This window comes from Halomonas sp. 11-S5 (assembly GCF_029889825.1).
Taxonomy (GTDB): domain Bacteria; phylum Pseudomonadota; class Gammaproteobacteria; order Pseudomonadales; family Halomonadaceae; genus Halomonas.
In genome coordinates, this window is record NZ_JARANW010000023.1 from 1 (window position 1) to 56,041 (window position 56,041).

The window sequence follows — 56,041 nt, forward strand, 5'->3', positions numbered from 1 at the left end:
CTTCCCTCGTCGACGTCGCTCGGGCTACGCCCTCCCGACGTCGACAACCGAAGGTCTCGGCTTTCTCATCTTGATTGTCGCGTGACTCTCATCTTGATTGTCGCTCTATACGAGATCGCCGGCGAGCTGAAGCGCGGCCAGGAGTTCCGCCTTCTGGGTCAGGCTCAGGGCAAAATGCTACGCACCCCCAGCATGGCAATGAAAGAGTGCCATGAGGAGGATGGCCGCCTGGTGTGCACCTGCCAGTTTCCCTACAGCCTTGAGGTTCTGCAGCGCCGCGAATCCTTCCGGGCCCGGCTCCGACTGGGCATGGAGGTTGGCGCCATCCTTCGCGGCGAGGAGGGCGGGTCAACACAGGGGGATCTAAAGGACCTCTCACTGGAGGGCTGCCAGCTGGAACTGCCGCTCTTCGCCGGCGCCTTGTTGGCTAACACCAGCCAGCCCCTGGAGGTGGAGCTATGCTTCCCCAATGACACACGATTCGCTGTTCGCGCATCGCCACGGCACCAGGAGGTGGATACCGACCGCCAGGCCATTCTCGCCGGTTTTTGTTTCGACCACACCACGGGCGAGCAAGATCGACAACTGTGGTTCTTCGTCCGCGAGATTGAGCGTGAGTCAGCCCGCTACGCCGAAGGCAGCGAGGCGTCACGCCTACCCTCACTGCTCTTCCAGACACGGACGGCAACGCCGCCTGAGGTGGGACGACGCAATACTCAAGAATATCCCACGCCCATGGCAAGGCGCTTAGCATGCATCGCCGGCTACCTGGATGCTCAGCTCCTCGAGCTACAGCAAGGCGGAGAGGTAGACTCGGTACAGCTGTCGCGTCATGCCGATCGTCTCTTGCTGCTCCACGACGAGGACCGCGATGGGTTACTCTTTGCTACACGCTGCCTGCAACACGAGCCACGATTGGTGCGCCATAGCCTCGGGGTGAGTGTCGGCTTGCTGGATCTGGCCGGACTCTCGTCCATTCCCCGCAAGCTGAGCAAGGCCATGGCGGCGAGTGCCATGGTGCATGATCTGGGCAAGGCCCTGCTGCCCACCGAGCTCTGGCAGGTTACCCACCCCGACGAGCACCAGCATCTGCAGATGCAGAGTCATGTAGAAAAGTTGATGCGTCGCATGGGACGCTGCCACTGGCTCTCTGCCAATATCCTCGACTCGGTGGCACACAACATCAATGAACGCCTGGATGGCAGTGGCTATCCTCGCTCCCTGGCTGCAGACGACCTGCACGAACTGGCGCGAGCCGCTGCAGTAGTAGACGTTGTCGATGCCATGCGGCGAGACCGGCCGGACCGCCCCGCCTGGCGGATCGACGCCATCTACCGCCACCTGCTGAGCCATCCTGAACACTTCGACCAACGCTGGGTAAAACGCTACATCAAGCAGTTCGGCCTCTATCCGATTGGCTCCCTGGTTCGCTTCGATAGCGGTCAGCTTGCATGGGTACAGGCCCTCGACACCCAGGGTCGCCCCAGTCAGGTCCAGCTCGCAGACTCACTTGAGCCTCCCGGGCCGACACTGGGCGAGATACTTCAAAGCACCGCATTGCAACGCCTCGGCAGCATTCAGGAAGAACTCCCCATATCGGTCTAAAGTCGCCCCATCACTTGCCGATAACCGAAAATAACTGATCTGACAGAGCCTGTTCACGGTTATGCCCGTCCCGATTCTCGTCAGACTATTCAATAGTGACGGTACCTCAAACACTGGCACCTGACAGGTGCCTCACCAGAGAGGAGCAAGACAGCCATGAGTGCCATGCGAGGAGCGTCCGCCTACGGTCGCGGTGCAAGCGCCTATGCCAAGGTCGGCGTCGAGAGCGGCGTGATGTCAGCCAGCCCGCACCAGTTGATCGTGATGCTGTTTGATGGCGCCCTGGCCGCCATCCGCACCTCACGCATCCACCTCCAGGATGGCAACTCGGCCGAAAAGGGCAAGGCGATCTCCAAGGCGCTGGATATTGTCAATAACGGCCTGCTGGCCGCCTTGGACACGGAACGTGGCGGCGAAATCTCCGAGCGACTAGCCTCGCTCTATGATTATGTGACGCGCCTGCTGCTGGCGGCCAACCTGCATAACGATGTCGAGAGCCTTGACCAGGCAGAGATGCTGCTCAACGACATCGCCTCGGCCTGGCGAGACATCGGCGATCAGGTGGCAAGGGGCTGATGATGGAACATGGCGGAGAGCCCAACACCCAGCAAGCGCTGATCGAGGGATACCAGGCGCTGCTGTCACGCACGCGCCTCATGCTGGATTCGGCACGCGACGCCAATTGGCCGGCATTGGTCGATCAGGAAGGCACATACATCATGCAGGTGGAGCAACTGGCAAAGCTCGATCGCGACAACCACCTTGATGACGATCATCGGGCACGCAAGGTGGAGTTACTTGAGCGGATCCTGGAAAACGATCTCGAGATTCGCGAACGCTTGATCGAGCGTCGCAACGAGCTTGGCAAGCTGATCAGCGCCTCACAGCGCCAACGGAATCTTCGACACGCCTACGGGGTCAGAGAGGGAACATCAACACCCCCCATTGACCTACCCCCTAGCAAGAGAGCCCCGTGAGTGGCATAACCCCCCTGCTGGACACCCTGCTGCACCAGGTGTTGGGTAAACGGGTCGATATCCCCCCGGCCCGAGACCTGAACCAGCCGGTCAAGCCAACATCACCCTCGGATGCTCCAAGAGCCGTGCACAGCGACTCACGGCTTGACGCTCGGACTCGCCCACTCCAGCTGCCGGAGCTCGGACAAACCACACGGGCCCCTTCAGATACCACCTCACGGCCGCTACAGCCGCACGGCCCGCCCCCCGCCTCGGCCCAAACCCACTTCAGTAACTCGGCGCGGACCATCGCCGACCTGCTGGTTCGCTTTCCCGCGCCGCCCTCCATCGTGACAACTCCGACGCCACTGATGGCACCCAGGCAGATTCCAGATCCAACCGTAGTAGCGACCCGCCTGGAAGACAGTATTCGCCATAGCGGTCTGTTCTATGAATCGCACCTTGCCCGCTGGTACAAGGGGGAACTACCGCGCCAGCAACTCGAGCGGGAGCCCCAGATGTGGCGAACCCTCCAGTTCACGTCTTCAGGGACAAATCATGTCGCAATCCCGCCGGGCAATCCCGCCGGCATCCGCGATACCCCCTTTCCACCTGTACCATTACTCCCCGAAGGCGGTCGCCACTCCTCCCCTCTGTACTCGCCCAATTCCCAAGGAACCCCCTCGCAGGCGACATCCCGGGGGAACTCCCCGACCGCGACCAGCAAGCCGTCCCAGGCTAGCCCAGCCACTGCGCCCCTCTCAGCTCCCGGAATGGAAGATGCAGCCAATGCCAAGGTGCGTGAGCCGCTGTCTGATACCGGCCTTCGCCCTCACACAAGTCAAGCTGTTCAGGAGAGCCTACAGGGAATCGTCCGCCATCAGCTCGAGATGTTGGTGACGCCGGCACTGCGCTGGGAAGGTGACGTCTGGAGCGGCCTGTTCATGGCGCTGATGATCCAGCTTCCGCCTGGACCTCAAGACCGCTCTGATAGCGAGGGCACCGATCAGCAACGGAAAACCACCGAAAAGCAAGGGTGGCGCTCAGAGATCGATCTGGATATCGCCGGCATTGGTCGATTGCAGGCCTCGCTGCGGATGAAGGCCAATAGCGTGGAAATCGAGTTACGCGTGGCACACGATCCGTCTCGCCAAGAACTCGAGAGAGGCCTCGACAGCCTGAGGTCTCGACTGACCGGCCATGGCTTCGAGGAAATCAAGATCGACCTGCAAAGGTTTGAAGAGGGGCAGATGTCATGAAGGGCAAGGACCATGAAGACCGTCGCCAGGCCGTCGCCCTCGCCTATCACGAAAGCGATGGCGCACCGCGGGTCGTAGCGCAAGGGTATGGAGAGCTCGCCGAGCGCATCATCACGGAAGCCCGGCGCCAAGGGATTCACGTTCATGATGCACCGGAGCTTGTCGGCCTGTTGATGCAGCTGGATCTGGACGAAGCGATTCCGTCACGGCTCTACCAGGTCATCGCAGAGCTGCTTGTCTGGGTATACGAGCTTGCTCCAGGTGAGACCTCGGACAAGAGCCGGACGTGAACCGCTGTTACACCAGGAAGAATTCCGCGCTTTTATGTAAAAAAATGTAAATATCCAAGTATTATTTAACTGCCAAGCAACAGTCTCATGGGTATGATTTTTCTCATCTTTTTTATTAGGTCTTACCAATATTCCCAGGTGGCCATGGCCGGGTACCCCTTGAGGCTGATTGCATCTGCGCCTCAACCACAGACAATACACGCGTATGAGATGTGCCAGCCTCGAAGAGGATCAGCGAGCACAGGGCAACACAATAACCTCACATGGCCCAGGCCATGAAAAAGCGTGATAGCCGACAGGGAACCATGGAAATCAATAACTTAGTTGACGAGATTCACGAACTGAACCTCGCATATCTCCTCCTTGCCCAGCGTCTGATCAATGAGGATCGGGCCACGGCCAGGTTTCGCCTCAAGATCGATGACGAGATGGCAGATCTGATTCAGGGGCTGAACGCGCGCCAGCTGACACGGCTTTCGCGGGTCAATCAACTGCTCTGCCATTTTGGTCATGACCGCGCCGAACATCTACGCCAGCTGACCCATAACCCCCGGGAACAGGGTCTTGCCCAGTTTCATGCATCGCTGCTGATGGCATCCCGTCCGGCGGTCCCATCCACCGCAGAGGGATAGGCATGGCCAGCAAGAGCCTGCTACTGGAAATGCAACAGGTGCAGTTGGCCATCGACCTGATCGAGCTCGGTGCGCGGCTGCAGGTCCTGGAGACCGAAACCGACCTGAGCCGGGCCCGTCTCCTTCGCCTGTTCAAGGAAGTGCGCGGCATGTCACCGCCCAAGGGGATGCTGCCTTTCTCCACCGACTGGTTCATCACGTGGATGCCGAACATCCACTCGTCACTGTTTTACAACATCTTCCTGCGCTTGCAGGAGGACCATGGCTGCGAGCGAATGGAAGCCTTCATCAAGGCCTATCAGCTATATGCGGAGCAGGTGGAGACCGATGACGCCGAGACCGTGCTCGGCCTGACACGCGCCTGGACCCTGGTTCGCTTCTTCGAGAGCGACCTGCTGCAGCTCTCGGCCTGCACCCGCTGCGATGGGCATTTCGTGGCGCATGCCCACAGCCCAGCTCATGACTATGTCTGCGGCATCTGTCAGCCTCCCTCTCGGGCCGGCAAGACCCGCAAGCGCCAGCAGAGTGCGGTCGACAGGGCCCAAGCAGAAGCGTCTCCTGTGCACCGCCTGGCCTGAACCACTATCAAGGCTTGATACCGCGGGGACTCCCCTTCCCCGCGGCCATGCAGGACAATTTCATCACCTCCCTCAAGTCTCGCCCGAGACAGCCGATATCCGATGCAGGACATCATTCATCGCCTCGTTAGGGGATACCGGCCTTGCTGATACCCATCGGATACCTTGTCGTCATCTTCTCCGTGTTCGGGGGCTTCGCTCTGTCGGGCGGTCACCTGGGCCCGCTCTTCCAGCCCACGGAATTCCTGATAATCTTCGGCGCCGGTATCGGCGCCTTCATCGCCGCCAACAACGGCAAGGCCATCAAGGCCACCTTTCGCATCTTTGCTCGGCTGCGCCGCTCCAAGAAGTACGACAAATCGCTCTACATGGAGCTGTTGGCACTCCAGTACAAGATCCTCGCCAAGATTCGTCGAGACGGCATGCTCGGGATCGAGCGCGACATCGATAACCCCGAGGAAAGCGCCTTGCTCAACGAGCACCCGCGCGTGCTCGCCGACCCGCTGATCATGACCTTCCTCACCGACTACCTTCGCCTGATGGTGAGCGGCAGCATGGATCCCATGGAGCTCGACGAGCTGATGCTTCACGAGATCGAGGCGTTCGAACAAGAAGCCCATATCCCTGCCGATGCCATCATCAAGGTCGGGGATGCCATGCCGGCTTTCGGTATCGTGGCCGCGGTGATGGGGGTAGTGAAGGCGTTGAGCGCGGCGGATGCCGCTCCCGATGAGATGGGCCAGATGATCGCCCATGCCTTGGTCGGCACCTTCCTGGGCATCCTGGCCGGCTATGGCTTCGTCAACCCTCTGGCGAGCCGTGTCGAGCGGCAGGCGAAAGAGGTGGAAAAGATCCTCCAGTGCATGCGGGTCACCCTGCTGGCCAGCCTGCACGGTTATGCGCCTCAGCTTGCCGTGGAGTTCGGGCGTAAGGCGCTGCATACCGAGGAACGCCCCGGCTTCTCGGAGCTGGAGGAGTACGTTCGCAATGCCAAGGCAGGTGAAGGCGGCGCATGACCCCGAATCGCAGACCCATCATCATCCGCCGTAAGAAAGTCATTCATCGGCACCACGGAGGCAGTTGGAAGATTGCCTTGGCGGACTTCATGACGGCCCTGATGGCCCTGTTCCTGGTCATGTGGATCCTCTCTCAAGCAGACCAGCAGCAGCGCGAAGCCGTTTCCGAATACTTCCGTACGCCATTGCTTACCGCCATCACCGGCGGGGAAGGCTCCGCACAAAGTGCCAATGTGATTCCAGGGGGCGGCCCAGACCCGGTGCACTCTGACGGTGAGAGGGCGCGCATCGACCTGCGTACACAGACACGCCCCAGCGAACAACAGCGGCGAGCCTTCCGTGATCTCCAGCAGCGTATCGAGACGGCCATTGATGCCGACCCGGACCTACGTCAGCTGCGACAGCAACTGCGTTTCGACATGACGCCGGAGGGCCTGAGAATCCAGCTGTTCGACACCGAGCAGCGCCCGATGTTTGCCCTTGGCAGCGACCGGGTGGCGCCCTACATGCGCGACCTGCTTCGCACCATGGCTCCCCTGCTCAATGAGCTGCCCAACGATCTCAGCATCGGTGGCCACACCGACAACCTGGCGTACCTGAACGGCTATCGGGGCTACAGCAACTGGGAGCTCTCGAGTGACCGGGCCAATGCCTCACGCCGGGAACTGGTCTCCGGTGGCCTGAATCCCGCCAAGCTCTTGAGGGTGTCGGGCTTTGCCGACCGGGTCGTGATGCCCGAGACGGAGGCCAGTGACCCCATCAACCGCCGCATCGAACTACTGGTGCTGTTCCGCCAGGTCGCTGAGCGTATCCGCTCACCAGGCTTGCTCAACGGTGCTGGTACGCCATCACCAATCGGCCATCAATCGATACAGCAGGCCGATACGGCACCAATGGAACGATTTACCAGAAGCCTGCAACAGGCACTCGGTACGGAACAACCAGGGCCCTGAGGGGCGAAAACCATTCCAGGGTGGGGACACGCGCATGGATATCACCGATTTCTATGACACCTTTTTCGAGGAGGCAGAGGAGCTTCTAGCGGATATGGAGCGCCACCTGCTCGAAATTGACCTCGAGGAGCCAGACGCGGAGCAGCTCAATGCAATCTTCCGCGCTGCTCACTCCATCAAGGGTGGCGCAGGCACTTTTGGCTTTGACGTGTTGCAGAAGACCACTCACCTCTTCGAGAACCTGCTTGATCACACACGCCGCGGGGAACTGAGCCTACGTCGGGACATCGTCGACACCTTTCTGGAAACCAAGGACATGCTGCACGACCAGCTAGACGCCTACCGCAACGAGGAAGAGCCCGACCAGGAGGCTTTCACGCGAATTTGCCAGACCCTGCAACAGCTGGCCCGCGAGGAGATCGGTCAGGAGCTCGAGGCAGCAGGCGGTACGCCGAGCGGAGCTGGCAAGCTCCCCACTGAGGCGCCACAACCAGCACAGCCAGCACAGCCAGCACAGCCTCGCGAATCTCTCTCGGATAGCGATACGGCTCACCCCCAGATGGGTGAACAGGTTCTGGCCGTGGCCCTATTGAACGTCGGCGAGAAGGATCGTGGCCTGCTGGTGGAAGAGCTCGGACAGCTGGGAACTGTGCAAGACCAACATGGCGATGAAAACTGCTACGAGGTCACGCTGCTCACCAACGTCAGCCGTGACGACATCGAAGCCGTGATGTGCTTCATCGTCGAACCCGAACAGCTACAGATCCGTCCTGCCGAGCAGGAAGGCAGCTCCTGGGATACACAAGCACAAGAAGCTCCGGAGAAGGACGCCCTCACGCCCTCCCCCGTCCAGCAGAAAGCCACCGGGCCCACCGCCCAGACATCCACCGTCAGTCCAGGCGAGAGTGGCAAGCCAAAGACGAAGAAGGCCAAGGCGGGCGGCGAATCCAGCTCGATACGCGTCTCAGTGGACAAGGTGGACCAGATCATCAACCTGGTGGGAGAGCTGATCATTACCCAGTCGATGCTCGACCAGACCGTCAGCGAGCTGGATGGTGTCACGCATAGTGGCCTTCTCAACAGCATGAGTCTGTTGCAGCGCAATGCCCGGGACCTCCAGGAGGCGGTCATGTCAGTGCGCATGGTCCCCATGGATTATGTTTTCAGCCGCTATCCACGTCTGGTGCGCGATCTGGCAGGCAAGCTCGACAAGGATGTCGAACTCGTTACCGAGGGTGAATCCACTGAACTCGACAAGAGTCTCACAGAGCGCATCATCGACCCCCTCACCCACCTGGTACGCAACAGCCTTGATCACGGTATCGAGGATCCCGACACCCGCGAGGCGGCCGGCAAGCCACGAACCGGCCGTTTGACTCTGTCCGCTCAGCACCAGGGCGGCAACATCCTCATCGAAGTTATCGATGACGGTGCCGGCCTGGACCGCGACAGATTGCTCGCCAAGGCCCGCGAAAGTGGCCTGCCAGTCTCTAACACCATGAGTGACGATGACGTGTGGCAGCTGATCTTTGCCCCCGGATTCTCCACCGCCAAGGAAGTCAGCGACGTCTCGGGGCGTGGCGTAGGCATGGATGTGGTCAAGCGCAACATCCAGGGCATGGGAGGGCACGTCGAGATCATGTCCCGCAAGGGACAAGGCACCACCACACGCATCGTTCTGCCACTGACCTTGGCCATCCTCGATGGCATGTCGATCAAGGTCGGTGGTGAAGTCTTTATCCTGCCGCTTTCCACCGTGCTCGAATCCCTGCAGCCCTCTCGTGAGGATCTGTATGCCATGGCCGGCGATGACGTGGTCCTCAAGGTCCGCGATGAGTATCTGCCCGTGGTAGCCGTCCATGCGGCACTGGATGTGGAGGGCGCCAAGACAGAGCTGAACGAGACCATCGCTGTGATCGTTCAGGGTGAAGGGCGCCGTTATGCCCTGCTGGTAGATGACCTGATCGGTCAGCAGCAAGTGGTCGTGAAAAACCTGGAAACCAACTATCGCAAAGTGCCAGGCGTATCGGCCGCGACCATTCTGGGTGACGGCAGTGTGGCCCTGATCCTGGACATCGCCGATCTGCATCGCCTGAGCCGTGCCAAGAAGGAGGCTAGACGACCACAACGCGCCTCCACCGATTACGAGTCATTTTTCCGCAAGGAGGGAGAGCCATCATGACCAGCCTATCTCGGCATGAAGACTACGCGGCATCCGAGGCCCAGAACCGTGAATTTCTGGTGTTCTCGTTGGGTGAGGAAGAGTACGCCATCGATATCCTCAAGGTGCAGGAGATCCGAGGCTACGAAAACGTCACGCGCATCGCCAATGCGCCAGAGTTCATCAAGGGCGTGACCAACCTGCGCGGCATCATTGTGCCCATCGTCGATCTGCGCATTAAATTCCATCTCGACAAGGTCGAGTACGGCGGTCAGACCGTGGTGATCGTGGTTAACGTCGCTGATCGCGTGGTGGGCATCGTGGTCGATGGCGTCTCCGACGTCATGACCCTCACGCCCGAGCAAATCAAGCCGGCCCCCGAGTTCGGCGTCACCCTGTCATCCGACTTCCTCAGCGGGCTTGGTAGCCTCGAGGACCGCATGCTCGTACTGGTCGACATCGACAAGCTGCTCACCAGCGAGGAAATGGCGTTGGTCGAGCGAACCAGTGCGTAAGGCAGCCCACGTAGGGAGATAAACGATGCGACAGATGACAACGACAAAGAAACTCTGGGGCTCACTCGGCATCATCTGGGTAGCCATGCTGGTGTTGGTCGGCTGGGGGGCGTGGGAAAACCGCCAGACCATGCTTGAGGAACGGCGCAATGCCCTGGGCGACTATGTCGACATGGCCATGAACGTGATCCGAGACCATGCCGAGCGTAGCAAAAATGGTGAACTATCCCTCGAGGAAGCCCAGCACCAGGCGGCCTCGACCGTTCGCGAAATGACCTATGACCAGGGCCGCGGCTACATCTACATCTTCAATGGCGATTATGAGCTTCTCGCCCACCCACGCCTGCCGGTAGGCACGTCGGTCGCGGACTTCCAGAATGATGAAGGACGCTACCTGTTCCGCGAGTTCGTCGAGGACGTGAAGACAGACGATGGTGTCGTGGACTATCTCTGGGCCCATGCCTCCGAGGAAGATGCTCTCGCCGAGAAGTCTTCCCTCAATGCCCTGTTCGAGCCGTGGGGGTGGTATGTGGGTACGGGGGTATACATCAACGATATCGACGCCGCCTTCCTGGCTGGCCTGACTCGTTCACTGCTCGCGCTGCTTGGCATTGGCATCCCGGTGTCCCTGCTGATGGGTCTAGTCATTCGCGGTGTGACACGTCGCCTGGGCGGCGACCCGCACTACGCCGCCGAGATGGTGCGGCATATCGCCGAGGGTAACCTGGCACACGCCATCCGCCTGCGAGACAGCGATCGCGAAAGTCTCCTCTTCGATATCGAGAGAATGCGTGCCTCGCTGGCCGACACCATCGGCGATATCCATCGTAGCGCCGACGAAGTCAATGGGGTAGTAGAAGAGATCGGCGCCGGCAACGATGAACTTGCGACTCGGACCGAGCAGCAGGCCGCATCACTCGCTGAGACCGCTTCCAGCATGGAACAGTTGACCGCGACCGTGAAACAAAACGCGGAACATTCCGGCAAGGCCCGCGAACTGTCCGGCGAGACCGCCTCCAACGCTGCCCGTGGCCATGAGTCCATGGTGCGCGTCGAGGCGTCGATGAGCGGTATCAACGAGAGTGCCGGCCAGATGAGCACGATCGTCGACACCATCGATTCCATTGCTTTCCAGACCAACATCCTGGCGCTCAACGCCTCGGTGGAGGCGGCCCGCGCTGGCGAACACGGTCGCGGGTTTGCCGTGGTGGCTGAGGAAGTACGTAAGCTGGCCAGCCGAAGCTCAGAAGCCGCCCAGGAGATCAAGGCACTGATCGAGACCTCCGACGGCAAGGTCGTCGAAGGGGCCCAAATGGTCAAGGAGACCGGAGAGATCATCGAGACCATGGTCACCGATATCCAACAGCTCAGTACGTTGATCGGCGAAATCTCCTCGGCATCAGAAGAACAAAGCCACGGCATTGAGCAGGTCAGCGAAGCGGTTTCCCAGATGGATCGCATGACCCAAAAAAATGCCGGCCTCGTGGAAGAGCATACCGGAGCTTCGCAACGTCTGATCGCGCAGAGTTACCAGTTGCGCGATCACGTGGCGCGTTTCAACATCACCATCGCCAGCCAGCGTGCGCAAGCGAACAAACACTTGGTGGTCTCGAGTGAACGCGAGGAGCCGCCGAAGGCGACGCATCATCCACGACGTGAATTGGCAGAGGCCTGACACGTCAGGCCAGCCAACCACTGGTGGCTACCGTGCCGCCTGAGAAAGGGAGTGGAACGTGAGGATACTCGACAACATGACGGTACGGGTCAGCTGGCTACTGGTGCTGGCGACCTTCACCGTACTGGTCTTGGCCGTCAGCCTTCTCGGCCTCTTCGCTTTGGAGGAAGGTAAGGCCGTTGTTGCCCAGATCGCACCGAATGCCGGTGAAGATGGTGCCGCTCTCGAGGCATCATTTGCTGACTTTGCACGCTGGATGCAGCTGGCCATCCTGGCGGCGTTGCTGATCACGATTCTCACCGTGATGGTGGTCTTGTGGGGAGTCACGGCCAATGTCGTTCGTCCGTTGGGCGAACTGGTCAGCTACTTCCAGTCTATGAAAGAAGGCAACCTGGACCAGAAGATTCCACAACTCGGGGACAATGAGATAGGTCGACTTTATGCCTCGCTGGACGAGATGCAACACGGCCTTGCCAACACCGTGAGCACGGTGCGTGACAGCAGCGAATCCATCTATCTTGGCACTCAGCATATTGCGCACGGAAATAACGATCTTTCCGCCCGTACCGAACAGCAGGCGTCCTCGCTGCAGGAGACTGCCGCCAGCATGGAGGAGCTTTCTTCCACCGTGAACCAGAACGCGGACAATGCCCGCCAAGCCAGTCAGCTGGCCGCCGACGCCACACGGACAGCTCAGCAAGGCGGTGAGGTCGTCAGCGAGGTGGTCACGACCATGCATGAGATCAGCCAAGGGTCTCATCGAGTCGCCGAGATTATCGGCACCATCGACGCAATCGCCTTCCAGACCAACATCCTGGCCTTGAACGCCTCTGTCGAAGCCGCCAGAGCCGGCGAACATGGCCGAGGGTTTGCGGTGGTAGCCCAGGAAGTCCGCAACCTGGCCAGCCGCAGTGCCAATGCCTCGAGCGAAATCCGCACGCTGATCCAGACATCTGTCAAACAAGTGGATGCCGGGACATCTCGTGTCGACCGTGCCGGGCGGACCATGACCGAAATCGTTGCCGCCGTGCAGCGTGTCAGCGACATCATGGACGAGATCGCCTCGGCGTCCTCCGAACAGAGCAACGGGATCGGCCAGGTCAACGATGCCGTCGCTCAGATGGACCAGGTCACTCAGCAAAATGCTGAACTTGTCCAGCAGGCGGCCAGCGCCGCCAACCAACTAGAAGCGGAAGCCAGCCGGCTCAAGGTAGCCGTCACCCGCTTCCAACTCGGTGAAGGCAACCTCGACACCTCGGGAAAAAGCTCGCGACAAGCAGACGAAAGCCGTGACCTGGCTCGCTGGATGCCGGCGTTGATGTCAGCCAATAGCACGGCTCGCCAGGCGACCCGCGAGGGGCACGATAACGGACACAGCCGTCGCGACGATGAGTGGGAGTCCTTCTAGCATCGACCTTTGGGAGCCGCCCATAGCCAGCGGTACAGCATAATAATCACCAGGCCTTCGCCTGTTGCCTTAGCAGAGGACATCGCATGCGAAACAACCAGCCCGTCACACAACAGGAATACCCGCTCCATGACGAGCACTTCCTGATCTCCCGCACGGACCTCAAGGGCCGCATCACCTATGCCAATCCAGCCTTCATCGAAGTCAGCGGTTTCAGCCACGATGAGCTGCTCGGCGCGCCCCACAACCTCGTACGCCACCCGGACATGCCTGAGGCAGCCTACCAGAACCTGTGGGACACGCTGGAAGCCGGAGAGAGCTGGAAAGGCCTGGTCAAGAATCGACGCAAGAATGGTGATCATTACTGGGTAGAAGCCAGCGTCTCGCCCATTGTCGAAGACGATCAGGTCGTCGGCTACGCATCGGTCAGAGTCAAACCGAATCCTCTCGACGTCGAGAAAGCCGAGAAAGCCTATGCCCTCATTCGTGAAGGCAAGGGTAGCCGCTTCGCTCTCGAGCGCGGACAACTTCGTCGTCGCGGTCTCGGTGGCCGCTTGTCAAAGCTCAATATGCGCAGCTTGCGAGCACGGGTAGTGACCATGGTGGTTGTCGCCGGCCTGTTGCTCTCGGCAAGTGGCGCCATGGGGCTCTTCGGTCTGCAAGTGTCCGGCGAGCGCCTACAGTCCCTGGACCGAGACGGCCTGCAAGACGTAGCCCGCCTACAACAGATCGACCAACTTGCTACCCGGGCCCACCAATCGCTCGCCCAGAGTGAGCGGTTCATGCTGCTGGAGAACAAGGACCAGCACACCGAGGAGCTGCAGGAGATAGAGACATCCGTGGAAGCTCTGTGGACCGACTACCGGGCCAGAGAGGCGAATCAGGGCGGGCAAGCCGATACGTTTGATACCGTGCTGCAAAACTATCTGGAATCCGGCATAGCACAAGCCATCACCCTGCTTCAGAGCGAAGATAATTTCGACTTGTTCACCAACCTGCCTCCGCATATTGAGGAGATGCAGGCGATGGGCGCGACCCTTTCCACCGAGGTCAATGACCTGATCGAGGGCAAACAGGCTGACGCGGCAGCATTGGCGAGTGAGGCCCGAGCAGAACAACAGCTGATGCTGATGGTGCAAGCCGGCATGCTGGCCATCGGCCTGCTGGTGCTGATCGTGATTGGCGCCTTGACCCTCCGCGCCATGTTGCGCCCGCTGCGTGCTGCAGAAGCCTTCACTCTGCAAATCGCCTCGGGCAACCTGGCCGCCGACGTGCCATCACGCCGGCGCGATGAGCTCGGCCGCCTACTGGAAGCCCTCGATGTCATGCGCAAGAGCCTCGGGAGCATCGTTGGCGACGTCAACAGTGGGATACGTGTTGTGACACCTGCCGCTCGCGACATCGCGTCGGGCAACGAAGATCTTTCTGCGCGCACCGAACAACAGGCCGCCTCTCTCCAGCAGACCGCCTCGAGCATGGAAGAGATGACCACGACGGTGCAACACAACTCGGACAATGCTCGACAGGCCAGCGGACTGGCCTCGGAAAATGCTGCACGCACCCAGGAGACCGGCGAGCTGATGCACCAGCTCGTGGACACCATGGGGCAGATCACCCAAGGCTCTCGCAAGATGACAGAAATCATCAATGTCATCGATTCCATTGCCTTCCAGACCAACATACTGGCGCTGAATGCGTCGGTCGAAGCGGCTCGGGCCGGCGAGCAAGGTCGCGGTTTTGCCGTCGTCGCCGGAGAGGTCCGCAAGCTAGCCGGCCGCAGCGCCGACGCTGCCAACGAGATTCGTGAGCTGATTGATGGCTCGGCTCGCCAGATCGACGGTGGTGCCGAGCAGGTACGCAAGGCGGAGACATCCATCAATGCGGTCATGGAAGCGTCCACTCGCGTCAACGACATCATGGGAGAGATCACCGCCGCATCCGAGGAGCAAAGCAACGGAATTGGCCAGATCAACCAGGCAGTGGTGGAAATGGATCAGGTAACCCAGCAGAACGCCTCACGCGTTCAGGCATCAGCCCGCGCTGCCAGCGAGCTCGAGCAGCAAGCCGGCTTACTCGGAAATGCCATTTCAGCCTTCCGTTTGCGCGGCGCGGGGGTGGAACAGGCCCCTTCCCTGGCCGAACGCCGAGCACGACCTCAGCGCCCTGACACCAAATCGCAGCCCTCTTCATCCTCTCATCATGAGGCCAGCCCGCCAGTTGAGCACAAGGACGGGGCCCGCCAGGCCACGGCTGTCGAGGAGTGGGAGGAGTTTTGAACGATCATCGGGGTGTCACCATGCCGGCGGAGGAGAAAAGCTGGGGAAATGGTCGGCTCGAGCGAGATCTCGAGCTGACCGCTAGTGATTTCTCCAGAATCCGCCAGCTGATCTACCAGCGATCAGGCATCGTGCTCGCCGAGCACAAGCGCGAGATGGTCTATAGCCGGCTGGCAAAACGCTTACGCCATCATGGCCTGACTCGCTTTGCCGATTATTTGGCTCGACTGGAGCGCCAGCCCGATGCCCGGGAATGGGAGGCATTCACGAACGCGCTGACCACCAATCTCACAGCCTTCTTCCGTGAAGCACACCATTTCCCCCTGCTGGCCGATCATGTGCGCACGCGCCCGGGCAGGGTTCGTATCTGGTGTGCCGCAGCATCGACGGGAGAAGAGCCCTACTCCATCGCCATGACCCTGATGGAAGCCATGGGGCAACGGGCCAGTCAAGCCGAGGTCGTGGCGACGGACATCGATACCGACGCCCTGACCAGAGCTCGAGCAGGCATCTATCCCTTGGAGCAGGTGTACAAGCTCGAAGAGTCGAGGGTCAAGCGCTTCTTCCAGCGCGGCAAGGGGCCCCATCAGGACTTCGCACGTATTCGCCCGGAGGTCGCGGAGATGGTCGACTTTCAGTCACTCAATCTGCTCGCTCCCCAGTGGCCGGTGGCCGGCCCCTTCGATGCGATCTTCTGCCGCAACACCATGATCTACTTTGACAAGACAACCCAGTCACGGATCCTTGAGAGATTTGCCCCTCTCCTCAAGCCTGATGGCCTGCTGTTTGCTGGCCATTCAGAGAGCTTTTCCTACATTACCGAAGCCTTCCAACTGCGTGGCCAGACCGTCTACACACGCAAGTCTGCGCGCTGAACCACTAAAGTCTCACCTCCTCTGGCCGATAGGGAGATCATGGCCGGCCTGAGCGGTCTCCCCGCGGGCTGTTAAGACAACAGGAGACAACCCCTTGAGCGCCAACAGAATCAAGGTGCTGTGTGTCGACGATTCGGTGCTGATACGCGACCTGCTGACAGAAATCATTAATACCCAGCCCGATATGGAGGTCGTGGCCGTTGCCCCTGACCCCATCGCGGCTCGTGATCTGATCAAGCATCACAACCCGGATGTGCTCACACTGGATGTCGAGATGCCACGCATGGACGGCCTCGACTTCCTCGAGCGTCTGATGCGCCTGCGCCCCATGCCCGTATTGATGGTCTCCTCTCTGACCCAGGCCGGCTCCGAGGTAACTCTGCGCGCCCTGGAACTGGGTGCCGTGGATTTCGTGGCGAAGCCATCACTGGGCATCCGGCACGGCATGATGGAGTACGCAACGGAGATTGCCGAAAAGCTCCGGGCCGCTGCGCGATCACGCCCGCGGCAGGCAAGACGACCGGATAGCCCAGGCCCCAGACTACTCAAGGCCCCCATGGTCTCCAGCGAAAAGCTGATCATCATAGGGGCGTCCACCGGTGGCACAGAGGCGATCCGTAACGTCCTGGAGCCTTTACCGGCCAACAGCCCAGCCATCTTGATTACCCAACACATGCCGGGGGGCTTCACCCGTTCCTTTGCCGAGCGTCTCGATCGCCTGTGCCGGATCAGCGTCAAGGAGGCAGAAGACGGCGAACGCCTTCTGCCAGGCCATGCCTACATCGCCCCCGGCGACGTTCATCTCAAGCTGGCACGGAGTGGCGCCAACTATGTCGCACGCCTTGATGGCGGGCCGCCGGTCAACCGACACCGCCCCTCTGTGGATGTGCTGTTCCACTCCGCCGCCACCCAGGCAGGACGCAATGCCATCGGCGTGCTCCTTACCGGGATGGGCAAGGATGGTGCGGCCGGCCTGCTGGAAATGCGCCAAGCGGGGTCGGCCACCCTGGCGCAGGACGAGACCAGTTGCGTGGTATATGGCATGCCGAGAGAGGCGGTTGCACTCGGTGCGGCGGCAGAGGTGCTGCCACTGGAGGAAATCGCCCCTCGTCTGCTTTCTTTGGCGGCAGCCTCGGGGCGAACCCAACGGGTATAGACAACAAGTCCAATACCGTCACCGGGCCATGCGCCTGGTCCATTCGTAGAAGGAAGTGCTGGCATGACACGTCTCTTGCGCAGTATCAGCATTCACGCGGCCATGGTGACCGTTCTTGCCTGCTTCGTGGTGTTTCTCGCCGCGGTGGCCATCATGGGGCAGGTGGCCAGCCATTCGGCCAACAACACCCTGGAGACTCTCGACCGGGTCAACGTGCTGCGAGAACAGATGGTGGGGCCGGCAGAGACCCAGGAGTCGACCCTCACCGAGTTCGTTCGCTATGCCGATGAGCACGGCGAGATGATGCTGGCCGACTACGACGCGATGTCCACCCTGTTCCAGCGCATACAAATCGGCATCCTGGTGATAGTGACGCTGATGGTAGCCATGATCTACATGGGTCTGCGCAGAATCGTCATTACGCCCCTTCAGGTGGCCGTGGAAACCCTGGAGGCCATTGCCAAAGCGGACCTCTCCCGCGAGATCCGTGTTTACGGACGTAATGAGATCAGCAAGTTGTTTGCGGCGATGCGTGACATGCAGCAGAACCTGACACGCATCGTCACTGATGTTCGTGACAGCAGTGGCTCCCTCCACGTGGGCAGTCGCGAGATCGCAAGCGGCAATGCCGACCTTTCCTCGCGCACCGAGCAACAGGCGGCTTCCCTGGAAGAGACGGCTTCGAGCATGGAAGAGCTCACCACCACGGTGAAGCAGAATGCCGACAACGCCCGCCAAGCCAGTGGCCTGGCACTTGATGCGTCCAGCACTGCCGAAGATCGCGGATATCACCGGAGTCATCGACTCGATCGCTTTCCAGACAAACATCCTGGCATTGAATGCCTCGGTGGAGGCGGCACGAGCCGGTGAACAATGAAGAACAAGCCAACCGCCTGGAGCAGGCAGTGGCTGTCTTCAAGCTGACGGGAGCCATGAATACTGCCCAGCAGCTCCATGAGGCGACTAAACCCCGGGCCAATCCGGCGAATGCCGCCCCACGCCCGATGCACTCGGCATCCCGTCGTCCTGTGCATCAGGCAGCAGCCGAAGAAAAGTGGGAAGAGTTCTGAGTCATGTCGGCACTGGCGTGCCGGCGCCTGAATACCGTGATTGAAGAGGATATCCGATGGCAAACAAGGACATGAGCATCCTGGTGGTAGATGACTTCCCGACCATGCGCCGCATCGTGCGCAGTCTGTTGAAGGAGCTCGGCTTCACCAACGTGGAAGAGGCCGAGGATGGCCAGGACGCCCTGAACAAGCTCAGCAGCGGCAGTTTCGAGTTCGTGGTCTCTGACTGGAACATGCCGAACCTCGATGGACTGGAGATGCTCAAGCAGATCCGCGCGGATAGCGCCCTCAAGGATCTTCCGGTATTGATGGTCACTGCCGAGGCCAAGAAGGAGAACATCATCGCGGCTGCCCAGGCAGGTGCCAATGGCTATGTCGTCAAGCCCTTCACCTCGGCCACCCTGGAAGAAAAGCTCAACAAGATTTTCGACAAACTGGGCATGTAAGGCTTCCGGGAATGTCCCGGCACCAAGGAGCGATGATGATGAGCAACGAGATGCCATCGCAGGATCTCCCCCAGGAGTCCAGCGACGAGCTGGTACAGCGCATCGGGCAGCTGACACGCATGCTGCGTGAGAGCATGCGCGAGCTGGGACTTGACAAGGAGATCGAGAAGGCCGCAGAGGCCATACCTGATGCCCGCGACCGCCTCAGTTATGTGGCGACCATGACCGAGCAGGCAGCAGAGCGTGCTCTCAACGCCATCGACCGTGCCCAACCGCTACAGGATGAACTCAGTGAACGGGCAAACGCGCTGGACAAGCGCTGGGCAGAGTGGTTTGCCGAACCCAAGGAACTGGACGACGCGCGCGACCTGGTCCAGGACACTCGGGAGTATCTTGCCGAGGTGCCGAAACGTACCCAGGCGACGAACCAGGAGCTGCTCGAGATCATGATGGCGCAGGACTTTCAAGACCTGACAGGCCAGGTGATCAAGAAGATGATGGATATGATCCGCGAGATCGAGCATCAGCTAGTGCAGGTGTTGATCGATACCGTGCCTCAGGGCAAGGCTCGCGAGGACCTCCAGAAACGTGCCACGAACCAGTGGCAAACCGATGAACGACGCCGTGAGGAGGGGCTGTTGAACGGCCCACAGATCAAGCCGGAGGGCGAGAGCATCGTCACCGGCCAGGACCAGGTCGACGATCTGCTGGACCAGCTCGGCTTCTAACCCCGCGCCCTCCTCCAGCCCTGATCATGCCGGTAGTCGCGGATAAGACAGCGATTACCGGCCCTTTTTGGCGCATCACCCCTTCCCCTTCCTCGACAGAATGGCCAAGGTCTGCACGACCGCCCGGTGAATGGCCATGTCCGATCAAGATAGCGACCAGGAAAAGACGGAAGAGGCCACCCCGCGACGACTGGAAAAGTCGCGCGAGGAGGGCCAGGTCGCCCGTTCCCGGGAGTTGGCCACCTTCATGTTGTTGCTGGGAGGCGTCGTCGGCCTGTGGTCGATGGGCAGCATGCTCTATGACCAGCTTGGGATGGTCATGGAACAGGCCTTCCTGTTCGAACGACGCCATGCGCTGGAAACCACCCCGATGCTTGCGCATGCCCTGAATCTCGGCCAGCGAACACTGTATGCCCTTCTGCCCCTGTTCCTGTTGCTCACGGTCGTGGCCCTGGTCGCACCGGCACTGCTTGGGGGATGGCTGATCTCGGCCAAATCACTCCAGCCACAGCTATCGAAGCTGAACCCTCTCAAGGGGCTGAAACGCCTGTTCGGTGTTCAGGCACTGGTGGAACTGGCCAAGGCCATCGCCAAGTCAGTGTTGGTCGGCAGCGCGGCAGTGACGTTTCTCTACTTGAACCGCGGTGAGTTCATGGCCCTGATGGATCAGCCGATTCAGCAAGCGCTGGCCAAGGCGATGTGGATGGCGGCCCAGGCCAGCGGCCTGATGGTCCTGACACTGCTGGTCGTCATTCTGATTGATGTGCCTTACCAACTGTGGAGCCATGCCAAGAAGCTGCGCATGAGCAAGGATGAAGTGAAGCGCGAACACAAGGAATCCGAGGGGGATCCCCAGGTGAAGGCTCGCATCCGTCAACAGCAACAGGCGATGGCACGCGGTCGCATGATGAGCCAGGTCCCGGAAGCTGATGTGATCATTACCAATCCCTCGCATTACGCCGTGGCTCTGCAGTATCAGGAGGCCGGCATGTCTGCGCCCCGGGTCATCGCCAAGGGGGCTGATGCGGTGGCTGCTCGTATTCGCGAGGTCGGTGAGAAACACGGGATCCCAAGATTAGGAGCACCACCGTTGGCGAGGGCCCTTTATCACCACGTGGATCTCGATGCCGAGATTCCAGTGGACCTGTATACCGCTGTGGCCGAGGTCCTGGCTTGGGCCTTCGGGCTGAGACGTGCAGCCAAGGAAGGCGGCGAAGCGCCGCCCTCCCCTGAAAACCTTCCGGTACCAGCCTCCATGGAGGTCCCTGCGCGCGATACCGACTCTCACGAGGCACGTTCATGAAGGCCTTGAATAACTATCTGGGCCAACGGGACTGGATGGGCAATGTGCCCATGAAACTGCTGGCCGGTCCCGTGCTGATCCTCATGATCCTCTCCATGATGATCCTGCCACTGCCGCCCTTCGCACTGGACCTGCTGTTCACGTTCAATATTGCCCTGGCGGTCATGGTGCTACTGGTGAGCATGTTCACCCAGAAGCCACTGGATTTCGCTGCCTTCCCGGCCGTATTGCTGTTCACTACCTTGTTGAGACTATCGCTGAACGTCGCTTCCACCCGCGTCATCCTGATGGAGGGGCATCAGGGCGGCGACTCAGCGGGCAAGGTCATCGAGGCCTTCGGCGAGTTTCTCGTCGGCGGTAACTTTGCGGTGGGCCTGGTGGTATTCCTGATCCTGGTGATCATCAACTTCATGGTTATCACCAAAGGCGCCGGACGCATCGCTGAAGTCGGGGCCCGTTTCATGCTCGACGCCATGCCGGGCAAGCAGATGGCAATCGATGCCGACCTCAATGCTGGACTGATCGGCGAAGATGATGCACGGCAACGACGTAGCGACGTGGCTCAGGAGGCCGATTTCTACGGTTCCATGGACGGTGCCAGCAAGTTCGTGCGTGGCGACGCCATGGCCGGCCTGGTGATCATGGTAGTCAATGTGATTGGTGGCCTACTGATCGGGATGCTTCAGCACGACATGGACTTCGGAAGTGCGGCACGGACCTACACCCTGATGACCATTGGTGACGGCCTGGTCGCCCAGATTCCAGCTCTGGTGATCTCCACAGCTGCCGGCGTGACCGTCTCACGGGTCACCACTGACCAGGACGTCGGGCAGCAGATGATCAGTCAGCTGTTCGTTAACCCCCAGGTCATGATCCTGGCGGCTGCGGTCATGGGACTACTGGGACTGGTTCCGGGAATGCCCAACCTGGTGTTCCTGATCTTCACGGCATTGTTGGGCGGGCTTGCCTGGTGGCTACTTCGCCAAAAGGAGCGTCGCCTGGTCGAGGAGGAGATCGCGACCGAGCCTCAGCCGAGGTCAGAAGCGCCGGAAGCCAGCTGGGAGGACGTCCAGTTGGTGGACACCTTAGGTCTGGAAGTCGGACATCGACTGATCCCCCTCGTGGATGCCCGCCAACAGGGTGAGTTACTGGGTCGGATCAAGAGCGTACGCAAGAAATTTGCTCAAGAGGTCGGCTTTCTTCCTCCTGTGGTACACATCCGCGACAACCTTGAGTTGGGAGCCAACACCTACCTGCTGACCCTCAAGGGCGCAGAAATCGGTCGAGCCGAAGCCTTCCCGGGCCAGTGGCTTGCTATCGACCCGGGCCAGGTGACCGGCGAACTCAAGGGCATGATGACCCAGGACCCGGCCTTCGGATTGCCGGCCGTCTGGGTGGACACCAGTCAGCGTGAGCATGCACAGGTCTATGGCTATACCGTGGTGGATGCCAGCACGGTGGTTGCCACCCACCTCAATCACCTGCTCCACCGGTACGCCGCCGAGATGCTCGGCCGTTCAGAGGTACAAAAGCTTCTCGACAAGCTGAGCGAAGAGCAACAGGGCCTGGTGGAAGACGTGGTGCCCAAGGCCATCTCTCTCACCGTGCTTCAGCGCTTGCTGCAGAACCTGCTCGATGAGGAGGTCTCGATCCGCGACATGCGCACCATCTTCGATTGCTTGGCCGAACATGCCCCGCAGCAGCAGGATGCCAACGAATTAACGGCGATGGTGCGGATCGCGCTGGGCAGAGGTATCACTCAGCAGTGGTTTGCTGGTCGCGAGGAACTCAAGGTCATCGGCCTGGAAAGCCAGCTTGAGCAGATCCTGACCCAGGCCATGAACGGTAACGGCGCATTGGAGCCAGGGCTGGCCGAGACCCTGATGACCGAAGCCGAGAAAGCGCTTGAGCGCCATGAGGCAAGTGGCGAGCCACCGGTCCTGGTGGTGCAGCACGGCCTGCGGGCCCTTCTGTCACGTTTCCTGCGACGGCGCCTGCGCCACCTCGTCGTCATGTCTCAGGCAGAGATTCCCGACGATCGCACTCTGCGTGTTACCACCCTGCTAGGAGGCCGCTGATAGATGAGCGTCATTCGATTCACGGGTAACACCAGTCGAGAGGCCATGCGCCAGGTGCGCGAGTCGCTTGGGGATGATGCGCTGATCCTGGCCAATCGTCGCACCGAGCAGGGCGTGGAAATCCTGGCCATGGCGGATGGCGCCATGGAAGACATGACCGCAGCGTCTGCGCCACAGGCCCCATCCCCCTCCTCTGTACCACCGGCTCCACAATACAGTGATGCAGCGATCGACGGACGCACCCTGCAGACCATGAGCGAGCAGCTGCTGCATGAGATGCAGGATATGCGCGCACTTCTGGCCCGGGAACAGGCGCGCCACACCCCCACTCAGGACTCCCGAACACGACTCAAGCGCCTGCTAGGAGAAGCGGGCTTCAGTGCCCTGCTGGCCGACGAGCTGCTGCAAGCGCTCCCTGGCGAACTCAACGACTGCGAAATCGACGACAACCGTCCGCTTTCCTGGCTGCAACGACGGCTGGCGGCCAGACTGCCCGCCCTTGAGCACGAGGATAACTTCCTTGACCCCCCCGGGGTCATATCGCTGGTTGGCCCGACCGGGGTCGGCAAGACCACCACGACTGCCAAGCTGGCGGCTCGCTTCGTTCAGCGCCACGGCGCAGAACAGGTCGCGCTGGTCACCACTGACAGCTTCCGCATTGGCGCCCACGAACAGCTGCGGATATATGCCGGGCTTCTGGGCATTCCGATGCATGCCCTCGCGCCGGGCCAGCCTATCGACAGCCTGGCCCGGGACCTCCGGGGCCGCCGCTGGGTGATCATCGACACCGTAGGGATGAGCCAACGTGACCAGAGGATCATCGAGCAGATCGCCCAGCTGCAGGGAGGGCGAGTCCGGGTCCGGATGGTGCTGCTGCTCAACGCGGCCAGTCAGCCTGAGACTCTAGAGGAAGTCGTTACACGTTACCGCCAGGCCGCGCGAGCGGCAGGGGCTGAACTGAGTGATTGCCTGCTGACCAAGCAGGACGAGGCAGGACGATTGGCTCCAGTGCTAGAGACGATCATCCGCCATGGCCTTCGCCTGATGTACAGCGCTCAAGGCCAGCGTGTCCCGGAAGACCTGGAAATACCCGATCCGATGGCTCTGATCACGCAGGCCCTTGCCACGCGCGCCCCACTAGCCTTGGCCGAACCGTCGGCCTCACTGCAGCCCCGGGCAACGAGCGGGTTCTCCCCGAGAGGTGACCTGCTCGGACAGGGACGGCGGCTGTCGTCCACCCTGCAGGGGCTTCGTCAGCGACTGGCGGGCTTCAGTGACCTGGAGGCTGCCTGGGACATCTCCACACTTCCCGATGAACTCCAGGCAGCGCGCCTGGATACCCTGCTCGACCAGGCTGCCAGGACATGCGAATGCACAGGCATGCTATGGGCCTCCCGGCGAACCTTGAAGGGCTGTGACTGGGCAATGCCGGACCTGGGGCTGGACGCACAGGGCCGTTGGCTAACCCTGCCGGACCTGCAACACAGGCAACCCATCGGCCAGGTCAACCAGCTGGCCATGTCGGACGAGATGCAGGGGGTCAAGGTCCATCTGCTTCCCTCCCTACCGGAAAGCGATGCCTGGCAATGGCTTGATAGAGGGCAGGTCATTTGGTCCAGCCAGGTACGCCCTGGGCAGCGGGTCATTCATGGCGCAGAACGTCGTGCCCTGTCCGAACTTGCCCCACTGGCCACCCGGTCCGCACAGGCCAACTGCCGACTTCGAGGCCAACCTTGCCACGTGGCGCTGTCACAGCTCACTGTCACGGCGTTTCCGACTCGTCGCAAGGAAGGTCTGTCCGGTAAATCCCTGGAGGCCTGGTTCGGCACACTGAGCGATCCCGAAAGCGGAAAGGAGCTGGGCCGGCGCTACTGGTTGATGACCATCAGCAACCACGAGGATGCCCTGCCCCTTCTGCTCAGCCATCTGCAGGCCGAGGGCCTTGCGCAGCAAACACGTCGTGCCAAGGAACGATTGTCCGCGCTGCTGCCGGCTCAGACACGTCCTGAGCTACAGCTACTATTGGCCACCGGGATCGCCGCCGCCGCCAACCATCTCGACCATGGCAGCGACGTGGCCGCCATGGATCTCCGTTCGGAACTCCTGGGCCTTCTGGGAGGGCGGCGCCGCCGACGTGACACCGCCCTGCTTGAGGCCTTGCTCTACCTGTTCAGTGCCAGGGATGCCATTCGCCATGTCGGCTCAGCCGGCCTGGAGGGTATGACGTGACCTTCGCCGATCAGGCAGCAGGACTGCGGCAGGGGGCAGGCACTCACCATGTCTCCTCCCCTCGCGATGACAACCGTCGCGACGTAGTCCCAGCCTGCAAAACGCTGATGGTTGTCGGACTACCTGGCGTATCGCCCTTCCAGGCCCAGCGCGTCCGCGACCTGCTGGAGTACTGGGATGCGCAAGGACGACGCTGGGTGGGCTCAGCAGCACAGTGGCGGGTCGTCCCTGTGGAGATCGCCAGTCCACACTTGCCACTGCTGCTCACGCAACAGTCACGATGGGCCCTCTGGGTGGACAACGATCCGAATGCCTTCCGCCGGGCTTTCGGGGTATTGACGCGGCTCCATGACCAACAGAGGCCTCATCGTCTGCTGGCGGTACATGCGCCGGAGATGCCCCGCAAGGGACTACTGGACAACCTGCAACAGGCGGCGTGGAGTTGCCTGGGTATTGACCTGCTGGTGATGTCGACATGAGGCGCACCGGACGATATGCCCTGGGATTGGTTCTCGCGGTCGCCTGCGCTGAAGCGCATGCCGCTGGCAGTTGGGTCGCCAATGCCTCTGAGACCAGGGTCAGCATGGCAGACCGCGAAACATCGTCTGACTCTCTAGGCCCCGTCGGTACGCAAGCCGGCAATCGAGTGATCCAGAGTATCGTCTGGCACTACCGGCTCCCACCGGGAGACACCCTGAACGTCAGACTTTGCCACCCGGCCGATTGCACACCGTTACCAAGCCGACGCGGCACAACCCGCGCACTGGCCGGACTGGCAGCCGACGTCGCGCTGGAATTCCGCTTCTCCCTACCGGAGGGGCATCCTCCAGTGACGGTAAGTGGGCTTCAGGTGATAGTGAACCATCGGTAAAAACGAATCCGACAACACCACCCGAACAAGCAGGTGGTACTGCTGACCAGCTGTGAGGCAAGAGGATGTATACGGCACAAGGGAAGATCGATCAGGGAGAACTGCTGACAGAGTACCTGCCCATGGTGCGCCGTCAGGCACTCGCCCTGCAGGTACGACTGCCAGCCAGCATCGAGTTGGACGACCTGATTCAGGCCGGCACTGTCGGGTTGCTGGAAGCCATGGGTCGATTCAACTCGGGTAAGGGCGCAAGCTTTGCGACCTTCGCCAACCAGCGTATCCGCGGTGCCATGCTGGACGAGCTACGCAGCCGGGACTGGCTGCCACGCAGCGTTCGGCGCAGCGCCAGGGCCGTTGATGAAGCAGTGCGGCGATTGGAGCAGCATCTGGGGCGACCACCCGAGGAGACGGAAATCGCGACGGAGCTCGAGATGCCCCTGGCGGACTATCGGCGCCTGCTTAACGATACCAACAGTGGCCAGCTGCTGCCCTTCGAGGAACTGATGGCCGAAGGGGGAGAGTCTCGGCTTGAAAGCCGAGCCCTGGAAAGCCCGTTCTCCCGGCTGGTGGATCAGGAAAAACGGGAGCAGATCATCGAGGCCATCGAGGCGCTGCCCGAGCGTGAGACGCTGCTCATGGCGCTCTACTACCAGGAAGAGCTCAACCTGAAGGAGATCGGGGCAGTGCTGGGCGTATCGGAATCGCGAGTCTGCCAGCTGCACAGCCAGGCGGTCAGCCGCCTGCGGGCAAGGCTCTACGAGCCCAGCTGACGCCGCGCTCTCCGGGATGGAAATGGCGGCACGTCACCCGGCGGCGCTAGAAGCGCCCCATCAGGGTGGCGGTCCTCTCCAGGGCATCGAGATAGCATTCCTGCAGCCGTTCGGCGGTGTGGTCAGGCGTGTTGCCCGCCAGCTGCTGCTCATGCTCCTCGCAGATCGCCAGGATGGCTCCCAAGTGGCCCTCGTGATGCTCAAGGGCCCGAAGGATGGCGTCGTCGAGCGGCAGCTGGGCCAGCAGGGTGGCCTGATCCTCATCCAGCAGCGCCGCCATCATCGAAAACAGGCCCGTGGTGAACGCGTCCTCAGGATCGATATTGCGGAAGGGCTCGGCCAGGTTCTGGCACATGTAGGCGCGGATCAATGCCAGCCTCACCGTGATGCGCGATGACGGCATCTCGCTGGCCAGCGAGATCGTCATCACCAGCCTGCGCAACTCGTTGAGGCCGATCACCTGCATCGCGCGTCGCAGATCAGATTGCTGGTGGCTCTGGCCGAAATAGCTGGAGTTGGCTCGGCGCAGGATCGCCACATGCAGGTGCGGCATCTGCAGGAGAAGGTCGTGAAGACGATGAAGGTCGGCGTCCTCACGATAGAGCTCGTTGATCAGCCTCAACTGGGCGGCGCGATTGCCGTGGCGCCCTCGCGGCCTGGAAGCGTGATAGTGGGGCTCTGAGAGATAGCGGCCATTGATGTAGTCGCAGCCGGCGGCCAGGCATTGCTCAAGCTGCTCGTGGTCCTGGATATGCTCTGCCAGCAACCGATACCCCTTCGCCTTGAGGGTGTCCAGCCGCTCGAGGTCAAGGGCCTGGGAGGCATCAATCTCGATGATGTCAGCCACGGCTTGCAGGTCGGACCCCATGGCCTGAGGCGCGGGGTCGGGCACGGCGATGCGGTAATTCCGCTCGCGGATACTGCGCAGGCTCTCCGCCAGCTCCGGCGTGATCTCGAGGCCCCGGGGCAGGCCGATGACCACCTGGTGGGGTGGCGTCGGCAACAGGTCGAGGCGTACCAGCCACTCCGCGGGAAGCTCGATGAAGAGCTCACGGGACTGCCGCTCGTCCAGTTCATACAGGACGCTGCTCAGGGCCTTCGCCGTGCGGCTCACCGGATCATCAGGATCGCTGTCATGGTGCTGATAGATGAGGCGGTCGGCCACATGCTCATACTCGACGTCGTGAATCGGATGCATGGCTATGGTGAAGCGATCCGTCTCTTCTCGCCCTGTCATGATGTATCACTCCCTGCGATGCTTACCTGCTCTGCGGGCGGTGGAGTGCCATTCTCGGCAGGCTTGGGTGGCCCCAAGGGTATCACCCTCTTTCGCGACTGTCCGCGCCCTGGAGCAGCAACATTAAAGTATCCTGCACGGCGTCCGATAACTGAAGTATGCGAATGCACTCTACGGTCAGGAGCCGTTCATGAACCCCTCGACACTGATCGGAATACTGGCCAGCTGCGTGCTGCTCGCCAGCGTCCTGCTCTTTACCGCCGAATCACCACAAAGCTTCATCAACCTCCCGGGACTCGGCATCGTCGTGGCCGGCACCCTGGCCGCGACCTTCATCAGCTACCCCCTCAAAGAGGTGCTGAGGGTAGTGCGACTGGTCGCCATCGTATTCCGTCGAGAGAACACCTATATCCGCGATGACATCAGCGAGCTGGTCGATATGTCCCGGCTGTGGCTGAAGGGTGACGTCCGCGCGGTGGAGGCGTCCCTGGAGCAGACACGCAACCCCTTTCTGCGTACCGGCATCCAGCTGGTGATCGCCAATACCAAGGAGGACGAGATCTTCGACCTGCTTCGCTGGCGGATCTCCCGGCTCAAGGCCCGCGAGCACGCCGAAGCACAGATCTTCCGCACCATGGCCAACTACGCACCTGCCTTCGGGATGATCGGAACGCTGGTGGGCCTGGTCAACATGCTGGAAGTCATGGAGGCAGGTGACTTGAACGTGATCGGCCCCAGGATGGCCGTTGCCCTGCTCACCACCTTCTACGGCATTCTGCTGGCCAACCTGATCTTCAAGCCGATTGCGGTGAAGCTCGAGCGTCGCACCGAGGAGCGCCTGATTGCGATGAACATGGTGCTCGAGGGCATCTCGCTGATCACCAAGCGTCGCCTGCCATCGTTCATCGAAGAGACCCTGAATTCTTTCGTCGCCAACTATCATGACGAGATTCGTGACCCGGAGCCTCCCGCCCGGCAGCGTGACAGCAGTGAGACCGGCCAGCATGCGTGACCGGGACATCCGCCAGGCACTCAGCCCACCCAGCCAGGGTGACGGAGACAGTGAGAGTTGGCTGATGAGCTACTTGGACGTCCTGACCTTGCTGATCACCCTTTTCGTCCTTCTCCTTTCGATGACAGGCAAAGGCCAGGCCACCAGTGGCAACCAGCTCCCCGGCCAGGCAATGCCATCGGTATCTCCCCAGGCTCAATCTGCCTCCATCGCTGCCGCTACCGGCGTTGCCCCAATGACCTCCGGCCTGAGGCCTCGTCACGAGGGCCTTAAGCCGCGTTTCAAAGGACTGGAGATTGAGGGTGTCAGCGTTGCCGAGGGCGACAGAGGGATCACGCTACGCATCGACAATAACCTGCTGTTTGCCAGTGGACAGGACAGGCTGACTCCTCGGGGACGGATAGTCCTGCAAGGACTGATGGAGACTCTTCTGACATTCGATGGGCGAATATCGGTCGAGGGGCATACCGACAACATTCCTATCTCCACGAAACGCTTCCCCTCCAACTGGGAGCTCTCCACCGGCCGTGCCATCTCGGTACTGCGCTACCTTGCATCGGCCGGTCTACCCGAGGGGCGTCTGCGTGCCATCGGCTATGCCGATACCCAACCTCTTGAGAACAACGAGACAAGCAGTGGACGTGCGGCCAACCGTCGTGTCGAGCTATTGCTCACCAGCGGCGGATGAGGAAACCGATAAGCTGTTGTAAAAAGGACAATATATGAGTCATTGCGCAAGGGCTGAGGGACACTGCGGAAGGTGCATAGGGGAACTCCCTTTCGACTTCACAATGGCGTTTCAGCCGATCGTTGACATCAGTGAAGCACAGATCACCACCTATGAAGCGCTCGTGCGCGGCCCGCGGGGCGAGTCGGCATGGAGCATACTCTCCCAGGTAACCGACGACCTGCTTTACCGTTTCGACCAGGCCTGCCGCGTCCGTGCCATCGAGCTGGCAAGCAGAGTCGGCATGAAGCAAAACCTATCGATCAACTTTTTACCCAACGCCGTCTATGAGCCCGAGGCGTGCATCCAGGCCACGCTTGATGTTTGTCATCGCGTAGGATGGCCGACCGATCGACTTGTCTTCGAGTTCACCGAGACAGAACGCGTCACAGACCGGCACCACCTGAACCGGATCATCGAGAGCTACCGATCCATGGGGTTCGCGACTGCCTTGGACGACTTCGGCAACGGCTATGCCAACCTGGACCTGCTCACCGACCTGAAACCCGACCGGCTGAAGATCGATCGAGAGCTGGTGATGGGGTGCCACCACGACATCCGACGACAGGCACTGATCCGCGCGGTCAAGGGCCTCGGAGACGAGCTGGGGGTACTGCTGATCGCAGAAGGTGTCGAGACCCGCGGCGAAGCCTTGTGGCTGGCAGGCATGGGCATTACACGCCAGCAGGGGTATTACTACGCACGGCCTGCGCTCGAGTCTCTGGGACCGGATCTGAGGCCCATGCTGGCTCGCCTCAGAGCAGCGACCGACGCGAATAGTCTGAATCAAGTGAATTGAACACTCGGAGCAACACTTCCACATCCAAGGGGAGTCGACATTCGGTCCTCCCCTTTCGCATAGGCAGCATGACGGCTTACCACACCGAACCTACCCGGCGGCCTACCCCTGCATAGCCCATAACCAAAGGCTATTGGAAAAACGTTTTCTTATTCCCTAGTGTATTTATCCATCAACGACACGAACGCCGTGCCGGATTTCCTAGTTTCAGCGAAACCACAGGAGCAATCCCATGCTCAAACGCATTGCCCTCACCGCCCTGACCGCTGGCCTGATGACCACCGGCAGCCTGGCTCAGGCCGATGATCACGCCATCAGGGTCGGCATGTCCGGCGGCTACTTCCCCTTCACCTTCGTCGAGCAGGACGAGCTCCAGGGCTTCGAGGTGGATGTCATGGAAGCCGTGGCCGAGGAGATGGACGTCGAGGTCGAGTTCGTCACGGCGAACTTCTCGGGGCTGTTCGGCATGCTCGAGTCCGGCCGGATCGACACCATCGCCAACCAGACCACCATCACCGAAGAGCGGGCCGCGAAGTACGCCTTCACCGAGCCCTACGTCTACGACGGCGCCCAGGTCGTGGTCAAGGCGGGCAACGAAGAAGTCCAGGGCGTCGAGGACCTGAAAGGCAAGACGGTTGCCGTCAACCTCGGCTCCAACTACGAGCAGCTGCTGCGCGAACTGCCCTACGCCGACGAGATCGACATCCGGACCTACGAAAGCAACATCGAGCAGGACACCGCCCTGGGCCGCGTCGACGCCTTCGTCATGGACCGAGTGAGTGCCAGCCAGGTGATCAAGGAGAAGCCGCTGCCCCTGGCGCTGGCCGGCCAGCCGTTCTCCAGGATCCGCAATGCCCTGCCCTTCCGCGACACCGAGGAGGACCGCGCCCTGCGTGATCGTGTCAACGCCGCGCTGGCCAGCCTGCGCGAGTCGGGCAAGCTGCAGGCGATCTCGGAAGAGTGGTTCGGCACCGACATCACTCGCCCGTGAGGCGTTGAGTCGCTCCCATGCAAGTGCTCGATGTCGACTACATGCTGGGGCTGGTGCCCGTCCTGCTGCGCTACCTGCCGCTGACCCTGCAGATGGCCGCCGTGGGGATGGCGCTGGCCCTGGTGCTGGCCTGTGGCCTCGCCGTGATCCGCGTGCTGCGCATCCCGGGGCTGAACGCCGCCACCCTGCTGTTCATTTCCTTCTTTCGTGGCACGCCGCTGCTGGTGCAACTGTTCCTGTTCTACTATGGCTTGCCCCAGCTGATGGCCTTCCTGACCCAGATCAATGGCATTACCGCCACCATCATGGGCCTGACCCTGCACTTCTCGGCCTACATGGCGGAATCCATTCGCGCCGCCATCGTCGGGGTCGACCGCAGCCAGACGGAGGCGGCACTCTCCATCGGCATGACCAACGGCCAGCTGATGCGGCGCATCGTGCTGCCACAGGCCACGCGGGTCGCGGTCCCGACGCTGATGAACTACTTCATCGACATGATAAAGGCCACCTCCCTGGCATTCACCCTGGGGGTCACCGAGCTGATGGGCGCCACCCAGAAGGAGGCCGCCGGCAGCTTTCTCTACTTCGAGGCCTTCATCACCGTGGCGGTCTTCTACTGGATCATCGTCGAGCTGCTGGCCTGGTTTCAGCGGCGTCTGGAAACCCGACTCAACGAGGCGTATCGCCGATGATCAAGGTACAGGGACTCGTCAAGCGCTTCGGCGGAACCGCCGTGCTCGACGGCATCGACCTGGCCATCGAGCAGGGCGAGATCATCGTCGTCATCGGCCCTTCAGGGACCGGCAAGTCGACGCTGTTGCGTTGCCTGAACTTCCTCGAGCGGCCGGATGCCGGCCGGCTGACCATCGGCGATCTGGATGTCGACGTCACCCGGGCCAGCCAGGCCGACATCCTGACGGCACGGCGGCGCACGGCCTTCGTGTTCCAGAACTATGCGCTGTTCGCCAACAAGACGGCGCTGGAGAACATCGCCGAGGGGCTGATCGTCGTCAACCGCTGGCCCAAGGCGAAGGCCCATGCGCGGGCCAGGGAGATCCTGGAACGCATCGGCCTGGCCGACAAGGCCGATGCCTACCCCGCCGCCCTGTCCGGCGGCCAGCAGCAGCGGGTCGGCATCGGGCGCGCCATGGCGGCCCAGGCCGAGGTAATCCTCTTCGATGAGCCGACCTCCTCACTGGATCCGGAATGGGTCGAGGAAGTCCTGGGCCTGATGAAGCAGCTGGCCCGGGAGCGCCAGACCATGCTGGTGGTCACCCACGAGATGAGCTTCGCCCGGGACGTGGCGGACCGGGTGATCTTCATGGAGGGGGGGCGCATCGTCGAGCAGGGGCCACCCGGCCAGCTCTTCGGTTCGCCGCAGGATCCCCGCACCCGGGACTTCCTGCGCAAGGTCCTGGCGACCCAGGTAGCGCTGGACACTCCGACCTGAGCCGAATGCCTTCAAGGCTATCGCAGATGGAAGTAACGCTCGAGGCTGTTCCGGCGACAGGCCGCCGGGGAGGCGCTGTGAATACTTCCCTGTACGCTACCGATGCCATCCTTGGCATAGGACCTCCCCTTTGACCTGTCCCCGGCGCCTCTCGCTTCGGCTAACTGCGATTGCCCTGCGAATGCCTGAGGGCCGCGTTGTGGGGCCCAGCGGGCTTCCCGTATAGTGTTCGTACACTTTCCCAGGCCCGTTCCCCCGTCGATGCCACAACCACGCGTCCAGATCCGTCCTCGTCGCCGCCCTCCCCTGCATTTCCTGCCGTTGGGCGGCTGTGGCGAGATCGGCATGAACCTCAGCCTCTATGGCCTGGGTCGTGAAGAGAGGGGTCATGGGGAGAGGGGCAAGGAGGCCTGGATCGCCGTGGACTGCGGCATGATGATCCGTCAGGACCTCCCGGACAATCCACTCCAGGTACCGGATCTCTCCACCCTGGAGACACTCTCGATCCGTCCCCGGGCGCTGATCATCACCCATGGCCACGAGGATCATATCGGCGCCGCCGCCTGGCTGTGGCCCCGGTGGGGCTGCCCGATTCATGCCACCCCGCTGGCCGCCGGCCTGCTGCGGGCCAAGTTTGTCGAACGCGGGCTGGCTACCGATGCCATCCGGGTCATCGAGCCCGGCGAGGCGCTGGAGGCCGGCCCCTTCACCCTGCGCTTCCTGCCGCTGACCCACTCGATTCCCGAGAGCTGCGCGCTGCTGATCGCCGCCGGCGACCACCGGGTGCTGCACACCGGTGACTGGAAACTCGATCCCGAGCCGCTGATCGGGCCGCCGATCTCGGCCGCGACCTTTCGCGCCATCGCGCCTGTGGACCTGGTGGTGGGGGACTCCACCAACGCGCCGATGCCCGGCCACTCCCGCAGCGAGGGCGAGGTCGCCGAGGCGCTGACCCATGCCATCGCCCGCTGCGAGGGACGCGTGGTGGTGAGCTGCTTCGCCAGCAACCTGGCGCGGGTGCTGGCCATCGGCCGCGCGGCAGAGCGCTGCGGCCGCCGGGTCAGCCTGATGGGGCGCTCCATGGAGCGCATGGTGGGCGTGGCACGCCAGCTTGGCTACCTGGACGACCTGCCGTCGCTGGTACCGGTGACCGACCTCGGCTATCTGCCGCCGGAAGAAGTGCTGGTGATCGCCACTGGCAGCCAAGGCGAACCGCGGGCCGCGCTGTCCCGCCTCTCCCGAGGCCGCCATTCCCACTTCGAGCTGATGGCCGGCGACACGGTAATCTTCTCGGCCAAGGCCATCCCCGGCAACGAGCGGCTGATCGACCGCCTGAAGCGCGGCCTCAGGCACTTCAGCGTGGCCATCCTCGACGACGAGAATCACCCCGAACTGCACGCCTCGGGCCACCCGGCCCAGGACGAACTGCGCACCTTCTACGGCTGGGTGAAACCCCGCCACCTGCTGCCGGTACATGGCGAGGCTCGCCACCAGCAGGCCCACCGGGCGCTGGCCGAGGAGCTCGGCATCCAGGCACCGGTGTCGCCGGTGAACGGCGACCTGATTCGTCTGGATGCCGAGGGGCTTTCCCTGGAGGCGCGTCACCCCCAGCAGCCGCATATCATCAGCCAGGATGCGGTCTCCGCCCTGCCCGGCCTGGGCAGCGGCGACGGGGCCAACCGCTCACGCCATGGGAGTCTTTACCTGGCCATTTCGGTGGCAGCCACCGACTCCGGCTGGACCCGCATCGGCCGGCTGATGCTCGACGCCAGCCAGACGAGCCCCATGGACGAGACCGCCTTCGCCGACTGGCTGGACGACTGCCTCGAGGAGATCCAGGTGGATTCCTTGGCGGAATTGCGCCTGGCCCTGCAACCCAGGTTGCTCGGCTGGCTCGCCGATCACCTGCACCGGTTACCCGAAGTGCATCTGCAGATCCTGGCGGTGGAAGCCGAGATGCTGGGGAAGTAATGTGGGTTTTAGCCCTGCCCTCACCGCGCCCTGATGGCAAGGCGCGGTGACGGGAATACCCCACCTCAGGCCTTGCTGGCGTTCTTCGGTGGGCGACCGCGCTTGCGCTTGGGCTGTTCGGTCACCAGATCATCCAGGGAAAGGCCGGCTTCATTGATCTGCTCGCGGATCTCGGCGAGCTTTTTGGCCTTCTCGACTTCTTCTTCCTGGCGCTGAACTTCCTCGTCCTTCTTCTGCTCGATGACTTCTCCGATGACCTCGGCCAGCTTGCGGAGCTGTTCCATGCTCAGCTGGCGTGCCGCGGCACGAGCCACGTTCTTGTTGCGGGCGATGCGCTCCAGGGATTCGCTGGACATTGGCGGTCTCCATGCCGAATGTTGGACGGTTGCGTTGTGTAATGACACGTTGAAAGTATATGCACTTGCGACACATTGGCAAGGAAAGTCGTGGGAAAAAGCGGAAGAAAGAAAGGGAAAATTGCCACCCCCAACGGCAAGCAGCTAAGCGCGATTCACGATATCCCGAAAGGATTGCCCCTGCCAACCAGCAAACGGGCGACATCGTGATGTCGCCCGTTGTGCCATGCTGTCGGCGTAGTGCTTCGCCCTTGGGGTCAGACCTCGGCGTTGGCCGGGGTCTGACCAAAGGGGCTGCAAAGGGGCTGCAGTTCAGCCGCCGGTCATATTCATGAAGCGAACCACCTGGACATCGCCGTCGGTGGTGAAGTGATGCCGCTCGGGCTTGAGCGGCATGGCGCGCACGATGGCCTGCTTCAGCGCCTCGATATCGCCGGGGTAGCGGCGCAGCACGGCGCGCAGGTCCACGGAGTGCTCGTTGCCGAGGCACAGCAGCAGACGCCCTTCCACGGTGACGCGAACCCGGTTGCAGGTGTCGCAGAAGTTGTGGCTGTGGGGCGAGATGAAGCCGACCCGGGAATCGCTGTCGGGCATCATGAAGTAGCGCGACGGACCGAGGGTCGACTCGGTGGTGGGGATCAGTTCGTGACGGGCCTCGATGCGCGCCTGTACCTCGTCGCTGGAACAGAAGGTCTCGGCACGGGAGTGGTCCGATACGTCGCCCAGCGGCATCTCCTCGATGAAGCTGATATCGAGGCCCTCGTCACGCGCGAAATCGACGAGGTCCAGTACTTCGTCGTCGTTGCGTCCCTTGAGGATCACGGCATTGAGCTTGATGCGCTCGAAACCGGCGTCACGCGCGGCACGAATGCCGTCGATGACCTTGTGCAGGTCGCCGGTGCGGGTGAGATGACGGAAGCGCTCGGGATCCAGGGAGTCGAGGCTGATATTGAGACGCTTGAGCCCTCCCTCGCGCAGGGGAGCGGCGAATTTGGGCAGGCTGGCGCCATTGGTGGTCATGGCAAAGTCCTTGAGCCCCGGCAGCGCCCCGATATCACCGACGAGACGATCGATATCACGCCGCACCAGCGGTTCGCCCCCGGTCAGGCGGACCTTCTCCACGCCCATCTCGGTGAAGGCCCGGGCGACCATCGCCAGTTCCTCCAGGGTCAGCACCTGGGCACGCGGCAGGAAGGTCATCTCCTCACTCATGCAGTAGACGCAGCGAAAATCGCAGCGATCGGTGACCGAGATGCGCACGTAGCGCACTCGCCTGCCGAAGTCGTCGATCAGCTCATCGGTCATCAAGACATCTCCCAGCGACGGGCATCATGATGGTCCCCGTCGCGCTCCGACACCCAGTAGTCCCCGCTGGCGGTATGCTCCTTCTTCCAGAAAGGCGCGCGGGTCTTGAGGTAATCCATGATGAAGTCGCAGGCCTCGAAGGCGGCGCGTCGATGGGCGCTGGCGACCACTACCAACACGATAGGGTCTGAGGGGGCGAGGCGTCCAATCCGGTGGATCACGGTCACACCCTGAAGCGGCCAGCGAGCCCGCGCTTGCTCGACGATCTCGCCGAGGGCCGCCTCGGTCATGCCCGGATAGTGTTCCAGGGTCAGCGCCTGGACCTCGGGGCGCTCGTTGAAGTCGCGCACCAGGCCGGTGAAGCTCACCACCGCCCCGATGTCGCTGCGCCCCTCGAGCAGGGCGCGCTGTTCGGCGCCGGCATCGAAGTGGCTTTCCTGCACGCGGATCATCGCTCAGCCTCCGGTCACCGGGGGAAAGAAGGCGACCTCGTCGTTGTCGGTCAGCGGTGTGGCATCGCCGGCCATCACCTGATTGACGGCACACAGGACGCGGCCCTGATCGAGGCCTTCGAAACGTGGATCCATCGCCTTGAGCGCGGTCTTGAGGCCGGCCACGTCGGAACTCGGCAAGCGATCAAAGGGGACCGAGACATCGCCGATGCCGAGACGCTCACGCAGTTCGGCCAGGCACTTGACGAGGATGCAGGGCGCGGCGATGTCGCAACGCTGCCCCACCGAGACCTCGCCGGAGGCGCCCTCGCCGGTGACGATCGGCGACGGGGCAGACTCGATGATGGAGGGCGCCACCGCTCGCTCTCCCCGGGCCTGTTCGCGCCGATAATCGCCGGACTTGCCACCGGCCTTGGTGTCGAGGTGGATGGCGCCAATTTCCATGCCCTTGTCCACGGCCTTGCACATGTCATAGAGGGTCAGGCAGGCCACCGAGACCGCGGTCAACGCCTCCATCTCCACCCCGGTCCGCCCGTTGAGGCGACAGGTGGCGGTGACATGGACACAGGACTCGGGCTCGTCGAGCGCGAAGTCGATGGCGACCTTCGACAGTGCCAGGGCATGGCAGAGCGGGATCAGCTCGTGAGTTCGCTTGGCGGCCTGGATGCCGGCGATGCGCGCCGTAGCCAGCACATCGCCCTTGGGCAGGCCGCCCTCGGAGAGCAGCGCCAGGGTCTCGGGCTGCATGCGGATGAGGCCCGAGGCGCTGGCCTCGCGGCGGCTCTCCGGCTTGTCGGCGACGTCGACCATGTGGGCCTCGCCGCGGGCATTGAGATGGGTCAGTGGCTGGTTGGACAGAGGCATGGGGGTCAGCGTCTCATGGCAGTCGATGAAGGGGTTGGATGCTCACCATCTCGCCCGGGGCCGCCCCCTTGCGGTCGTCGGTGAGCTCGATCAGGCAGTTGGCCGCCACCATCGAGGACAGGATCCCGGAGCCCTGGGCGCCGGTGCTGCACACGTGCAGGCGGCCCTCGGCGTCGGCGTGGTAGCGGCCGCGCAGGAAGTCGGTGCGCCCGAGCCGGCTCTTCAGGGCTTCGTCGGCGATGGCGAACAGCCGCTCGGGCTCGTGCAGCGGCCTGCCCTGCAACTTGGACAACAGCGGCGCCACGAATTGCAGGAAGGTCACCATCACCGCCACCGGGTTGCCGGGCAGCCCCAGGAAGGGCACACCCCGTTCGCCCAGCAGGCCACAGGCCAGGGGACGCCCGGGGCGGATGGCGATGCGCCAGAACGCCAGGCGGCCAACCGCCTCCAGCGCTGCGCGGGTGAAGTCGGCGTGGCCCACCGACACGCCGCCGCTGGTGATCACCATGTCGGCCCGCCCGGCGGCATCAGTCAGGGCCGCGACCATGACTTCCCGGTCGTCGGGGAGGATGCCCAGGTCGAGCAACTCGGCACCCTGCTCGGCCAGCAGGCCGGCCAGGGTATAGCGGTTGGCATCGAAGATGCCCGCCGGGGGCAGCGGTTTCCCGGGCGCCGTCACCTCGTCGCCGGTGGAAAAGATCGCCACCCGCGGGCGACGGTGCACGCTCGCATCAACCAGGCCAAGCGAGGCCAGCAGGCCCAGTTCGGCCGCCCCCAGCCGCGTACCGGCATGCAACGCCGTGTGGCCCCGGGGGATGTCCTCGCCGGCCTGGCGCACGTGCTGGCCACGCCTGACGCGCTCGGGTTGGCGAACCGCCAGGGTCTCGCCGCGCTCCTCGAGCTGTTCGAGCATGATCACGGTGTCGGTTCCCGGCGGCAGCGGCGCCCCGGTGGTGATGCGCACGCACTCGCTCTCACCCAGCGGCTCTTCACGGCGCCTGCCGGCGAGCACCTCGCCGACCCGTCGCCATTCGCCGGGCGGATTGTCGTGAGAGGGCCAGGCCAGGGCGATGCCGTCCATGGCGGCATTGGTGTTCTGGGGCACGTCGATGGGCGAGACCGCGTCCTCGGCCAGCACCCGGCCGTGGAGCTCGCCCAGCGCCACCCGTTCGGCGGGCAGCGGCGCCTCGACGAGGCCGGCCAGGCGCGCGCGCGCCTCCGCCACCGAGAGCATCCGCTCGCCGAGATCGAAGCAGGAGAGCGTCATGGCGCGGCCTCCTCGCACTTGCGCTCGCGGGGCAGCTGGCGGCTCGGCCAGCGGGCTGGCCAGGCGGCAATCCAGTCGGTGAGGGCCTCGAGGTCATTGAGGTCCAGCGCTTCGACACCCTCGGGCAGCGCGAGGGAGGCGTCGCTAGCCACGGCGCGCACCCAGGGGTCCTCGGCGACCCGCAGCGACTTGCCCACCTCCGGGCGATGGAGCTCGAGCTTGGGCAGCGGCCACGCCTTGAAGCCTTCCACCAACACCAGGTCGGGATGCTGGGGACGCACCATGTCGATGAGCTCGGCCAGATCGGCCTCCTCGCGCCCGGGGGTCTCCATCATCAGCGCCACCCGGGCGCGGGACGCCACCAGCATCGGCGAGGCGCCGGCCTGACGCAGGCGGTGGCTGTCCTTGCCGGGCTGGTCGACATCGAAGGCGTGGTGGGCATGCTTGATCACCGCCACCCGCAGGCCCCGCTCGCCGAGGCGCGGCAGCAGCTGCTCCAGCAGGGTGGTCTTGCCGGTACCGCTCCAGGCGGCGATGCCGAGCAGTGGCAGGTCGTCGTCGAAGGGGAGGCGCCGCGGTACACCATCGTTCAGGGCGCGCTCAAGCCGCTGCTTCTCGTCATCGGTATTGAGGTTGGCGAAGGCATCGGGGCAGTCGCTGACGTCCACCCGACACCAGGCGTGGCGGGCGTACCAGCGATCGATCTTGCGCTCGCCGTCGGCCAGGGCCGCCGCCAGGTCATCAACCAGGGCGGTGCGGATCAGTGCCACCACCGGATGCAGGCGCTCGCCGTCGAAGGCCACGGCGATATCGCACTCGCCTTCGTTCTTGCAAACAGCGGCCACCAGGCGTTCCACCATCCGATCCACTAGATCCCGGGGCAGGGCCGGAGTGTCGCAGGGCGCCACCAGCAACCAGGGAGTGCGCGCGGCCCGCAGGCCGCTATAAATGCCCATCAGCGGACCCTGGAAGCCGCCCTCGGCATCCTGGATCACGCGATCGGCCAGTGGGGCATAGGCCTCGGCATTGCGGTTGGCGTTGATCAGCACCTCGGTGACCCGCCCCGCCAGGCGCTCGCGAACGTGGGCCACCAGCGGGCGACCGGCGAAGGGTTCGAGCCCCTTGTCGCGACCGCCCATCCGGCGCCCCTGGCCGCCGGCCAGGATCAGGCCGGTGAGGTCGTCTCGGGTGATCATCGGCTCTCCTGACGAATCGGTCATGTCGTGAGTCATGATGCCTCAGACCGGCGGCGGGTGCCATGCCGGCCGTCCACGCTGGCGCCCTGCCCTGACGCCGGTCAAGCCGTGGCTTATCCCCGTGCCGCCAAGGAGGTACACTATGTTGAAAATATTCCACGAATGCGGCAACGGCCGCGGCAAGGACCGACCCATGGACGAGGCATTCGATGTCGGCGCCCGGCTCAAGCAGCTGCGGCTGTCGCGCGGATTTTCCCAGCGTGAACTGGCCAAGCGGGCCGGGGTCACCAACAGCACCATCTCGCTGGTCGAGCAGAACAACGTCAGCCCGTCGGTGAGTTCGCTGAAGAAGATACTCGACGCCCTGCCGGTGTCGATCAGCGCCTTCTTCGCCGGCGACGAACCGAGCCAGCCACAACCCTTCTACCGGAGGGGCGAGCTGACCGAGATCGGCGACGGCAAGCTCTCCTGGCGGCTGGTAGCCGCCCGGCGGCCCGACCGGCGCATGTCGATCATCCACGAGCGCTACCCGCCCGGGGCCGACAGCGGCGAGGAGATGCTGGAGCATGACGGCGAGGAAGGCGGCGTGGTGATCGCGGGGCAGATCGAGATCACCGTGAATGGCGGGGTGGGGGTGCTGAGCGCGGGCGACGCCTACTATTTCGACTCCCGCCTGCCCCACCGCTTCCGCAACCCCGGCAACGAGGAGTGCGTGATCGTCAGCGCCAGCACCCCGCCGACCTTCTCCGACGCGGGCCAGGAACTGCATCACGCCTGAGCGCTATCACTCCTCGTCGGCGCGGGGCAGCACCCAGTTGAGGACGATGCCGACCAGGGCGGCGAGGCTGACCCCCTGCAGGGTGAACTGGCCGTTGCCGAACTGCATGCCGCCGATGCCGAAGACCAGCACCAGGGAGACCACCACCAGGTTGCGCGGCGCGGTGAGCGGCTTGCCGGCGCGCACCAGGGTGTTCATGCCGACCACGGCGATGGAGCCGAAGAGCAGGGTCATGATGCCGCCCATCACCGGCCCCGGGATGGTCTGCAGCAGCGCGCCGAGCTTGCCGACGAAAGCCAGGACGATGGCGATGCAGGCGGCGACCACCATGATCCGGGGGTCGAAGGCTCGGGTCAGGGTCACGGCCCCGGTGACCTCGGAGTAGGTGGTGTTGGGCGGTCCGCCGAAGATCGCCGCGGCGGTGGTGGCCAGGCCATCGCCCAGCAGGGTGCGATGCAGGCCGGGCTTCTCCAGGTAGTTCCTGCGGGTCACCGAGCCGATGGCGACCATGTCACCGATATGCTCCACCGCCGGGGCGATGGCGACCGGGATCATGAACAGGATCGCCGCCCAGTGGAAGCTCGGCGCGGTGAACGACGGCAGCGACAGCCAGGCCGATTCCTGCACCGGGGTGAAGTCCACCACGCCCATCACCAGCGCCAGCGCATAGCCCGTGACGATACCGCCCATGATCGGGATCAGGCGGATCAGGCCGCGGCCGAACACCGCCAGCACCAGGGTGACCAAGAGGCTTGCCATGGAGAGGAAGATCGCCGCGCCGTAGCCGATGTTCTCACTGGTCTCGCCGGTGGCCATGTCCACCGCCACCGGGGCCAGGGCCAGGCCGATCACCATGATCACCGGCCCCACCACCACTGGTGGCAGCAGGCGATGCAGCCAGACGGTGCCCTTGAGGCGCACGAACTGGGAGATCACCACATAGACCAGGCCGGCGACCATCAGCCCCCCCAGGGTGGCGGGAATGCCGTAGTTCGCCACCGAGCCCTGGATGGGCGCGATAAAGGCAAAGGACGAAGCCAGGAAGACCGGCACGCTGACCCGGGTCACCCCATGGAAGATCAGGGTGCCGATCCCCGCCGTGAACAGCGCCACATTGGGGTCCAGGCCGGTGAGCAGCGGCACCAGCACCAGGGCGCCAAAGGCCACGAAGAGCATCTGCGCCCCGGTCAGCAGGGTGCGTAACGGGGAGTCGGTGGGCATGGCGGCCGCCGCCGAGTTGTCGGTCATGGTCCAGGGCTCCGGAAGGGTCGAGGGGGAAGGAATCGCGCGGCATTCTATCAGCCTGGCTGCGCCAATAGCTTCTCGTCCCTCAACGCTCGGGTATCGCCGTCTCCAGATACTCCTGCAGGCGTGCCTCGGCCTGGTCGTCGAAGAGGATATCGCAGGCTTCGCGCAGTCCCGGCGAGTGGCGGATGCTCTCCTCGGGCACCACCAGCGAGACCTTGGCGCGTCGCCTCAGGAAGTCCTCGAGCTTGGTCACCATCTCGCGGCGCCTGGCCAGTTTCAGCTCGCAGCGCAGGTATTCGGTGCCTTCGATGAGCACCTCGCCCTGGCGCGGATCCTGGCGGATGTCCTCGAGCATCTCCAGTGCCTGGGCGCCATAGCGGCGCCACAACCGAGAGCTGAGCGGCTCGGAGGCCTCGGCGCCGGTCATGGCATCCAGCTCCATCAGCCGTGCCTGATGCATGAAAGCCGCGCGAACCGAGGCATCGGGCTCGCCGTACCAACGATAGTCCGGGAACGGGATCTCGATACCGAACCGGCGCACCTCCTCCACCACCTCCTCGCCGACATTGAGACAATCGGTGAGCTTGCCGCCGAAGATGCTCAGGTGGCGCTTCTCGCTGTCGATGTCGATGGCATGCTTGCGCGACAGGTTGAGAAAATCCCGGTCGCCGCCGCCGCTGGGCTTGACGGCCAGGGGGCGCACGCCGCAACGGGTGGCGATGATGTCCTCCTTGCCCAGTGGCGTCTCGAGCTCGAGTCGGGTGTTGATGTTATCGAGCACGAAGCGGATATCCTCCTCCGTCGCGCCGACCTCGGGCTTCTCGACCCGCGTATCGGTGGTGCCGATACAGGTGCGCGGCCCCATGGGGATGACGAAGAACAGCCGACCATCGTCGGCGAAGAAGGCGAGCACACGTTTGCTGTCGGTCAGCCGCGGCACGATCAGGTGGATGCCCTTGGAGAAGACATGATGGTGGTCGGTGTGCTGTCCCGAGAGGCTGTTGTGCTGGTCGACCCAGGGGCCGGCCGCGTTGATCAGCACCCGGGAGCGAATCTCGAAGGTACGGTCATCGGTGCGGTCGCGGACCGTGGTGATCCAGAGATCGCCTTCACGGCGCGCCCCCAGTGACTCGACGTAGTTGGCGGCCACGGTGCCGAAATCCAGCGCACCGCGCACGAAATTGAAGACGAAACGCGCATCGTTGTCATGCAGGTAGGCATCGGAATACTCGAAGCCCCCCTGGGCATTGCGGGTATCGATGATCGGTTCACGCGCCTTGATCCCCGCAGGACGCAGGAAGTTGGGCCTGCGCGTGAAGGCACTACCCATCAGCCAATAAAGCCAGGTACCGGCCCAAGGATAGAGAGGATGATGGCGAAAGCCCTTGTTGATGGTGGTCAGGAAGCGGATCTCCTGGACCGTGGAGGGGTAGCTCCTGATCAGGTGGTTGCGACTCTTGCACAGCTTGCGCACCAGCTTGAAGTCGCCGCTCTCCATGTACTTGATGCCACCCCACACCAGGTTGGAGGAGTGCATGCTGGTGCTGCCGGCAAAATCACCGCGATCGATCAGCGCGACCCTGGCCCCCTTTCCGCTCAGCGCCGCCGCCGCCGCGGCGCCGTTGATACCGCCACCGATGACCAGCGCATCGAAGGTCTGGCCGGGGAGCTTGCGGATGTTGTTCTCTCTGAGTTGCATGTCTGGCCCTTTTTCAAAGCAACGGGCCCCGCTCGGACTGCACCGAGCGGGGCCCTGGGTCCCGTTCAGGCAACCGGTTACACGATCTTGAACTGCCCCGAGAGCGCCCGGGGCAAGGGTGAGCGGGTCAAGCGACCCGCCCGCCCATCATTCGCGGGAACCGGCGGCCATCCACGCCTCCATCATCTCGTCGTAGGGAACGGTGGTGCCCTGCGGCATCTCGTCATCCAGCTGCGCCTTGGGCGAACCCGGCTGGTCGAGCCAGTACTGGGGGTCGCGCTCGTCGTTGAGGTTGGGGGCATAGGTCGTGAAGACCTTGGCCCGCGCCAGGCGCGCCATGATGCTGTCGAGATCCCCGGCGAGGTTGTCGAGCGCTTCCTTGGGCGAGATATCGCCGCTGACGGCCGGCGCCAGGTTCTGCCACCACAGCGGTGCCATGCGCGGGTAATCCGGCACGTTGGTGGAAGATGGCGTCCAGTTGGACTCGTTGGGGCTGCGATAGAACTCCACCAGCCCGCCGAGCTTGGGTGCCATCTCGGTCATCTGCTCGGAGAACACGTCCGACTCGCGGATCGGCGTCAGACCCTCCATGAGCTTCTCCAGCGATACCGTCTTGGAGACGGTGAACTGGGCGAACAGCCAGGCAGCGGTGCGGCGATCTTCCGGGGTGGAGTCGAAGAAGGTCCAGGAGCCCACGTCCTGGTAGCCGACCTTCATGCCCTCTTCCCAGTAGGGACCGGTGGGCGACGGCGCCATGCGCCACTTGGGATTGCCCTCCTCGTCGGTGACCGGCAGAGCGGGGTCGGTCATGTCGGCGGTGAAGGCGGTGTACCAGAACATCTGCTGGGCGACATTGCCCTGGGCCGGCACCGGCCCGGCCTCACCGAAGGTCATGCCGCTGGCCTCGGGTGGGGCGTACTTCTCGAGCCAATCCACCATCTTGGTCACGGCGAACACCGAGGCCGGCGAGTTGGTGGCACCGCCGCGAGACACGCTCGCGCCGACCGGTTGACTCTGTTCGTTGACGCGGATGCCCCAGTCGTCCACCGGATTGCCGAACGGCACGCCGGGGCTGCCCATGCCTGCCATGGAGAGCCAGGAGTCATGGAAGCGCCAGCCCAGCGAGGGGTCGCGACGACCATAGTCCATGTGGCCATAGACCTTGGTGCCGTCGATCTCGCCGACGTGCTCGGTGAAGAACTCGGCAATGTCTTCGTAGGCGGTCCAGTTGGTCGGCACCCCCAGGTCGTAGCCATAGATGTCGCGGAACTGCTTCTGGAGGTCCTCGCGTTGGAACCAGTCGTAGCGGAACCAGTAGAGGTTGGCGAACTGCTGCGTAGGCAACTGGTAGATGCTGCCATCCGGGCCGGTGCCGTACTGCAGGCCGATGAAGTCATCGAGATCCAGGGTCGGCAGCGTATAGTCGGCCCACTCGTTCTCCATGGCATTGGAGATATTGACGGTCGTACCGTAGCGGATATGGGTCCCGATGGCATCGGAGTCGTTGACGTAGCCATCGTAGATGTTGCGACCCGACTGCATCTGGGTCTGCATGTTGTTGACCACATCACCCTCGCCGATGATGTTATGGGTCACCTCGATGCCGGTCAGTTCGCTGAACGCCTCGGCCAGCACATCCCGTTCGTAGATATGCGTGGTCAGGCCCTCGGCGACGGTATTGATCTCCATGTCGCGAAAGGGCTCGGCCGCCTTGGCGAACCACAGCAGCTCCTCGATCTGATCCTCGCGGGACAGCGTCGAGTTCTGGAAGTGTTCATCGACCAGGCGTTCGGCGATGGCGCGCGCGTCGTGGTTGTCGGCGTGCAGGGCAGGGCTTGCCAGCATGACACCGGCCGCCAGTAGAGAGAGTCGCATTGTTGTCGCTTTCATATTGACCTCTTGGGTTGTCGTCGTCCGTCCCTGGACATTCGGCTCCATGCGTTTCTGTCAGCCCCAGCGCATCAGGATCAGTAACCAGAGCACCGATGCCCCCAGAGCCAGCCAGATGTTGAGCGGGGTGAAGCCCACCACCACCAGGTGGATATAGGCCGCGCAAAGCAGCCCGATGAAGAGCCGATCACCGCGGGTGGTCGAAATCGGCAAGAAGCCCTTGCGCTCGACCGTCGGCGAGATGACCTCCCAGGCCGTCATGCTGGCCAGCATGGCCGCGATGACCACGAAGAAGACCGTAGTGGGGGTGGTCCAGACCATCCATTCCATGTCGCGTCCTCCTCAGGTGCGGCCCAGGGCAAAGCCCTTGGCGATGTGATTGCGAACGAAATAGACCACCACGATACCCGGCAGGATCGTCAGCGTACCGGCGGCGGCCAGCGCCCCCCAGTCGATCCCCGAGGCACCTTTGGTCTGAGTCATCACCGAGGCAATGGGCTGGGCGCCAGTGGAGGTCAGGGTGCTGGCCAGCAGCAACTCGACCCAGGAGAACATGAACAGGAAGAACAGGGTCACGCCGATACCGGAGCTGATCATGGGGATGAAGATCTTCACGAAGAACGTCGGGAAGCTGTAGCCATCGATGAAGGCCGTCTCGTCGATCTCCTTGGGTACCCCGCTCATGAAACCCTCGAGAATCCACACGGCCAGCGGAATGTTGAACAGGCAGTGGGCCAGCGCGACCGCGATATGGGTGTCGAACAGCCCAACGGTGTAATAGAGCTGGAAATAGGGCAGCAGGAAGACGGCCGGCGGCGCCATCAGGTTGGTCAACAGCCAGAAGAACAGGTGCTTGTCGCCGATGAACTTGTAGCGGCTGAAGGCATAGGCGGCCGGGAGTGCCACCGCGATGCTGATCAGCATGTTCATCAGCACATAGGTTATCGAGTTCACGTAGCCCATGTACCAGCTGGATTCGCTGAGGATCTTGGCGTAGTGCTCGATGGTGAAGCTCTCGGGCCACAGGGTCAGTCCGCCGAGGATCTCGGTGTTGGACTGGAAGGACATGTTGAGCAGCCAGTAGATCGGCAACAGCACGAACACGATATAGGCGGTCATGAGGCCCCGGCGGCGCCACTGACGGGAGGCCGGGCGCGCCTTGCGGCGACGCCGGTTGTCGGCAGCCGCGGCGCGCTGGCGCACGGCATCGGGGGTGGTGGGCAATGAATCACTCATGTCATGCCTCCTTGTTGTTGTCGTCTTTCTGCATGTTCATGATCGCGGTGTAGAACACCCAGGTGACCAGCAGGATGATCAGGAAATAGATCAGCGAGAAGGCCGCCGAGGGCCCCAGGTCTTGCTGGCCGATGGCCATGGTGGTCAGCGACTGGCTGAGAAACGTCGTGGAGCTGCCGGGGCCCCCGCCAGTGAGCACGAAGGGCTCGGCGTAGATCATGAAGGAGTGCATGAAGCGCAGCAGCACCCCGATCACCAGCACGTTGGTGAGCTTGGGCAGCTGGATGTAGCGGAACACGGCCCACTTAGAGGCGCGGTCGATACGCGCCGCCTGGTAATAGGCATCGGGAATCGAGCGCAGCCCGCTGTAGCAGAGCAACGCGATCAGCGGCGTCCAGTGCCAGACATCCATCAGGATGATGGTCGCCCAGGCGTCCACCGGGCTCGCGGTGATGTTGTAGCCATAGCCGAGCTCACGCAGGCTCCAGCCCATCAGGCCGATATCGCCCCGCGTGAAGATCTGCCAGATGCTGCCGACCACGTTCCAGGGAATCAGCAACGGCATGGTCACGAGTATCAGCACGGCCGAGGCCTGCCAGCCCTTCTTGGGCATGATCAGGGCGATGCCGATCCCCAGCGGCACCTCGATGGCCAGCACAGTCAGCGAGAAGGCAAACTGACGCAGCACGGCCGCCTGCAGGGCTGGATCGTTGAGCATCTCCTTGAACCACTCGGTGCCCGTGAAGAAGCGCGTATTGGCATCGAAGACGTCCTGGACCGAGTAGTTGACCACGGTCATCAGCGGGATGACGGCCGAAAAGGCCACCAGCAGCAGCATGGGCAGGATCAACCACCATGCGCGATTGTTATAGACTTTATTCATTTTCGATCTCCACGCGGTATTCGTCGACGTAAAGGCCGAGTCGCTCGTCGGGAAAGCGCAGCCATGCCTTGCCGGTGGGCGTCACCTGGTCCTCCTCGATACGCGCCTTGAGGGCCATGCTGCCCAGCGTCAGATAGACGATCGAGTAGGTCCCCAGGTCCTGGGCGTGATCCACCCGGGCCTCCATGCCCCCCTCGACCGGCTCGGCATGCACCTCGATGAATTCGGGACGGATGCCGAGCTTGATGTTGGTGGTGCGGGCACGGGCCACGGCGTCATGGACGCCCTGCCCGACCGCCAGCTCGGTGTCACCGGCCATCACGCGCCCGTTACGGACCATGACATCCAGAAAATTCATGCCCGGGCTGCCGATGAAGTAACCCACGAAGGTGTGGTTGGGCCTCTCGAAGAGCTCCCTGGGCGTGCCGAACTGCACCACCTGACCCTCGTACATCACGGCGATCTTGTCGGCGAAGGTGGAGGCCTCGAGCTGGTCGTGGGTCACGTAGACCATGGTGATCTCGAAGCGCTGGTGGATCTCCTTGAGCTTGCGGCGCAGCTTCCACTTGAGCTGAGGATCGATGACGGTGAGCGGCTCATCGAAGAGGATCGCCGAGACGTCCTCGCGCACCAGCCCCCTGCCCATGGAGACCTTCTGCTTCTCGTCAGCGGTGAGGTTCTTGGCCTTGCGCTTGAGCTGGGCGGTGAGCTCCAGCACCTCGGCGACTTCCATGACGCGCTCATGGACCCGCGCCTCGGGGGTCTTCACATTGCGCAGCGGAAAGGCCAGGTTGTCGTAGACCGTCATGGTGTCGTAGATGACGGGGAACTGGAAAACCTGGGCGATATTGCGCGATTCGGGTGGCAGGGCATTGACCACCTCGCCGTCGAAGAGCACCTCACCGCTGGAGGGTTCCAGCAGGCCAGAGATGATGTTGAGCAGGGTCGACTTGCCGCAACCCGAGGGCCCGAGCAGCGCATAAGCGCCACCCTGGTGCCAGACGTGATTCATCTCGCGGATGGCATAGTCCTCGGGGGAGCGAGGGTCGGGCAGGTAGGTATGGGCGAGGGATTTCAGGGTGATCTCTGCCATGTCAGATGCCCCCCAGGTGCGTCGGTATATGCACCACCGCGCCCTGGCGGTCGAAGGCATACACCTTGTGGGTCGGGAAATAGAGCGTCACGGGCGCATCGACACGGAACTCGTGGACCCCCTCGAGGTGTACCGTCATGTGGAAGAGGTCGTTGTGCACGTGAAGGAAGGTCTCGGAGCCACTGATCTCCGCCAGGTCGACGGTCATCTTCACCTCGATGTCATCCTTGGCCCGGGGCGCGAGCGAGATGTGCGAGGCGCGCACGCCGAAGCGGTACTCACCCGGCGCCAGGCTGCGCAGGTCGTCGTTGATGGGAAAATGCAGTGTCTTGTCGAAGGTCACCTCGGCGCCGGAGATGATCCCCTCGACGATGTTGATCGGGGGCTCGGAAAACATCTCCGCGGTCAGGATGTCATGCGGACGGTGGTAGACGTCTTCCGTTCGGCCATACTGCAGCAGGCGCCCTTCGTGGAGCACGGCGGTGTTGCCGCCCAACGCCAGGGCCTCGGCGGGTTCGGTAGTGGCATAGACGGCGATGCAGTTGCGTTCGCTGAACACCGACCGCAGCTCGTCGCGGAATTCCTCGCGGAGCTTGTAGTCCAGGTTGACCAGCGGCTCGTCGAAGAGCACGACATCGGCATCCTTGACCAACGCACGCCCCATGGCGGTACGCTGCTGCTGACCGCCGGAAAGCTCGAGGGGCAGGCGATCGAGCAGATGCTCGATATGCAACATTTCGGCGACCGCCCGCACCCGCCGGTCGACCTCGGCGCGCGCGACCTTGGCCAGCTTGAGGGGCGAGGCGATGTTGTCGTAGACGGAGAGCGCCGGATAGTTGATGAACTGCTGGTAGACCATGGAGACGTTGCGCTTGCGCACCGAGCGGCCGGTCACGTCTTCCCCATCCATCAGGATTCGGCCGCGAGTCGGGGTATCGAGCCCCGCCATCAGGCGCATCAGGGTGGTCTTGCCGGCCAGGGTCCGCCCCAGCAGGACATTGAAGGAGCCCGGCTGTAGCTCCAGGTTCACGCCCGCGATGTGAGTAGCGCCACCGACCACATGATCGATGCTATCTAGGATCAAGGACATACAGATCTCGACGGTTCGTTGTTATGTGATGGGTTCGGAGACTGCTGAACACAACGTAGTCGATATTCGCTTTCAAACACAAATGTCGTCAACCGAAAACATCCAGGGCTGGCACGACAATCGCCCCAAGAGGCGCCCAACATCTTGTTATCACTTTATTTTCTTCAATCCTTGAACTTTTGTCTAACAAGCCATGACGAGAGATGGCGAAACGCCGACGCGGGAGAGTATGTCGCCACATGATCGAAAACGAACATCATGCAACATCGCGTGGAGGAGACCCCGGGACGAGCAGGAGGTGAGGAAGGTAATGCCGAGATCACCTGCAGGGGCGGTCGCCCTGCAGGTCGAAAGGCGTCAGGAAGGAGCAGTGGCGCGGTTCAGCGGGTGCCGAAGATCTTGTCGCCCGCGTCGCCCAAACCCGGCACGATATAGCCGTTCTCGTCGAGATGGTCATCCAGCGCGGCGGTGTAGAGCTCGATGTCCGGGTAGGCATCCTGGACACGCTTGAGCCCCTCGGGAGCCGCCACCAGCACGATGACCTTCATGTGCTTGCAGCCGCGCTCGCGCAGCATGTCCAGGGTCGCGACCATGGTGCCGCCGGTGGCCAGCATGGGATCGATGACAATGGCCATGCGCTCGTCCAGGTCATTGGCGAACTTGGCAAAGTAAGGCACCGGCTCCAGCGTCTCCTCGTCGCGATAAAGGCCGACCACGCTGACCCGGGCGCTGGGGATCAGGTCGGTGACGCCGTCGAGCATGCCCAGCCCCGCGCGCAGGATCGGCACGATGGTGACCTTCTTGCCCTTGAGCAACTTCACCGGAATCCTGTTGCCGCTCCAGCCGTCGATCTCCTGGGTCTCCAGTTCCAGGTCGCTGGTCGCCTCGTAGGTGAGCAGCTTGGCCAGCTCCCCGGCCAGTTCGCGGAAGCTCTTGGTGCTGATGCCGGCTTCGCGCATCAGGCCGAGCTTGTGCTGGACCAGGGGATGCTGGATGGCGTGGACGCTCATGGGGGACCTCTTGGACGGCGGTGGGTACGTGGCGACTATCGTCGGATGGACAGCAACGACAAATTGTCAATCATTCTAACCGCATCCCGCGTTGAGGTTAAGGCTGTGCGAGCACCTCGCGATCCAGCAATAGGACACCGCAGCACCGCTCGGAGCTGATCCAGCGGCAGGCCTATGAGGAGGCGCTGTGAATACTTCCCTGTACGCTACCGACGCCATCCATGGCGTAGGACCTCCTCTCCGGCCTGCCCCTGGCGCCCCTCGCTCAGGTCAGTGAGGATCGCCCTAGGGCGTTGTGGGTAGCTGCCAGTCGATGGGCTCACGTCCATGCTCGGCCAGAAAGGCATTGGCCCGGGAAAAGTGGTGGTTGCCAAAGAAGCCGCGGTGCGCCGAGAGCGGCGAGGGATGCGGGGATTCCAGCACCAGGTGGCGCGAGGTATCGACCAGCGCCTTCTTCTTGCGGGCCGGGCTGCCCCACAGCAGAAATACCGAGGGTTCGGCATGCTCGCTCACCGTGGCGATGGCACGGTCGGTGAAGGTCTCCCAGCCCTTACCGCGATGCGAGCCGGCATTGCCCTGCTCCACGGTCAGCGAGGTATTGAGCAGCAACACCCCCTGGCGTGCCCAATGCTCGAGGTTGCCGTGATCCACCGGCTGGAAGCCCACGTCAGCCTGCAGTTCTTTGTAGATGTTGACCAGAGACGGGGGGACGCGCACGCCGGAGCGCACCGAGAAACACAGCCCATGGGCCTGGTTCGGTCCGTGATAGGGATCCTGACCGAGGATCATCACCTTGACCCGGTCCAGCGGCGTCAGCTCGAAGGCGCGGAACCAGTCTGCCGAGTGCGGATAGATCACCTTCCTGGCGGCTTTCTCGGCGGCCAGAAAGTCGCGCAGCGACTGCATGTAGGGCGCTTCGAACTGATCGCCCAGCCACTGCTGCCAGCTGTCGGGGAGCGGACAGGCCATGAGTCAGCGCTTCGCCTGGTCGACAAGCGGTTCGACGTAGGCCACGCCCATGTCCCAGGGAAACTGGATCCAGCAGTCCTGGGCCACCTCGGTGAGGTACTGGTCGACCAGCGGCTTACCCTCGGGCTTGGCATAGATGGTCACGAAGTGGGCCCTGGGGAGCATCTCGCTCACGGCCTTGGCGGTTCGTCCGGTATCGACCAGGTCGTCGACCAGCAGCCAGCCTTCGCCGTCGTGGTCGACGCCCTTCATCACCTCCAGGCCACCCTGATCCATGTGCTCGTAGCTCTTGATGCAGACGGTATCGATCAGACGCAAATCGAGCTCCCGGGCGATCAACGCCGCGGGAATCAAGCCCCCGCGGGTGATAGCGATGATGCCCTTGAAGTCGCGCTCGATCAGCCGGTGGCAGAGCTCGCGCACGTCGCGATGCAGCTGGTCCCAGGACACGGTGAAGTGCTGGTGGTAGCGATGGGTGCTCATGACGTTCACTCGTCCTCGGTGAAGGAACAGACCGAGAAGACCCCGTAGCCCGCTTCACGGATGCGCTGGGACCCGCCCAGGTCCGGCAGGTCGACGATGGTGGCGGTCTCGACGACCCGCCCGCCGCTGCGGGTGATCAACTTGGCCGCGGCCAGCATGGTACCGCCGGTGGCGATCAGGTCGTCGACGATCAGGATGCGATCCCCCTGCTGGAACGCATCGGAGTGTAGCTCCACCTCGGCCTCGCCGTACTCCAGGGTATAGGTCTCACTGATGGTACGGAACGGCAGCTTGCCCTTCTTGCGCACCGGCACGAAGCTGCAACCCAGCTCGTAGGCGAGCGGTGCACCGATGATGAAGCCCCGGGCATCGATGGCGGCGATGGCGTCGATATCCATCTCCTGATAGCGGTGCACGAAGCTATCGACCAGCTTGCGGAAGGCCGCACTGTTCTGCAGCAGCGGGGTGATGTCGCGAAAGTTGACGCCCGACTGCGGCCAGTCGGGGACGGTGCGGATCACGGACTTGATGTAGTCGCCGTAGATGCTCATCGGGAGGAGTCTCGGTGAGTGAATGCAATCGGTAGATACGGATCAGCCAAGGAACAGGAACTTGCCGGCAAACAGCAACGCTAGCATGATCACTGCGGGATTCAGGTCCTTGAAACGCCCGGAGAGCGTCTTGATCGCGGCGTAGCTGATAAAGCCCAGGGCGATGCCTTCGGCGACCGAGAAGGTCAACGGCATGGCCAGGGCGGCGATCAGCACCGGGGCAGCGTCGGTCGGGTCGTCCCAGTTGGCGTGGGCCAGGCTGCTGGTCATCAGCACCGCCACATAGAGCAGGGCCCCAGCGGTCGCGTAGACCGGGATGGAACCCGCCAGCGGTGCAAAGAACAGGCTGACGAGAAACAGCACGGCCACCACCACCGCGGTCAGGCCGGTACGTCCACCGGAGACAATGCCGGCCGTGGACTCGATGTAGCTGGTAGTGGTGGAGGTTCCCAGCAAGGCCCCGGCCATGGAGGCGGTGCTGTCAGCCATCATCGCACGACCGATGCGCGGCAGCTTACCATCCTTGTCCAGCAGCCCGCCCTTGTGAGCCACGCCGACCAGGGTGCCGGAGGTGTCGAACAGGTCAACGAACAGGAAGGCGAAGATCACGCTGAGCATCGCCACATCCAGGGCGCCGGCCAGGTCCAGCGCCATGAAGGTCGGCGCAATGGCGGGCGGCATTGACATGAAGCCGCCAAACTCGTTGTGGCCAAGGATCATCGACAGCACGGTCACGCCGAGGATGCCGATCATCACCGCCCCGGTAACCCTGAGATAGGCGAGCGCGGTGATCACGAAGAAGCCCAGCAGCGCATAGAGGGCAGCGGGCTCGGAAAGATCTCCCAGGGCCACGAACGTCGCCTCGTTGGCGACCACGATGCCAGCATTCTTCAGCGCGATCATCGCCAGGAAGAGCCCGATACCCGCGGCGATGCCCAAGCGCAGGGAGAGCGGGATCGAGTTGATGATCCACTCGCGGATCCTGAAGATACTGAGCAGGAAGAAGATGAAGCCGGAGAAGAAGACGGCACCCAGCGCCGCCTCCCAGGTGTACCCCATGCCCAATACCACGCCGTAGGTAAAGAAGGCGTTGAGACCCATGCCGGGCGCCTGAGCGATGGGGTAGTTGGCCCACAGGCCCATGATCAGGCAGCCCACCGCGGCGGCCAGGCAGGTGGCGACGAACACGGCGCCGTAGTCCATGCCGGCCTGGGAGAGGATGCTCGGGTTGACGAAGATGATGTAGGCCATGGTTAGGAAGGTAGTGATCCCGGCGATGACCTCGGTCTTCACATCGGTGTTGTGTTCGGCCAGCTTGAACTGGTTGTCGATCAGGCGTTTCAGCATGGTTGTCGTTCCTGCGCGCGTGGACATTGCGATGGTCCTTGGGTGCGAGAAAGCCCGCGAGAAAAGCCGCCTATGGTACCCAAAGCCTCGGTGTGTGGCGAGGCACCCGGGCTACACACCCTGGGCATTCGCCACAGTCGAAAGCGAGGGGCGCCGGAGACAAGCCGCAGGGGAGGTCCTACGCCAGGGATGGCGTCGGTAGCGTACAGGGAGGTATTCACAGCGCCTCCCCGTAGGCTTGTCGCCGGATCAGCCCCGAGCGTTCAAGGCTCCCTGCATATAGCCCCGGGTGCCCACAGGCAGCACGGTCCCACCTAGTTAAGCAACTTGCGGGCCATTCGCCACTCGGCCCACCAACGCAGACTTGACGGAACGGTCAGGTTTTTCGTTCGTGTCACACGCTACGCGCTGCCAGCACCCGCTCCACTGTCTCGACAATGGCCTGGGTCTGGGGGTCGATCTCGATATTCACGGCGTCACCCGGGACCCGGTCCACCAGGACCGTACGGGCCAGGGTCTCGGGGATCAGATCGACGCAGAACCGCGGGCCATGGTCCGCGGTGACCGACTGCACCTGCCCGATGGTCAGGCTGATGCCATCCACGCCGATATAGCCCTTGTCGAACAGGAAGCGTCCCAGCGCCTGGGGCACCTCGAACCAGAGCCGGCGATTGTTGGGGGCTTCGTCGAGTTCGACCAGCTCGGCCAGCGCCATCACATGGCCGGACATGGCATGGCCGCCGATCTCGTCGCCGAAACGTGCCGCCCGCTCGATATTGACACGGTCGCCCTCCGTCACCGCACCGAGATTGGTCACCCGCAGGGTCTCGCGCATGAGATCGAAGCTGACCCGCTCGCCATCGAGGGCAGTGACCGTGAGACAGACCCCGTTGTGAGCCACCGAGGCGCCCAGCACCAACCCCTCGCGCAGCGCTGCCGGCAGCGCCAGCACATGGGTGCGAAAGGCCTCCGCCTCATGGATGGCTACCACCTCGGCGGTGCCCTGTACGATGCCTGTGAACATGAACGCTCCTCGTGCTGGCCAGCCGCGACCGGGTCGGGAAAAGAGGGCCAGTCTAGGAAACCGCGAGGAAGACGTCCATGGCGGCCCATTCTCATTGACATACGTTCGTTCGAAACCTAGCATTGGCGGCTACATTTTGAAGGCGCCGATTTGACCCCGGATTGCGGGCGCCGTCGTCGCGGACTGCCTCCACCCCGCAGAAGCGCGGGGGCGGGGGGGCGGAAAAAAAGGGTGAAGGATGTTATGCGCACCCCACCAGGCGG

Annotated in this window: 54 protein-coding genes and 2 pseudogenes; 34 read left to right on the top strand and 22 right to left on the bottom strand. The window is 62.8% G+C overall.

Annotation, left to right across the window (positions count from 1 at the left end):
• The 26 genes and pseudogenes from OP497_RS13965 to OP497_RS14085 form a co-directional block, all read left to right on the top strand.
• Nucleotides 1-1,605: HD domain-containing phosphohydrolase (locus OP497_RS13965; RefSeq protein WP_280549434.1), on the top strand; the 1,605-nt coding region annotated here is incomplete at its 5' end.
• A gap of 156 nt (nucleotides 1,606-1,761) precedes the next feature.
• Nucleotides 1,762-2,181, top strand: a complete 420-nt coding sequence (gene fliS / locus OP497_RS13970; RefSeq protein WP_280549436.1) for a flagellar export chaperone FliS — start codon at nucleotides 1,762-1,764, stop codon at nucleotides 2,179-2,181.
• A complete protein-coding gene (locus OP497_RS13975) occupies nucleotides 2,181-2,582 on the top strand; it encodes a flagellar protein FliT (RefSeq protein ID WP_280549438.1) in 402 nt (133 codons plus the stop codon). Before fliS ends, OP497_RS13975 begins: the two co-directional genes overlap by 1 nt.
• A gap of 752 nt (nucleotides 2,583-3,334) precedes the next feature.
• On the top strand, nucleotides 3,335-3,820 hold the full coding sequence (locus tag OP497_RS13980) for a flagellar hook-length control protein FliK (RefSeq protein WP_280549440.1): 486 nt from the start codon (nucleotides 3,335-3,337) through the stop codon (nucleotides 3,818-3,820).
• Nucleotides 3,817-4,110, top strand: a complete 294-nt coding sequence (locus OP497_RS13985) for an EscU/YscU/HrcU family type III secretion system export apparatus switch protein (protein WP_280549442.1) — start codon at nucleotides 3,817-3,819, stop codon at nucleotides 4,108-4,110. Before OP497_RS13980 ends, OP497_RS13985 begins: the two co-directional genes overlap by 4 nt.
• Nucleotides 4,111-4,415: 305 nt before the next feature.
• Entirely contained in the window at nucleotides 4,416-4,742 is a 327-nt protein-coding gene (gene flhD, locus OP497_RS13990; protein WP_280549444.1) for a flagellar transcriptional regulator FlhD, read from the top strand.
• A gap of 2 nt (nucleotides 4,743-4,744) precedes the next feature.
• Complete coding sequence (flhC, locus tag OP497_RS13995; RefSeq protein ID WP_280549446.1) at nucleotides 4,745-5,320, top strand: flagellar transcriptional regulator FlhC; 576 nt, start codon at nucleotides 4,745-4,747, stop codon at nucleotides 5,318-5,320.
• Nucleotides 5,321-5,463: 143 nt separating this feature from the next.
• Nucleotides 5,464-6,336, top strand: a complete 873-nt coding sequence (gene motA / locus OP497_RS14000) for a flagellar motor stator protein MotA (RefSeq protein WP_280549448.1) — start codon at nucleotides 5,464-5,466, stop codon at nucleotides 6,334-6,336.
• Nucleotides 6,333-7,289, top strand: coding sequence for a flagellar motor protein MotB (motB, locus tag OP497_RS14005; RefSeq protein WP_280549450.1), 957 nt, complete (start codon nucleotides 6,333-6,335; stop codon nucleotides 7,287-7,289). The genes motA and motB overlap by 4 nt, the downstream gene beginning before the upstream one ends.
• A 34-nt stretch (nucleotides 7,290-7,323) precedes the next feature.
• Nucleotides 7,324-9,471 carry a chemotaxis protein CheA gene (gene cheA, locus OP497_RS14010; RefSeq protein ID WP_280549452.1) on the top strand — a complete coding sequence of 716 codons (2,148 nt, stop codon included), beginning with the start codon at nucleotides 7,324-7,326 and terminating at the stop codon, nucleotides 9,469-9,471.
• Nucleotides 9,468-9,965: a chemotaxis protein CheW gene (cheW, locus tag OP497_RS14015; protein WP_280549454.1), complete on the top strand. Its 498-nt coding sequence runs from the start codon at nucleotides 9,468-9,470 to the stop codon at nucleotides 9,963-9,965. Before cheA ends, cheW begins: the two co-directional genes overlap by 4 nt.
• A 25-nt stretch (nucleotides 9,966-9,990) precedes the next feature.
• Entirely contained in the window at nucleotides 9,991-11,640 is a 1,650-nt protein-coding gene (locus tag OP497_RS14020; protein WP_280549456.1) for a methyl-accepting chemotaxis protein, read from the top strand.
• Between the two features lie 58 nt (nucleotides 11,641-11,698).
• On the top strand, nucleotides 11,699-13,048 hold the full coding sequence (locus OP497_RS14025; protein ID WP_280549459.1) for a methyl-accepting chemotaxis protein: 1,350 nt from the start codon (nucleotides 11,699-11,701) through the stop codon (nucleotides 13,046-13,048).
• Nucleotides 13,049-13,134: 86 nt separating this feature from the next.
• The gene (locus tag OP497_RS14030) at nucleotides 13,135-15,324 is read left to right on the top strand and encodes a methyl-accepting chemotaxis protein (protein WP_280549460.1); all 2,190 of its coding nucleotides are present in this window, start codon (nucleotides 13,135-13,137) and stop codon (nucleotides 15,322-15,324) included.
• A gap of 20 nt (nucleotides 15,325-15,344) precedes the next feature.
• Entirely contained in the window at nucleotides 15,345-16,199 is an 855-nt protein-coding gene (locus OP497_RS14035) for a CheR family methyltransferase (protein ID WP_280549534.1), read from the top strand.
• Between the two features lie 94 nt (nucleotides 16,200-16,293).
• On the top strand, nucleotides 16,294-17,355 hold the full coding sequence (locus OP497_RS14040) for a chemotaxis response regulator protein-glutamate methylesterase (protein ID WP_280549463.1): 1,062 nt from the start codon (nucleotides 16,294-16,296) through the stop codon (nucleotides 17,353-17,355).
• Nucleotides 17,356-17,751: 396 nt separating this feature from the next.
• Nucleotides 17,752-17,850: pseudogene (locus OP497_RS17525) on the top strand (hypothetical protein); the annotation flags it as partial.
• 262 nt (nucleotides 17,851-18,112) lie between these two features.
• Nucleotides 18,113-18,232 carry a methyl-accepting chemotaxis protein gene (locus OP497_RS17530; RefSeq protein ID WP_348533122.1) on the top strand — a complete coding sequence of 40 codons (120 nt, stop codon included), beginning with the start codon at nucleotides 18,113-18,115 and terminating at the stop codon, nucleotides 18,230-18,232.
• The gene (locus OP497_RS14050) at nucleotides 18,222-18,425 is read left to right on the top strand and encodes a hypothetical protein (RefSeq protein ID WP_280549465.1); all 204 of its coding nucleotides are present in this window, start codon (nucleotides 18,222-18,224) and stop codon (nucleotides 18,423-18,425) included. Before OP497_RS17530 ends, OP497_RS14050 begins: the two co-directional genes overlap by 11 nt.
• Nucleotides 18,426-18,481: 56 nt before the next feature.
• The gene (gene cheY / locus OP497_RS14055) at nucleotides 18,482-18,871 is read left to right on the top strand and encodes a chemotaxis response regulator CheY (RefSeq protein WP_280549467.1); all 390 of its coding nucleotides are present in this window, start codon (nucleotides 18,482-18,484) and stop codon (nucleotides 18,869-18,871) included.
• 35 nt (nucleotides 18,872-18,906) lie between these two features.
• Nucleotides 18,907-19,599, top strand: a complete 693-nt coding sequence (gene cheZ / locus OP497_RS14060) for a protein phosphatase CheZ (protein ID WP_280549469.1) — start codon at nucleotides 18,907-18,909, stop codon at nucleotides 19,597-19,599.
• Nucleotides 19,600-19,735: 136 nt separating this feature from the next.
• The gene (gene flhB / locus OP497_RS14065; RefSeq protein ID WP_280549471.1) at nucleotides 19,736-20,902 is read left to right on the top strand and encodes a flagellar biosynthesis protein FlhB; all 1,167 of its coding nucleotides are present in this window, start codon (nucleotides 19,736-19,738) and stop codon (nucleotides 20,900-20,902) included.
• Complete coding sequence (gene flhA / locus OP497_RS14070) at nucleotides 20,899-22,980, top strand: flagellar biosynthesis protein FlhA (RefSeq protein WP_280549473.1); 2,082 nt, start codon at nucleotides 20,899-20,901, stop codon at nucleotides 22,978-22,980. The genes flhB and flhA overlap by 4 nt, the downstream gene beginning before the upstream one ends.
• A gap of 3 nt (nucleotides 22,981-22,983) precedes the next feature.
• Nucleotides 22,984-25,209 carry a flagellar biosynthesis protein FlhF gene (flhF, locus tag OP497_RS14075; RefSeq protein ID WP_280549475.1) on the top strand — a complete coding sequence of 742 codons (2,226 nt, stop codon included), beginning with the start codon at nucleotides 22,984-22,986 and terminating at the stop codon, nucleotides 25,207-25,209.
• Entirely contained in the window at nucleotides 25,206-25,688 is a 483-nt protein-coding gene (locus tag OP497_RS14080) for a hypothetical protein (protein WP_280549477.1), read from the top strand. Before flhF ends, OP497_RS14080 begins: the two co-directional genes overlap by 4 nt.
• Nucleotides 25,689-26,145: 457 nt before the next feature.
• The gene (locus OP497_RS14085) at nucleotides 26,146-26,850 is read left to right on the top strand and encodes an RNA polymerase sigma factor FliA (protein ID WP_280549479.1); all 705 of its coding nucleotides are present in this window, start codon (nucleotides 26,146-26,148) and stop codon (nucleotides 26,848-26,850) included.
• 46 nt (nucleotides 26,851-26,896) lie between these two features.
• Here the strand turns inward: OP497_RS14085 and OP497_RS14090 are convergent, their stop codons facing one another.
• Nucleotides 26,897-28,087, bottom strand: coding sequence for an HDOD domain-containing protein (locus OP497_RS14090; protein ID WP_280549481.1), 1,191 nt, complete (start codon nucleotides 28,085-28,087; stop codon nucleotides 26,897-26,899).
• A gap of 190 nt (nucleotides 28,088-28,277) precedes the next feature.
• On the opposite strand from OP497_RS14090, the gene OP497_RS14095 reads away from it, so the two are divergent.
• The 7 genes from OP497_RS14095 (at nucleotide 28,278) to OP497_RS14125 (ending at nucleotide 35,037) form a co-directional block, all read left to right on the top strand.
• Nucleotides 28,278-29,099 (top strand): MotA/TolQ/ExbB proton channel family protein, encoded by an 822-nt coding sequence (locus tag OP497_RS14095; RefSeq protein ID WP_280549482.1) that lies wholly within the window; start codon nucleotides 28,278-28,280, stop codon nucleotides 29,097-29,099.
• Nucleotides 29,092-29,787, top strand: a complete 696-nt coding sequence (locus tag OP497_RS14100) for an OmpA family protein (protein ID WP_280549484.1) — start codon at nucleotides 29,092-29,094, stop codon at nucleotides 29,785-29,787. Before OP497_RS14095 ends, OP497_RS14100 begins: the two co-directional genes overlap by 8 nt.
• Nucleotides 29,788-29,821: 34 nt before the next feature.
• Nucleotides 29,822-30,625, top strand: a complete 804-nt coding sequence (locus tag OP497_RS14105) for an EAL domain-containing protein (RefSeq protein ID WP_280549486.1) — start codon at nucleotides 29,822-29,824, stop codon at nucleotides 30,623-30,625.
• A 274-nt stretch (nucleotides 30,626-30,899) separates the two neighbouring features.
• Nucleotides 30,900-31,616: an amino acid ABC transporter substrate-binding protein gene (locus tag OP497_RS14110; protein WP_280549537.1), complete on the top strand. Its 717-nt coding sequence runs from the start codon at nucleotides 30,900-30,902 to the stop codon at nucleotides 31,614-31,616.
• 17 nt (nucleotides 31,617-31,633) lie between these two features.
• Nucleotides 31,634-32,308, top strand: coding sequence for an amino acid ABC transporter permease (locus tag OP497_RS14115; RefSeq protein ID WP_280549487.1), 675 nt, complete (start codon nucleotides 31,634-31,636; stop codon nucleotides 32,306-32,308).
• Nucleotides 32,305-33,066 carry an amino acid ABC transporter ATP-binding protein gene (locus OP497_RS14120; protein ID WP_280549488.1) on the top strand — a complete coding sequence of 254 codons (762 nt, stop codon included), beginning with the start codon at nucleotides 32,305-32,307 and terminating at the stop codon, nucleotides 33,064-33,066. The genes OP497_RS14115 and OP497_RS14120 overlap by 4 nt, the downstream gene beginning before the upstream one ends.
• A gap of 345 nt (nucleotides 33,067-33,411) precedes the next feature.
• Nucleotides 33,412-35,037: a ribonuclease J gene (locus tag OP497_RS14125; protein ID WP_280549489.1), complete on the top strand. Its 1,626-nt coding sequence runs from the start codon at nucleotides 33,412-33,414 to the stop codon at nucleotides 35,035-35,037.
• Nucleotides 35,038-35,102: 65 nt separating this feature from the next.
• Here OP497_RS14125 and OP497_RS14130 read toward each other — a convergent pair whose 3' ends face one another.
• From OP497_RS14130 to mobA, 7 genes and pseudogenes are all read right to left on the bottom strand, one after another.
• Complete coding sequence (locus tag OP497_RS14130; RefSeq protein WP_280549490.1) at nucleotides 35,103-35,393, bottom strand: hypothetical protein; 291 nt, start codon at nucleotides 35,391-35,393, stop codon at nucleotides 35,103-35,105.
• A 312-nt stretch (nucleotides 35,394-35,705) separates the two neighbouring features.
• Nucleotides 35,706-36,698 (bottom strand): GTP 3',8-cyclase MoaA, encoded by a 993-nt coding sequence (gene moaA, locus OP497_RS14135; protein WP_280549491.1) that lies wholly within the window; start codon nucleotides 36,696-36,698, stop codon nucleotides 35,706-35,708.
• Nucleotides 36,698-37,150: a molybdopterin synthase catalytic subunit MoaE gene (moaE, locus tag OP497_RS14140; RefSeq protein ID WP_280549493.1), complete on the bottom strand. Its 453-nt coding sequence runs from the start codon at nucleotides 37,148-37,150 to the stop codon at nucleotides 36,698-36,700. The genes moaA and moaE overlap by 1 nt, the downstream gene beginning before the upstream one ends.
• 3 nt (nucleotides 37,151-37,153) lie before the next feature.
• On the bottom strand, nucleotides 37,154-38,014 hold the full coding sequence (gene moaC / locus OP497_RS14145) for a cyclic pyranopterin monophosphate synthase MoaC (protein WP_280549495.1): 861 nt from the start codon (nucleotides 38,012-38,014) through the stop codon (nucleotides 37,154-37,156).
• A 13-nt stretch (nucleotides 38,015-38,027) separates the two neighbouring features.
• Nucleotides 38,028-39,281: a gephyrin-like molybdotransferase Glp gene (gene glp / locus OP497_RS14150; protein WP_280549497.1), complete on the bottom strand. Its 1,254-nt coding sequence runs from the start codon at nucleotides 39,279-39,281 to the stop codon at nucleotides 38,028-38,030.
• A complete protein-coding gene (gene mobB / locus OP497_RS14155; RefSeq protein ID WP_280549539.1) occupies nucleotides 39,278-39,874 on the bottom strand; it encodes a molybdopterin-guanine dinucleotide biosynthesis protein B in 597 nt (198 codons plus the stop codon). The genes glp and mobB overlap by 4 nt, the downstream gene beginning before the upstream one ends.
• A gap of 3 nt (nucleotides 39,875-39,877) precedes the next feature.
• Nucleotides 39,878-40,477: pseudogene (gene mobA / locus OP497_RS14160) on the bottom strand (molybdenum cofactor guanylyltransferase MobA); the annotation flags it as partial.
• A 193-nt stretch (nucleotides 40,478-40,670) separates the two neighbouring features.
• Between mobA and OP497_RS14165 the strand changes: the two are divergent.
• The gene (locus OP497_RS14165) at nucleotides 40,671-41,255 is read left to right on the top strand and encodes a cupin domain-containing protein (protein ID WP_280549541.1); all 585 of its coding nucleotides are present in this window, start codon (nucleotides 40,671-40,673) and stop codon (nucleotides 41,253-41,255) included.
• A 6-nt stretch (nucleotides 41,256-41,261) separates the two neighbouring features.
• Here the strand turns inward: OP497_RS14165 and OP497_RS14170 are convergent, their stop codons facing one another.
• From OP497_RS14170 to OP497_RS14235, 14 genes are all read right to left on the bottom strand, one after another.
• Nucleotides 41,262-42,503 (bottom strand): uracil-xanthine permease family protein, encoded by a 1,242-nt coding sequence (locus OP497_RS14170; RefSeq protein WP_280549499.1) that lies wholly within the window; start codon nucleotides 42,501-42,503, stop codon nucleotides 41,262-41,264.
• 82 nt (nucleotides 42,504-42,585) lie between these two features.
• Complete coding sequence (locus tag OP497_RS14175) at nucleotides 42,586-44,202, bottom strand: FAD-dependent oxidoreductase (RefSeq protein ID WP_280549501.1); 1,617 nt, start codon at nucleotides 44,200-44,202, stop codon at nucleotides 42,586-42,588.
• A 147-nt stretch (nucleotides 44,203-44,349) separates the two neighbouring features.
• On the bottom strand, nucleotides 44,350-46,092 hold the full coding sequence (locus OP497_RS14180; RefSeq protein ID WP_280549503.1) for an ABC transporter substrate-binding protein: 1,743 nt from the start codon (nucleotides 46,090-46,092) through the stop codon (nucleotides 44,350-44,352).
• A gap of 57 nt (nucleotides 46,093-46,149) precedes the next feature.
• Nucleotides 46,150-46,422: a DUF2160 domain-containing protein gene (locus tag OP497_RS14185; protein ID WP_280549505.1), complete on the bottom strand. Its 273-nt coding sequence runs from the start codon at nucleotides 46,420-46,422 to the stop codon at nucleotides 46,150-46,152.
• 12 nt (nucleotides 46,423-46,434) lie between these two features.
• Nucleotides 46,435-47,328, bottom strand: coding sequence for a carbohydrate ABC transporter permease (locus OP497_RS14190; protein ID WP_280549507.1), 894 nt, complete (start codon nucleotides 47,326-47,328; stop codon nucleotides 46,435-46,437).
• Between the two features lies 1 nt (nucleotide 47,329).
• Nucleotides 47,330-48,211, bottom strand: coding sequence for a sugar ABC transporter permease (locus OP497_RS14195; protein ID WP_280549509.1), 882 nt, complete (start codon nucleotides 48,209-48,211; stop codon nucleotides 47,330-47,332).
• On the bottom strand, nucleotides 48,204-49,304 hold the full coding sequence (locus OP497_RS14200; protein ID WP_280549511.1) for an ABC transporter ATP-binding protein: 1,101 nt from the start codon (nucleotides 49,302-49,304) through the stop codon (nucleotides 48,204-48,206). Before OP497_RS14200 ends, OP497_RS14195 begins: the two co-directional genes overlap by 8 nt.
• Before the next feature lies 1 nt (nucleotide 49,305).
• Nucleotides 49,306-50,394, bottom strand: a complete 1,089-nt coding sequence (locus OP497_RS14205; protein WP_280549512.1) for an ABC transporter ATP-binding protein — start codon at nucleotides 50,392-50,394, stop codon at nucleotides 49,306-49,308.
• A 380-nt stretch (nucleotides 50,395-50,774) separates the two neighbouring features.
• Nucleotides 50,775-51,404 (bottom strand): uracil phosphoribosyltransferase, encoded by a 630-nt coding sequence (upp, locus tag OP497_RS14210; RefSeq protein WP_280549513.1) that lies wholly within the window; start codon nucleotides 51,402-51,404, stop codon nucleotides 50,775-50,777.
• Nucleotides 51,405-51,689: 285 nt separating this feature from the next.
• Nucleotides 51,690-52,373 carry a uracil-DNA glycosylase gene (ung, locus tag OP497_RS14215; RefSeq protein ID WP_280549515.1) on the bottom strand — a complete coding sequence of 228 codons (684 nt, stop codon included), beginning with the start codon at nucleotides 52,371-52,373 and terminating at the stop codon, nucleotides 51,690-51,692.
• Between the two features lie 3 nt (nucleotides 52,374-52,376).
• Nucleotides 52,377-52,856: a xanthine phosphoribosyltransferase gene (gpt, locus tag OP497_RS14220; RefSeq protein ID WP_280549517.1), complete on the bottom strand. Its 480-nt coding sequence runs from the start codon at nucleotides 52,854-52,856 to the stop codon at nucleotides 52,377-52,379.
• Nucleotides 52,857-52,861: 5 nt separating this feature from the next.
• Nucleotides 52,862-53,407: an adenine phosphoribosyltransferase gene (locus tag OP497_RS14225; RefSeq protein WP_280549522.1), complete on the bottom strand. Its 546-nt coding sequence runs from the start codon at nucleotides 53,405-53,407 to the stop codon at nucleotides 52,862-52,864.
• Nucleotides 53,408-53,449: 42 nt separating this feature from the next.
• Complete coding sequence (locus OP497_RS14230) at nucleotides 53,450-54,754, bottom strand: NCS2 family permease (protein WP_280549530.1); 1,305 nt, start codon at nucleotides 54,752-54,754, stop codon at nucleotides 53,450-53,452.
• Nucleotides 54,755-55,148: 394 nt separating this feature from the next.
• Nucleotides 55,149-55,778 (bottom strand): riboflavin synthase subunit alpha, encoded by a 630-nt coding sequence (locus OP497_RS14235; RefSeq protein ID WP_280549532.1) that lies wholly within the window; start codon nucleotides 55,776-55,778, stop codon nucleotides 55,149-55,151.
• Nucleotides 55,779-56,041 lie beyond the last annotated feature (263 nt).

Coding starts and splice junctions, on each gene's coding strand:
- OP497_RS14235 (WP_280549532.1), bottom strand. CDS start 55,778: ATGTTCACAGGCATCGTACAGGGCACCGCCGAGGTGGTAGCCATCCAT.
- OP497_RS14120 (WP_280549488.1), top strand. CDS start 32,305: ATGATCAAGGTACAGGGACTCGTCAAGCGCTTCGGCGGAACCGCCGTG.
- OP497_RS14195 (WP_280549509.1), bottom strand. CDS start 48,211: ATGAATAAAGTCTATAACAATCGCGCATGGTGGTTGATCCTGCCCATG.
- moaA (WP_280549491.1), bottom strand. CDS start 36,698: ATGACCGATGAGCTGATCGACGACTTCGGCAGGCGAGTGCGCTACGTG.
- flhD (WP_280549444.1), top strand. CDS start 4,416: ATGGAAATCAATAACTTAGTTGACGAGATTCACGAACTGAACCTCGCA.
- OP497_RS14180 (WP_280549503.1), bottom strand. CDS start 46,092: ATGAAAGCGACAACAATGCGACTCTCTCTACTGGCGGCCGGTGTCATG.
- OP497_RS14030 (WP_280549460.1), top strand. CDS start 13,135: ATGCGAAACAACCAGCCCGTCACACAACAGGAATACCCGCTCCATGAC.
- cheY (WP_280549467.1), top strand. CDS start 18,482: ATGGCAAACAAGGACATGAGCATCCTGGTGGTAGATGACTTCCCGACC.
- cheZ (WP_280549469.1), top strand. CDS start 18,907: ATGATGAGCAACGAGATGCCATCGCAGGATCTCCCCCAGGAGTCCAGC.
- flhF (WP_280549475.1), top strand. CDS start 22,984: ATGAGCGTCATTCGATTCACGGGTAACACCAGTCGAGAGGCCATGCGC.
- OP497_RS13980 (WP_280549440.1), top strand. CDS start 3,335: ATGGAAGATGCAGCCAATGCCAAGGTGCGTGAGCCGCTGTCTGATACC.
- OP497_RS14165 (WP_280549541.1), top strand. CDS start 40,671: ATGGACGAGGCATTCGATGTCGGCGCCCGGCTCAAGCAGCTGCGGCTG.
- flhB (WP_280549471.1), top strand. CDS start 19,736: ATGTCCGATCAAGATAGCGACCAGGAAAAGACGGAAGAGGCCACCCCG.
- OP497_RS14095 (WP_280549482.1), top strand. CDS start 28,278: ATGAACCCCTCGACACTGATCGGAATACTGGCCAGCTGCGTGCTGCTC.
- upp (WP_280549513.1), bottom strand. CDS start 51,404: ATGAGCGTCCACGCCATCCAGCATCCCCTGGTCCAGCACAAGCTCGGC.
- OP497_RS14115 (WP_280549487.1), top strand. CDS start 31,634: ATGCAAGTGCTCGATGTCGACTACATGCTGGGGCTGGTGCCCGTCCTG.
- OP497_RS14130 (WP_280549490.1), bottom strand. CDS start 35,393: ATGTCCAGCGAATCCCTGGAGCGCATCGCCCGCAACAAGAACGTGGCT.
- OP497_RS17530 (WP_348533122.1), top strand. CDS start 18,113: ATGCGTCCAGCACTGCCGAAGATCGCGGATATCACCGGAGTCATCGAC.
- OP497_RS14085 (WP_280549479.1), top strand. CDS start 26,146: ATGTATACGGCACAAGGGAAGATCGATCAGGGAGAACTGCTGACAGAG.
- cheW (WP_280549454.1), top strand. CDS start 9,468: ATGACCAGCCTATCTCGGCATGAAGACTACGCGGCATCCGAGGCCCAG.
- motB (WP_280549450.1), top strand. CDS start 6,333: ATGACCCCGAATCGCAGACCCATCATCATCCGCCGTAAGAAAGTCATT.
- OP497_RS14105 (WP_280549486.1), top strand. CDS start 29,822: ATGAGTCATTGCGCAAGGGCTGAGGGACACTGCGGAAGGTGCATAGGG.
- fliS (WP_280549436.1), top strand. CDS start 1,762: ATGAGTGCCATGCGAGGAGCGTCCGCCTACGGTCGCGGTGCAAGCGCC.
- OP497_RS14205 (WP_280549512.1), bottom strand. CDS start 50,394: ATGTCCTTGATCCTAGATAGCATCGATCATGTGGTCGGTGGCGCTACT.
- flhC (WP_280549446.1), top strand. CDS start 4,745: ATGGCCAGCAAGAGCCTGCTACTGGAAATGCAACAGGTGCAGTTGGCC.
- OP497_RS14185 (WP_280549505.1), bottom strand. CDS start 46,422: ATGGAATGGATGGTCTGGACCACCCCCACTACGGTCTTCTTCGTGGTC.
- OP497_RS14225 (WP_280549522.1), bottom strand. CDS start 53,407: ATGAGCATCTACGGCGACTACATCAAGTCCGTGATCCGCACCGTCCCC.
- OP497_RS14200 (WP_280549511.1), bottom strand. CDS start 49,304: ATGGCAGAGATCACCCTGAAATCCCTCGCCCATACCTACCTGCCCGAC.
- OP497_RS14230 (WP_280549530.1), bottom strand. CDS start 54,754: ATGCTGAAACGCCTGATCGACAACCAGTTCAAGCTGGCCGAACACAAC.
- OP497_RS14125 (WP_280549489.1), top strand. CDS start 33,412: ATGAACCTCAGCCTCTATGGCCTGGGTCGTGAAGAGAGGGGTCATGGG.
- OP497_RS14110 (WP_280549537.1), top strand. CDS start 30,900: ATGACCACCGGCAGCCTGGCTCAGGCCGATGATCACGCCATCAGGGTC.
- OP497_RS14190 (WP_280549507.1), bottom strand. CDS start 47,328: ATGAGTGATTCATTGCCCACCACCCCCGATGCCGTGCGCCAGCGCGCC.
- flhA (WP_280549473.1), top strand. CDS start 20,899: ATGAAGGCCTTGAATAACTATCTGGGCCAACGGGACTGGATGGGCAAT.
- OP497_RS14175 (WP_280549501.1), bottom strand. CDS start 44,202: ATGCAACTCAGAGAGAACAACATCCGCAAGCTCCCCGGCCAGACCTTC.
- OP497_RS14170 (WP_280549499.1), bottom strand. CDS start 42,503: ATGACCGACAACTCGGCGGCGGCCGCCATGCCCACCGACTCCCCGTTA.
- OP497_RS14020 (WP_280549456.1), top strand. CDS start 9,991: ATGCGACAGATGACAACGACAAAGAAACTCTGGGGCTCACTCGGCATC.
- moaC (WP_280549495.1), bottom strand. CDS start 38,014: ATGCCTCTGTCCAACCAGCCACTGACCCATCTCAATGCCCGCGGCGAG.
- OP497_RS14035 (WP_280549534.1), top strand. CDS start 15,345: ATGCCGGCGGAGGAGAAAAGCTGGGGAAATGGTCGGCTCGAGCGAGAT.
- OP497_RS14090 (WP_280549481.1), bottom strand. CDS start 28,087: ATGACAGGGCGAGAAGAGACGGATCGCTTCACCATAGCCATGCATCCG.
- OP497_RS13985 (WP_280549442.1), top strand. CDS start 3,817: ATGAAGGGCAAGGACCATGAAGACCGTCGCCAGGCCGTCGCCCTCGCC.
- glp (WP_280549497.1), bottom strand. CDS start 39,281: ATGACGCTCTCCTGCTTCGATCTCGGCGAGCGGATGCTCTCGGTGGCG.
- OP497_RS13975 (WP_280549438.1), top strand. CDS start 2,181: ATGATGGAACATGGCGGAGAGCCCAACACCCAGCAAGCGCTGATCGAG.
- moaE (WP_280549493.1), bottom strand. CDS start 37,150: ATGATCCGCGTGCAGGAAAGCCACTTCGATGCCGGCGCCGAACAGCGC.
- OP497_RS14100 (WP_280549484.1), top strand. CDS start 29,092: ATGCGTGACCGGGACATCCGCCAGGCACTCAGCCCACCCAGCCAGGGT.
- ung (WP_280549515.1), bottom strand. CDS start 52,373: ATGGCCTGTCCGCTCCCCGACAGCTGGCAGCAGTGGCTGGGCGATCAG.
- gpt (WP_280549517.1), bottom strand. CDS start 52,856: ATGAGCACCCATCGCTACCACCAGCACTTCACCGTGTCCTGGGACCAG.
- cheA (WP_280549452.1), top strand. CDS start 7,324: ATGGATATCACCGATTTCTATGACACCTTTTTCGAGGAGGCAGAGGAG.